This window comes from Stenotrophomonas sp. (genome assembly GCF_050737075.1).
In the GTDB taxonomy this organism is placed as follows: Bacteria; Pseudomonadota; Gammaproteobacteria; order Xanthomonadales; family Xanthomonadaceae; genus Stenotrophomonas.
On sequence record NZ_JBOHXV010000023.1, the window covers coordinates 1 to 55,677 of the forward strand.

Sequence of the window (55,677 nt, forward strand, 5' to 3'; positions counted from 1 at the left end):
GGCACGTCGTCATCAATATGCGTTCGGGTTGTCGGCCATGTCTTCGGCCGTGGTCTTGCCCTTCATCACGCGGTAGACCCAGCTGGTGTAGGCCAACACGATCGGCAGGAAGATCACCGTCGCCACCAGCATGATGAACAGCGTCAGATGGCTCGACGAGGCATCCCACACGGTCAGGCTGGAGCCCGGCTGGCTGGACGAGGGCAGCAGGAACGGGAAGATCGCAAAGCCCACGGTCAGGATGATGCCGGCAATCGACGCGCCCGAGGCCAGGAACGCGGCCATGCCACGGCGGGCCCGCAGCAGCGCCGCACTGGCCAGCGCACCCACCAGACCCAGCAGCGGGAACACCAGCGTCAGCGGCATGCTGCTGTAGTTGCGCATCCAGCCGCCCGCCGCCGTGCCCACCGCCGCCGTCTTCAACAGCGGGTTGGTCGGGCCGTCGGTCACCACCTGCGAGGTGATCTCGTAGCCCGGCAGGCCGAAGGCCACCCATGCACCGCCCGCAGCAAACAGCACGAAGCTGAGCAGTGCGGCGATGCTGCCGTAACGTGCCGAACGCTCGGCCACCGGGCCGTCGGTCTTCAGCACCAGCATGGCCGCGCCGTGCGACACCATCATCGTCACGCCCACCAGGCCGGCCAGCAGCGCGAACGGGGTGAGCAGGCCGAAGAACGAACCGGTGTAGAAGATGCGCATGCTGTCATCGAAGTGGTACGGCACGCCCAGCAGCACATTGCCCACGGCCACGCTGGCAATCAGCGCCGGCAGCAGCCCACCCACGAACAGCACCCAGTCCCACGTGGTGCGCCAGCGCTGGCTCGGCATCTTGCTGCGGTACTTGAAGCCCACCGGGCGCAGGATCAGGCCGAACAGCATGGCGAAGATCGCCAGATAAAAGCCCGAGAAGCTCACCGCATACAGCGGCGGCCACGCGGCGAAGATCGCACCGCCGCCCAGCACCAGCCATACCTGGTTGCCTTCCCACACCGGGCCCACCGTGTTGATCACCAACCGGCGCTCTTCATCGGTCTTGGCCACGAACGGGAGCAGGGTGCCCACGCCCAGGTCGAAGCCGTCCATCACCGCCCAGCCCACCAGCAGAATGCCCAGCAGCAGCCACCAGATCACGCGTAGGGTGGTGTAATCGAGTCCAAAGATTTCCATCGGGGTTCTCCTGCCTTATGCCTGACCGGGAGCCGGTGCGGCGGCAATGTGGGGGCGCGGCGTGTTCGTGAGCTGCAGCGAAGGAAGAATGTCTGCAGGGCCGGTACGGATCGCCTTGAGCATCAGCTTCACCTCGATCACCAGCAGGATCGTGTAGGTGGCCGTGAACACCGCCAGCGTGGTCAGGATTTCATGCAGGGCCAGGCCCGACGCCGCATAGAAGGTGGGCAGCACGCCATCCACCGCCCACGGCTGGCGACCATACTCGGCCACGAACCAGCCGCATTCGATCGCGATCCACGGGGCCGGTATCGACCACACCGCCAACCGCAGGAACCAGCGCTTGTCCTGGAAGTTGTTGCGGCAGGAGAAGTAGAAGGCCAGTGCGAAGAACGCGATCAGGTAGAAGCCCAGCGCGGCCATGATGCGGAAGGTCCAGAACAGCGGCGCAACGCGCGGCACCGTATCCATCGCCGCCTTGGAGATTTCCTCCGGCGTGGCATTGAGGATGTCGTCGCGGTAACGCTTCAGCAGCAGCCCATGGCCCAGATCCTGCCAATGGCGGTCGAACATCTCGCGCGCCTCGACATCGTTCTTGTCCTTGCGCACGCGTTCCAGCGCACCGTAGGCCAGCTGGCCGCCCTTGATGCGGTGCTCGGCGCGGTCCACCAGTTCCAGGATGCCGGGAATCGGCTGGTCCAGCGAACGCGTGGCGATCAGGCCCATCAGGTACGGAATCTTGATCGCGAAGTCGTTGGTCTGGGTCTGCTGGTTCGGAATGCCGAAGGCGGTGAAATCGGCCGGGGCACGCTCGGTTTCCCACATCGCCTCGATCGCGGCCAGCTTCATCTTCTGGTGTTCGCTGGCGGCATAACCGCTCTCATCGCCCAGTACCACCACCGACAGCGACGACAGCAGGCCGAACGCGGCGGCGACCGCGAACGAACGGCGCGCCATGTCCTGGTGCTTGTTGCGCAGCAGGTAGAACGCGCTGATGCCCATCACGAAGATCGCGCCGGTCACGTAGCCCGCGCTGACCGTATGCACGAACTTGGCCTGCGCCACCGGGTTGAACAGCACCGCGGCGAAATCCACCACTTCCATGCGCATCGTGTCCGGGTTGAACACCGCACCGGTCGGGTTCTGCATCCAGCCGTTGGCGATCAGGATCCACACCGCCGAAAGGTTGGTGCCCAGCGCCATGAACCAGGTCACCGCCAGGTGCTTGACCGGGCTCAGCCGCTTCCAGCCGAAGAAGAACAGGCCGATCAGCGTGGCTTCCAGGAAGAACGCCATCAGCCCTTCGATCGCCAGCGGGGCGCCGAAGATGTCACCCACGTAGTGGCTGTAATACGACCAGTTCATGCCGAACTGGAACTCCATCACCAGGCCGGTGGCCACGCCGATGGCGAAGTTGATGCCGAACAGCGTGCCCCAGAACAGGGTCATCTGACGCCAGACCGGCTTGCGGGTCATGACGTACACGCTTTCCATGATGGCCACCAGGAAGGACAGGCCAAGCGTGAGAGGGACGAAAAGGAAGTGGTACATCGCGGTCAAAGCGAATTGCAGCCGCGACAGTTCTACGACTGTCGAATCGATCATGGCCTGGCTACCTCGTTGGGGGTTTTGCCGTTTCAGGTGGCGGGAAGGGGGTCTACGGGGTGAATTCTGTGACCAGCAACTTCAAACAGCCTTGATTGAGATCAATGTCTTAACGGAGTCCCGGGGTGATCGTAGGCGTCCTGTCCTGCGACCGCGCGCCGCACCGGAAGGGTGGCCGGCGCCCATTACAATGGTCGGCACCTTCCTGTGGCCGCCAGTGAACTGCTTTGAGCATACCCCCCGACGCGCCCGCCATCGAGACTTCCGCCCTGCGCCGGCAGCGCCTGCAGTGGCTGAATGGCCTGGCGGCCAGCGCCCGCAGCCGCCAGCGGCTGGCCGCGTTGTGTATCTGCACGTCTGGAGCGCTGCTGATCGGCCAGGCCGCGGCCATTGCCTGGCTGATCCAGGCGGTGCTGGTGGAACGCCGCCCGCTGGCCGCCGCCACCCCGGCGCTGCTGGGTCTGCTGGCCATCCTGGCCCTGCGGGCCCTGCTGGGCAGCGCCACCCAGGCCGCCGCCGGTGATGTGGCCGATGCCGCGCGGCTGACCCTGCGTGAACGGGTCTACCGGCGCCTGCTGGGGCTGGGCCCGCTGTGGCTGCGCCAGCAGCGCAGCGGTGAGCTGGGCGAACTGATGCTGGCCCATGCCGACGCGGTGGAGAGTTACTACGCCGGCTACCAGCCGGTGCGGGTGGAAGTGGTGGTGGTACCGCTGCTGATCCTGCTGGCGGTGGCCTGGGTGGACTGGGTGGTGGCACTCATTCTGTTGTTCACCGCGCCGCTGGTGCCGTTCTTCATGATGCTGGTGGGCTGGGGCGCCGAAGCGGCCGGCCGCGCCCAACTCGGCGAACTGGCGCGCATGAGCGGGCATTTCGCCGACCGCATCAAGGGGCTTGGCCTGCTGCGCCTGTATGGCCGGGGCGAGGCCGAGCTGGAAGGCGTGGCCGCCGCCGCCGAAGGCGTGCGCGAGCGCACCATGAAGGTGCTGCGCATCGCGTTCCTGTCCTCCACCGTGCTGGAATTCTTCGCCTCGGTCAGCGTGGCCATGGTCGCCCTGTACCTGGGCCTGAGCTACCTGGGCCTGATGTCCCTGCATGCGGCCGTGCCCACGCTGGGCGCGGGCATGTTCTGCCTGCTGTTGGCGCCGGAGTTCTATGCGCCGCTGCGGCGGCTGGCCGCGCATTACCACGACCGCGCCAATGCACTGGGCGCGGCGGCCGAAGTGGAGCGGCTGCTGGGCGAACTGCCGGCGGCGCCGGTTGATGATGCGGCAGCGCCACCGCTGCGTGCGCCGGAACCGCTGGAGGCGCATGCGCCGCCGCTGGTGGTGCGCGAGCTGGTGTTGCGCCCGCTGGGTGCGGACCACGACGTGGTGCAGCAGCTGTCGTTTCAGATCGAGGCAGGCCAGCGGCTGGCGCTGGTCGGCCCCAGTGGCAGCGGCAAGAGCACCTTGCTGGAGGCGCTGGCGGGCTGGTTGCCGCCACGCTCGGGAAGCATCGTGCTGCGGCCCGGGTTGGAGGTCGGCTATGCGGGGCAACGCCCGTATCTGTTCCACGGCAGCATTGCCGACAACCTGCGCCTGGCCGATCCCGGCGCCAGCGATGCCCGCCTGCGTGCCGTGGCCGAGGCCGCGCAGGTGATGCGCTTCGCCGTGCACCTGCCGCAGGGACTGGATACCGTGATTGGTGAGCGTGGCTTCGGCCTGTCCGGGGGTGAGGCGCGCCGCATCGGGCTGGCGCGGTTGCTGCTGCGCGACCCGCAGGTGCTGCTGCTGGATGAGCCAACCGCCTTCCTGGACCCGGAAACCGAAGCGGCGTTGCTGCAGACGCTCGCGGCGTTCGCCCGCGACCGCGCCGTGGTCATCGCCACCCACAGCGAAACGGCGATGCGCTGGGCCGACACGCGGCTGGTGCTGACCGCACAGGGCCGCGCGCAGCTGACGGAGGAGCCGGCATGAGCGCAGATTCACTGCGGCAGGTCATCATCCGCCACCGCGGCCGCCTGCTGCTCACCGTGCTGCTGCTGTGGACCACCATGCTGGCCGGCACCGCATTGCTGGGGCTGTCCGGTGGCTTCCTCACCGCTGCCGCGCTGGCCGGTGCGGCGGGGCTGGGCAGCGGCTTCAACTTCTTCTCGCCCTCGGCGGGCATTCGTGGTCTCACCATGGCGCGCATCGTCTCGCGCTACTTCGAGAAGCTGGTGGGCCACGACGTCACCCTCCGCATCGCGCGCGACCTGCGCGTGTGGTTCTTCCGCCGCGCGCTGCCGCTGGCCCCGGCAAAGTTGGCCGGTATCCGCACCGGTGAACTGCTGGCGCGGCTGATGTCGGACATCGGCGAAGTGGACGGCCTGCTGGTGCGCGCCATCGGCCCGTTGCTGGCCTTGGCCGGCATTTCGCTGGTGGCGGTGGGTTCTGCGGTGGTGATCTATCCGCCGGCTGCGTTGCTGCTGGCCGTGCTGGCGCTGCTCATCGGCGTGGGCGTCCCGTGGCTTACCGTGCGCGGTGCCAGTGGGCAGGAGCAGGATCGCGCGCTGCACCGTTCGCAGCTGCGCACGCAGGCCTTTGAAGGGTTGGAAGGCGCGGCCGATCTCACCGCGTTGCAGGCCCGCGAGCATTGGAACCAGCGTGTGCTGGTGGCGGCCAAGCAGCTCCGCTCGCGTGACCGCCGCCGTCGCTGGCGCCTGGTGGCCGGCAACGCGCTGCATGGGATGTGTGCGGCGGTGGGGTTGGTAGGCATGCTGTGGGTGGCGCTGCACGGGTTCGAGCGCGGCGCGATCGACGCTGCGCTGGCGGCGGCGCTGGTGTTTCTCACCGTCGCATTGATCGAGTTGTGGGCCGGCATCGGGCTGGCGTGGCAGTCGTGGTTGTCCGGGCGGGTCGCGGCGGGGCGACTGGAAAGCATCGTGGACCAGCCGCCGGGCGTCGTTGATGCCGATGTGCCGGCGGCGTTGCCGGCGATGGCGGCCACGCTACAGCTGGAGCAGGTGGATTTCCGCTGGCCGGGGCAGGGCAGGGCGCTGCTGGATGGTGTGCAGCTCACGCTGGAGCCGGGGGAACGCATTGCCATTCGCGGTGACAGTGGTAGCGGCAAGACCACGCTGTCCTCGCTGTTGCTGCGGCTGTGGGATCCGGATGCCGGCCGCGTGCTGTATGGCGGGCAGGACATCCGCAACGTGGCCCAGGCCGACTGGCACCGCCAGATCGCGTGGTTGCCGCAGCATGCGCCGGTGTTTGCCGGCAGCATCGCCGACAACCTGCGGTTGGGCGATGCGCAGGCCGACGACGCGAAGTTGTGGCAGGTGCTGGCCGACGTGCGCCTGCGCGAGTGGGCAGAGCGCATCGGCGGGTTGCACGCATGGGTAGGCGAGAACGGCGCCACGATGTCGGCCGGGCAGGCGCGCCGCCTGGCGCTGGCGCGCGCGCTGTTGCGTGGTTCGTCGATCCTGTTGCTGGACGAACCGACAGAAGGGTTGGATGTGGATACCGCGCATGCGCTGTTGCACGACATGGTGCAGGCGCTGGGCGGGCGCAGCCTGGTGATGATCACGCATGACGCGCTACCGGATGGCATCGTGCATCGCAGCTACCGGTTACACGACGGAAGCCTGCGGCCGGCGTGACCGGCACGCCATGGCCGCGATGCAGGGTGCGCGATGTGCGATGTGCGAAACCGGTAGGGTCGCATCCCAATCGACTGCCGGGGTGGTGATCACTCCATTGGGGCACGGACCAATGTCGAAGGCGTAGTTCCGAAGCCGGTTCCGTTCGGGGGTCCATGCCTCAATGTGCCTGGAGACGGCTACGGCAGTCGATTGGAATGCGACCCTACCGAAACGGGCATGCGTCGCGCCTGGCGCGGCGCATGCGGCCTACGCCGCGATGCGGAATTGGGCACGCGCCGCATGGCGCATGCTGCCCGACGCCTCGACGCCTCGACGCCTCGATGCCGCGGTGCTGCGATGCCGCGATGCCGCGATGCCGCGATGCGGCGATTCCAGGTGCCGGTAGGGTCGCATCCCAATCGACTGCCCGGGTGGTGATCAATCCATTGGGGCATGGACCACAAACGAAGCCAGGTGACGTTTACGACATAAATATGGACGGCGTATGTTGTGGAGAGAACCACGAAACGGAAACGTCAAGAATGTTGCAGATCGCCCCTGCCAACACTGAGGAGATAAACGGCGTATGCCAAGCACTACAGGCCTTCAACCACCCCTACATCGGCAACGCCGAAGCTCTCCCCATTTACCTCATCGCACGCACCCCATACGGTGCCGTGGCAGGCGGCATCCTGGCGGACGTCGCCTTGGGTTGGCTTGAAATCCATGTCCTCTGGGTAGAGCCGTCCCTACGTAGCACGGGGCTTGGGAAATCGCTGCTGCAATCCTGCGAACGCCAGGCACTTGCGCTGAACGCGCACTCTTCGCGCCTGGACACGTTTGATTGGCAGGCTGAAGCCTTCTATCTCAGGAACGGCTATACCTGCTTTGGTCGCTTGGCGGACTACCCGGTGGGCCACGAACGTGTGTTCATGTGCAAGCGGTTGAGGGACCTTGGCTGACGCGCGGGGTAGGGCGAACGTACCGGTTACGACACCATCTTAGGCAGAGCCAACCAATCCGCCGCAATCAACTGAGACAAACGATTTCCATCGCTCGCTGGTATCTCGCAAGGTATCCATCGGAGCCTGAGAATTCCGACAGAGATACACTGCATTGCAAGTCCTGCGTCGGGAGGGTGGTGAAATACAACACCCTTGTGGAAATACGCCGCGCCCGGATCTCTGTTCGGTTCTCAGCCTCCCGACTCCCTCTCTATCCGGCGAGGGAGATTTCCATCGGAGGTCTACCATGCACAGCAATCAGCCTGAAGCGCCATCATCTGAACGCCGCAAACAAGCGCTGCATCGTTACCCGCCCAGCAGCTTGCGCGTCGATACCCTGTATTTCCCCGGCCACCCAGCCGAACCTGGCGACATCTCCGTTCCGTGCCTGAAGCTGCGCGGCATCTGGATGCAGGTCGCAGGGTTCGAGATCGGCGCGCGCATCAAGCTCGACGTCAAACCCGGCGCCATTCTGCTTACCGTAGATGCACCGCCCGCATCGGCGATGCCGAAGATCAGGAAGATGGGGCGTCTGCAGTTGGCGCGCCTACAACAGGCGCAGACCCCATAGCATCGGGCTTTTCTCGTAGCCGGCGTATCGTCATGATCACCTGCACGAACTGACTATGGCGCGACCATCGATGTCCGCTTCTGGCCGAAAGCGGACATTGGCCCAACGGGCAGGCCAGCGGCGCTTCCATCCAATTACCGGAACATTGAGCACTTCGCTCGAGCGGGCCCGACACCGTGCGTTTGCATTCCCATCTATGCACGCAAGTCGCTGACTACTATTCGAACCGCTGCTCCATCGCGTGATGCTCCGACTCCTCTCTCCTGCGCTCACGCTCGATTAGTAGGTCGAGGTCCGCGACCTTATTCGCTACCAACGCCCGGACCTCAGGCAATTCATGCGTAATCAGCTCGCGAAGCGCCTGCTGTCGGGCTTCGATGATCGGAACGCGTGAGTTCGTCCAACTGTTCGGCTCGGCTTGGTCAAAAGCGAACTCAATCAGGCTGGATTTGTCAGACACAACGTCCAGGAGCTTCTTGAAGTGTTTGCTTAGTCGAACCGAGGATGTCGAATCGTCGATCTCCTCCGACCCGTCCTTTGCCTCGTAGACGCGGATGTTGCGCGCAACGAACTCATGACGTCGAGCGTCCTCTCCGCACCACGTCAGGAGCTGATCGATGGATGCAAGATTCAGCGACGGCGATGACTCACCGGATCGCTGCCGGAACAACCAGTCCACGGCGTCGGACTCGGGCTCACTCCGTTCGATCTCGAGCAATGCATTCAGCAGCATCTCGGGACGTGCCTCGATGAATGAGGGCAGTACCTCGGAGTAATTCTCCCGGGAGAGCCGATATTCCTTGACACCGTCACAGAGCTCGCCGACGAGCCCGGCTACCTCGTCGTCGGGCGCGCCAAGACCGAGCGCTTCTACGATCAGCTTGCCTATGCCGTGATGTGCAGGCCGGTTCGCATCGGTGGCCTGATCACGCAACAGGTAACCCAATGCGAATCGAATGGCCGAGAAGATCTGCGGCCCCGGGATGTAGTTCCAGTCACCCCTCGCGTAAAGCCGCATGATTAGCATCTCGAAGGACGAGTGATATCCCTCTGGAAGTTGGCAGACCGCATTCGTAAGCGCTGAAAACTCGACGTCCGACATCAACTCGTGACGTCTGCCATGGCCGACCGCCTCAAAATGATTTGCGGGCACGCTGCCTTGTCGGGCGACGTCGAGCAACCGCGCACTCCCCCAAGGCGTGATCCGAGTGGCCAGAAGTAGCCAGACGCTGTACGGCTTGAGCTCAGCTTCCGCCAGCAACTTCTCCTGAACTCGGGGCAGCAGGGCCGAGTCGCGCTCCGCGATCGCAGACAAACATCCCTCGATGAACGCGACGCTGGCGTGGCCGGGGACACGTGCCTTGAACGACGGAATCAACATCTCGATCAGCTCTTCCAGATCTCCGAAGGCTTCGGCGTAGCCGCAACCCAGCCAAGCGACCGGTCTTACGCGAGACTCCCAGATCTGCGGCGCCAAACGCTCGAACAGGCCCGGGTTGGAGACGAGCGAACGTCCCAGCGCGAGGACGCGGTCCCGCAGTGTCTCCAGCTCTGCCCCGTGGTCGGCGCCCATACGGTGGGGATGCAACCATTCATGGACAAAAGCGTAGGCGACGATCTCAGACTCGAGGTCGGAGGGCGCCGCAATAGACTGCAACCCCTCCAGGCGCCGCAACACAGCCGTATCAAGACTCGAGCTGTCGTACTCGAGGGTCTGGCCGATAGCCAACCAAATTGCAGGCCAACACCCGCCTGTGGCATATGCTGATACTAGGACTTCCAGAGAATCGAAACAGCCAGCAGAGGTCCAGAGCTGTCGAAAGTTCGCTGCGATCAGTGACTTCGCCCACTCGCGCGGGTCATCGTCTGACTCGAGTATCGGATCGAGCAGCGAAAGGAATCCGTCATACCAGTCGCGTCGCTCCTGCGCGGATTTGGGCCTCCAACCCGGTCCGCGCTTGCGCGCGCCGAACTGAAATCCTCCGAAGGACGTCCACGACCGCGCCTCGAAGGCTGCGCGCAGCAGCTCGCCAGCGATCTCGCGGTCACGGGGCTCACCGGTGGCAAGCAGCCTCCCCACAAGCGCCTGACGTCGGGCTGGGCCAGCCATGGTTCCGGATAGATGCAGCTGATGAAGTTGGCACAACCGACCCACGACGCTGTTGTTGTTTTCTCCACGACGCTCAGTCCGAGCAATACTGAGCAAGATACTCGCCGAGCGGTCGAAGGCCTCGTCGTCATAAGCCAGATCGAAGAGGAGCCGGACAAAACGCTGAACGTTAGGATTGGCGCGGTCGGCGAACCCCGGAATGCGGGCCGATTGCTCGATCGCGCCAAGAAGGACGTCCGGGAAAATCGGAGCCACATAGTTGAGAACCACGAGGTAGTCGTCGCCGAGTGTCGCTAGGTTGGCCAATGGTGCACCCGACTCGACCCACGTGAGGGCCAACTCGCGGGCGCGTTCGTTGTCGTGGAAATATCCGAGGCGGTGGGCACAGGACTGGAGCAGTCGGATGTTCTCTGGCCTCAGGAGCTCGCGGTTGATGTCCTTAGGTTCGTAGTCGTCCAATGCACGGCGCGCGAGCCGGTTTGCGAGGGCATGCGGCAACACGGCGCGCCAGCTGCCTCGCTTCTGGGCGAGCTGCCTACGCACCAGCTCAGCTTGGGCATGCTGCAGGTCGGCGCGCGATACCTCGGATATCGACGACAGGACCCCGAGTTCATCCCCATACTCTTCGCGGGAGACATTGAACGAGTAAACGAGCGATAGAACCGTTGCTGCCCGGAGCAGGTCCGCTGACTCGCCCTTGCGCTGCTGGAACAGCCGCAGGAAGAGCTGCTCGTCATTAAAGCTTGTAAGCGATTCGTCTGCCTCCACCCGGTCAGCGAGCGCCAGCGCCAGTCGGGCGTTGCCGCCGGCGAACTCGGCAATACGCGCTGCATTGAACTGATTGAGCTTGGGGTATCGCCGAAGAAGAAGTTTGGTGACTGTCTCCTCGCTACTCGGCTCGATATGGATGACATCGGTCTCCTCCGGTCGGTCGTCAGAGATGTCGTACTCGATGGTAAGCAGACGCAATGGGGAGGAGCTGGCACTGAGCTGTCTCTGCAGAGATCGGTGCGTCTGTGGTGGGCAGTTGTCGAGGACGACGTAGCTCGCCAGCTGGTTAGCGATCAGGTAGGTGACCACGGCTGATGCCGAAGGTGTCAGGTCCTCGCCTAGATCGGCGTAAAGGACGTCGGTTGCAGGCAGTGTGTCATCCCCAACATTCTCCTCGAACAGGGCCTGTGCAAAGCGTGTCTTGCCAACGCCTGACAGTCCTGTAATGCGCACGGCGCGAGAGCCTGACCGCAGGCGCGCCCGCGCCAGTTCGATCCCCTCCATGACCGTCATCAAGTTCTTTTCGCTTGAGCTGCCATCGATCACGCAGGGGTGAGCGTCGGCCAAAAACTCGTCCTTATCGGCCTTCGGTGTCGAGGCCCAGCGACCATAGGGTCGCCACCCCGCCAGCGGCTTGCCAAGCTTTTCCCGCGCCCAGAGCGCAACACCGGGATGGCTCTTCAGCCACAACGCCAGCCGGTCGGAGCCATAGAAGTCCAAGTAAAGATCCGCGCCCGCACCATACGCTTTCAGCGCCTCCTCCATGCCGGCGAGGCGCCCCTTGTACATGGTCGCCGAGCAGCTGTCCTTGCCGCTGACGATGATGTAGGCCCCCTTCTCATCTGCGAGTGCCTTGATTGAGTCCTTAAGCCCACCCGCCTCGAGCATCTCCAGTTCGCAGCTCCTGCGGCTCATGCTGTGCTTCTTCACTTGGAACCCGGTGTTCGCACGTGGGACGAAGGCCGGCCGCACGAGAGGACGTGCGGTCGCCACGCTAACGTCCAGTCCGCCGTCAGCTGCTTCCTGCGCCCCGCCGGCTTGCACGCTCGACCGGGGAAGCCCCTGCTCGCGAAGCTCGGCTTCCGCTAGTCGAGCGACCAGCTCTCGCAGCTGGCCGTCGTCCAGGGCGGTGATATCGGCAGCAGCTAGTTCCAAGAAGTCCATCAATCTCTCGAATTTACGGTGCGGGCCCTCTCGCCCATATGCCGAGGGTGCGACCAGGGTTGTAGGGGCTCGACTGACGAAGCCTCTGGGCTTCGAGTAGATTGCCAGGTTGAACAACTCCATGTCCCGGACCTTCTGGCCAAGCCGGGGCCTAGTCCGGGTAGTGCAGCTGTCTTTCAGATAGCCTACCGTTTTTCTATCGCAACTATTGCGACCGTAAGAAGCTCGAACCGCAATCAGCAAGCGCCCCAACCCCAAAGCTTGTCGCGCATGCCGGCTCTTAAGGCGGGCAGGGTTTCGTTGGATAGAAGAGCCCGAGCCGTGCCCGATGTAGGCGGAGCTCTTCCTACGCAGCTTGGAAATAGGGGCGCGCTCTACGTCCGCTTTTGGCCGAAAGCGTACTCCCGAAGTAAGTTTTGCTGACCACCACTCCATTAGTCGTGTCTGCTAGGCCTCCGTCTGTTCTGCAATGAGGCCTCGACCAGCATCCTATCCGGGTAGTTGTCATCGTTCGTTGTTTTCTTCGCGCCACCTTAATGCTTGTGGGAGCAAAGTTTTTCTAAGTCTCGGGGGAGACATCCATCCACCACTTTTATTGTTGGGATGGACGCATGCAGTGCTTAGATAAAGAAGTTCTTCAGCGGTGGCAGCAAGATCCCGGATTTCGTAGGCAGGCCTTAAAAGATGCCATTCGATGGCAGACGAGGCTCGTGCCTGCATATCCGGGCATTGGAGACCAACCGGTGGCGATTTGCGCACTGGGGTATAGATGGTTCGATACCCCAGTCGAGGCAATGGCAGACGCCATTCATCGCGCTGGGCATGTTGAGCCGGATAGAGATTGCACGCTCGAAGGCCAAGAATGGGATATTCAGCAGGGTCTTGGTGGGCTGTGGTGCGTGTCGGGTCGACCTTGGGCGAAGGCGCTCGTAGTGATGGACTTCATTTCCAGGGTCCGACGAAAGCATCTGCGTAGCCGCGTCCCGGATCCGCGGTAATCGTGCGGGGAAACGAGCGGGAGCTTGCTAGATGGTTTCCTCGTTGCGGGACGTTGGAGCAGGTCCCGTATGACTGCTCTCATAGTTCTGCCCGATTCTCGCTGGAACTCTGTCGGAACCGCTCCCCCCCTGGCCAACTCTCCATGGCGAGAGAACATCATCAACTCCAGTCCCGAGAAGCGCGAGCGGATAGCTACAGCGCATCGAAGGCCCTCAGAGCCTGCGTCGTCAAGTTGGTGAGGTGGTCCGTCCTCATCGGGGCAAGGCATGGGACAGGCCCAGTATTGCATCAGCGGCAAGTCACTGAGCGGTCGCGTCGATCTCGACGAGAGGCTTATCGCCGACTTGGCGTCCATGGGGATCCACCAGCCATACGGACCACTTCATATAGCGGGCGCGCTGGCGATGGACGGTCGCTGCGTCGATCTCATGCCCATCCAATCCGATCAGTCTGCGTTCGGAGTCCACGGTGAAGATGGCCGGAGGTTCTGCGAGCAGGATCGCGCCCAGCAGAGGGCCATCTTCGCGTCGACGCAGGTCGAAGATGTCGTCTACGCGAATTGAGCAACTGTATGGCGCTGCAACGATGAAAACACGATCGTCTTCGCTCGGTGACACTAGGTCTCCAGGCGCATTGCCGTTAGGGCTGCGGCTCAATCGGACCGCTTGGTTATTGGCGGCACCGCTCGTTCGCGCTATCAAGAACCAGTTCCCTTTATCGTCCGCTGCAATTGTGCCGGGCTCGGCACGGGTGATACACACGTACTTGAAAGCCTCAAGCGGAAAGCTCATCACCATCTCCTGCGCTGCCCCGGCCTATCCGAGGCCGTCGGCATCCTATCACCGGTCGTGGGCACGCTAGGGGCTAGGCCTCCGCAGTCCTGGCGGTGGAACTGCCAGGAGTAGGCGCTCCCAAAGCCAAGAAGTCGGGGCGCCTACAGCTCGCACGGTAGCGGGAAAAGCAGACCTCGCGAGCGCAGCAAATTGGCAGGCGCAATGCCAATGTGCGTGTGCATCACGCTTCTGGCTTCCTCGGCGGCAGGCTGCCGTCACGCTCATGCCAGAGCGGCAGCTCCAGCGCGTGACGTTTGAGCATGGCCGTGATGTGCGCACGCGCGTGCTCCCGCTCCGTGTGCGCGCACTGGTCCACAATCTCGGCCGCCAGCTGTTCAAACTGCGGCCAGAACTGCGCCGGATGGCGCGTGTGCGCCAACCAGTGCGCCAGCATCTCGTCCAGCGCATCCAGCCGGGCCTGTATGTCGGGGCGCACGCTCATGACACGGGCGCCACCAGGTTGAGCGCAACACGGTAGTGGTGGCCGTCGTCGTGCAGCTGAACCGTCAGCCCCGGCTGCAGCACGTCATCCACATGCAGGGTAGGCTGCCCCTGCGCCGTGCGGGTGACTTCGAACTCATAGCGGCTGCGGCCGAAGCGGTAGCTCAGTTCGAATGACGGCCAGTCATCGGGCAGGCAGGGGGCCAGCGACAGACGATCGCCTTCGCGGCGTATGCCGAGCAGGGATTCGACCAGCAGGCGATACATCCAACCGGCCGAGCCGGTGTACCAGGTCCAGCCGCCACGCCCCACGTGCGGCGACACGGCGTAAACATCGGCCGCCAGCACATAGGGTTCAACGCGGTAGGTCTGCACCGCCTCCGCGTCCAGCGCGTGGTTGAGCGGGTTGATCATGCCGGCCAGCTCCCAGGCACGCGGCGCATCGCCCTGTTGCGCAAAGGCCATTGCCGCCCACACCGCCGCGTGGGTGTATTGGCCGCCGTTCTCGCGCACGCCCGGCACGTAGCCGCGAATGTAACCGGGGTCCTCCGTGGTCTTGTCGAAGGGCGGGTCGAGCAGCTGGATCAGTTTGGCGTCCTTGCGCACCAGATGCGTGTACAGCGAATCCAGTGCCTGCCCGGCACGCTCCGGCGTGGCAACGCCTGAGAGCACCGACCAACTCTGGGAAATCGAATCGATGCGGCATTCCTCACTTTGCGTCGAGCCCAACGGGGTGCCGTTGTCGAACCAGGCGCGGCGATACCACGCACCGTCCCACGCATGTTGCTCCAGGTTCTGGCGCAGGCTGTCGGCCTGCTCCTGGCACCAGTGCGCGCGGTGTTCATCGCCTCGGGCGTTGGCCACCGCGGTGAAGCGGCGCAGCGTGTCATGCAGGAAGAAGCCGAGCCACACGCTTTCGCCACGCTGCTGGTCGCCGACGCGGTTCATGCCGTCGTTCCAGTCGCCACTGCCCATCAACGGCAGGCCGCGCTCGCCGAGCAGCCGGCAACCGCGTTCCAGCGCGAGCACGCAGTGCGCATACAGCGTGCCGCGCAGTGCTGAAGGGGTGGGCATGTCGTAATACCCTTCCTCTTCGGGTGTCACCGCGCGCCCCTCGATGAAGCCCACCAGTTCGTCCAGCACGCTGGCGTCGCCGGTGACCTCCAGGTAGCGGCAGGCGCCCTGCGGCAACCAGAGGTAATCGTCCGAGCAGCGGGTGCGCACGCCGCGACCCTGCGGCGGGTGCCACCAGTGCATCACATCGCCTTCGGCGAACTGGTGAGCGGCACATAGCAGCAGGTGTTCGCGGGCCAGTTCCGGGCGCGCGTGTACGAGGGCAAGCACGTCCTGCAACTGGTCGCGGAAGCCGAACGCACCGCCGGACTGGTAGTAGCCACTGCGCGCCAGGTAGCGGCTGCCCAAGGTCTGGTAGACCAGCCAGCCATTGGCCAGCGCGTCCAGCGCCGGGTCCGGCGTGCGTACCTGCACGCTGGCCAGCACATGGCGCCAGTGGATGCGCACGGCGTCCAGCGCATCGTAGGACGCCTGCGCGCCTTGGCGTCCGCGTGCCAACGCGAGCGTTTCCTCGCGGTCGCGGCCCGCGCCCAGGCGGAACGTGGTTTCGCTGTGTTCGCCCGGCGCCAGCTCCAGCGGCACCTGGATCGCCGCGCAGGGATCCAGGCCCGCACCGGCGCGTGCATCCAGACGTTCGCGGCGCAACCCCGCCGGGGCGTGCAGGCCGCCGTTGCGGCCGATGAACTCCACGCGGTCGCAGGTCCAGCCGCAGCCTTCGGCATCGGTGTCGAAGAAGGCCATGCGGCCGCCGAACTCGGTGTTGTAGCTGTTGCGCGCCAGCAGCGCGCCGCTCTGTGGGTCGCGTTCGGTGACTACATGCATGCGCGACTTCGGGCGCAGGTCACCCATCACCCATTCCACGTAGCCGATGGCCGACAGCCGCCGTGGCCGGCCCGAGAGGTTGTGCAGGCGCAGGACCGAGAACTTCAACGGCGCGTCGACGTCGACGAACACCCACAGCTCGCTGACGATGCCATCTTCGATATGTTCGTAGACCGTGTAGCCGAAGCCATGGCGCGTGCGGTACGCGCCGGTGCCCCGGCGCGGCAGCGGCATCGGCGACCAGACGCGACCGGTCTCCTCATCGCGAATATAGAAGGCCTCGCCGCCGGTGTCGGACACCGGATCATTGAGCCACGGCGTCAGGCGGAATTCGTGCGCGTTCTCGAACCAGGTGTAGCCCGGCGCACTCTCGCTCACCACCGTGCCCATGCGGGCATTGGCGATCACATTGGCCCACGGCGCCGGCGTCGGGGCATCGTCGCGCAGCACCACCACGTATTCGCGGCCGTCCTCGCTGAAGCTGCCGGTGCCGTTGTCGAACTGGCCGGCGCCACGGTACGGAAGGAACGGCCACGGGTCGTCCAGCTCTTCGTCGTGCTCCGGGCCCGGGGGCAGGCCGGGTTCGGGTCCGAGCTCGGCGACAACGGGAAGCCCTGCGGTCTCCTCCATCGACAGCGCCAGTTCCTCCTGCACCTCCAGCGGTACCAGCGCGGGGATCCGTCGCGCGGGCGGGAGCTGGCGCCCCACCTGCGCGGCCAGCGTGCCGTCCTCGTCGCTGATCACCACCCGTGCCACCGCCTGCAACAGAATGCGGTCTTCGTGGGTCATGTTCTGCACCGGCCGCACGAAGATGCCGCCTGGGCGGTCGAGCAGGCCGGTTTCCGAACTGGCGGCCACCATGCCCAGGATCTGGTCCTGCAGTTCCTGCCGGTAGCCGGCCTTGCTGTCGTTCCATACGACGAGGTCCGTATTGAGCCCCTTCTGGCGCCAATAGGCATGCGCCTGCACCAGCTGCCGGACCAGCTCCACGTTCTCCGCGTCGGTGACCTTGAGCAGCACGATGGGCAGGTCGCCCGAAATGGCATGACCCCACAGCCCGGACTGTCCTCTCTGGTTCTGCTGCAGCACGGCGGTGCCGGCGCGCAGCAGCGGATTGGCATACAGCACGTGGCTGGCCAGGCGCTCATACAGCGACGCCTCGGCCTGGGTGGCGTTGATCTGCCGGCGCACCACCTGGCTGTGCGTCCACGCCAGGTCGAAGACGCGGTCGGCCAGGCGGCGGTCGCGGTACTTGTCCACCAGCGACTCGCACCCGGCACGGTCGGTGCCGATGCCAAACACCATGTCCAGCTGCACGGTCTGCTCGGGCTCCAGCACCACGCGTACGCGGATGGCCACGATGGGATCGAGCACCGAGCCGTCCGAGCCGGAAAGCTCCGCATCGGTGGTCAACGCACGCGGCGTGCGCGGCGTGTTGCCACGGCCCAGGAAGCGCGCCCGGTCGGTTTCGTAGGAGATGGCCGCCACCGGTGCGTCATGCACCGCCACCAGATGGAACATCCACGGTGGTACCTCGTCGTGCGAGCGCGGTCGGCGCGTGCACAGCACCGCCTGCTTGGCCGCCAGGATCTCGCTCTGCACGAACAGGTTGCTGAAGGCCGGGTGCGCATCGTCGGCTGCAGCAGGTGCCAGCACGACTTCGGCATAGGTGGTGATTTCCACCGTGCGCGCGCGACGGCTGCGGTTGGTCAGGCGCAGGCGCCGCAGCTCGATGTCGTCCTCGGCGGAGATGGCGACCTGCAGGTGGCTCTCGCAGCCACGGCGTGCGCCGCGGAATTCCGCCTTGGCGTCGGAGAAGATCGCCTCGTAGTTGTCTACCGGCACGCAGGTGGGCTGGTACGCGGCCGACCAGAACTCGCCGCTCTCCACATCGCGCAGGTAGCAGAACGAGCCCCAGGCATCGGTGGTGCCGTCCTCGCGCCAGCGGGTGAGCGACAGGTCGCCGTGGCGGCTGTAGCCACCGCCGGCATGGGTGAGCATGCCGTGGTAGCGGCCGTTGGAGAGCAGCTGCACTTCCGGGCGCGGGCCGGCCGGGTTGCGCAGCACGCGCAGCGCGGTCTCGTCATGGGCCATGGCCGAGTGCTCGCCCAGCGCCTCGACTTCATGCGGATGGAAGACGCCGATGCGTGGGATGCGCTCCTGCAGCAACAGCAGCGTGGCCTGGAACTCCACGTCGGCCACGAAGCGGCGCTGCATCGGCTGGTCGCGCAGCAGGTAATCCAGCGACAGCAGGCCCATGCCCTGGTGGTGGGCCATGAACGAACGCAGCAGCACGTGGTCCTGCCCCGGCGGTAGCCGGGCGGGGGTGAAGTCGATCGCCTCGTACATGCCGAAACGCCCGACGAACCCCAAGCCTTCGATCGCCTGCAGGTTCTGGCACGCCGCTTCCGGTGCCACCATCAGCGCCATCATGCTGGCATAGGGTGCGATGACCCGGTCCTGGCCCAGGCCGCGCTTCAGCCCCAAGCCCGGCACGCCGAACGCGCGGTACTGGTAGTTCAGGCGCGCATCGACCGCGTTGTAGCCGGACTCGGACACGCCCCACGGCAGGTTAAGGGTGCGGCCGTAAACGATCTGCGCCTCCACGGCGTGGCGCGCGGTCTGGTCCAGCAGCGTGTCCGGATAGCTGGGCATCACCAGCTGCGGCATGAGGTACTCGAACATCGAGCCACTCCAGGACAACAGCGTGGGCGTGCCGTTGACCTCGGTGAGTAGCCGGCCGAGAGCGAACCAACTCTCCTGCGTCAACTGCCCTTGAGCGATGGCCACGAACGAGCACAGTCGCGCTTCGGAGGCCAGCAGGTCGTAGAAGCTGTTGTCCAGGCGGTGGTCGTCGACGTTGTAGCCGATGGAGAGCAGCTTGCGGGCAGGGTAGAACAGGAACGCGTACTCCATCAGCGAGAACTGCCCGGCGCGGTGCGCCAGCGCCTGCAGTTCCTCGATGCGCTCGCGTGCGTCAGCACCGGCCGTCCCGGGCAGGGCGGCCAGCTGGCGCAGGCTGGGCACAGGGGCGTCGGCGTCCGCGCCGGCATTGGCAGGAAGCTCGGCGAGCACCGCGACGGCGGCATGGCATTCGGCCGCGAACAGGGCCGGCCAGTGCAGATCACCTTCCTCGGGTGTTTCCGGTGCGGGCCACTGCGCCAGCACGGCGTCGGCCAGGCCAGCCAGCTCCTGCAAGCAGGCGAGCGTCTGCGCCGTCCCAATGGGGCAGTCGGCGCGCGTTGACGAAAGATGCTGGCGAACCTGATTGAGCGACTCGCCCAGTGACGCGTCGCTATAGCGATGACGCTGCCGTTCCTCGTCCAGCACGCCGAACGTATCGGCCAGGCCATCGAACGTGTGCGGCGCCAGCACCGGCGCGTCCACCAGCGCGAGCAGGCCCTGGCGCAGCGTGAGCAGGTGGCCGGCAAGGTTGCCGCTGTCCACGGTGGAAACGTAGCGCGGCGGCAGCGGCGCCAGGGTTTCGGTGTCGTACCAGTTCAGGAAGTGGCCGCGATGGCGCGGCAGCTGGTCCAGCGTGTCGAACGTGAGGGCGGTGCGTTGCGCGACCGCGCGCTGCTGGAGATAGCCGAAATCCCACGCAGACAGATTGGCCAGCAGCGAGAGGCCGATGTTGGTGGGCGAGGTGCGCCGCGCGACCACCAGCGCCGGATGCTCCTGGATATTGTCCGGCGGCAGCCAATGATCCTGCTCGCGCACCCACGCCTGGAAGAACGACCAGGTGCGCCGCGCCAGCCGGCCAAGGAACGCCCTCTGGGTATCGGAGAGTTCGGCCACGATGGCGGCAGGTGGCCGGCCCAGCCACGCCATCAACGCCGGCGCGAAGGTCCACGCCAACAGCAGGGGCAGGGCAATCGGCAGCGCCTGCGGGCGCAGGCTGGCCACCACGGCTACCAGCGCAAGCGCCAGCAGCGAACCGGGGGCCATCACCCGCCATTCCGCGCCACGGTCGCCGCCGAGGCGGCGCTCCACTTCGCTGGAGGGGTTCCATTGCAGCAGGTGACGGCGAGTAATGGCCATGCGCCAGAGCGTGCGCAGCACCGCGCCGCCAGCCAGCAGCGCTTCATACGGCAGGCAGGCAATCTGGGTGGCCGCGCGCAGCAACGACTGCAGCGTGCCGCGCCCGACCTTGATGTAATGCGCTTCCAGCGGCGTGTCGTCCGGCACGCTCAGCGCATCGCGCAGCATGCCGATCAGCGGCGGCGCGAACCACAGCGCCAGCACCCATGCGGTCCATGCCACCGGGTTTTCGGCATACAACCAGCCCGCAACCACCAGGACCAGGGCTGCAATGGGCACCAGGCTGCGGCGCAGGTTGTCCAGCAACTTGCCGCGCGACAGCAGGCTGAGCCGGTTGCGTTCCCAGCCCGAGCCCGGGCGCGGTGTCCACGGCATCAGCCACGGCAGCAGCTGCCAGTCGCCCCGGATCCAGCGCGCACGGCGCTTGGCGTCGGCGGCGTAGCGCTCGGGGTAGTCCTCGTACAGGCGCACATCGCTGACCAGTCCTGCGCGGGCATAGCAGCCTTCCAGCAGGTCGTGGCTGAGGATGCGGTTCTCGGGCAGGCGGCCTTCGAGCGCGTGCTCGAAGGCTTCCACGTCATAGATGCCCTTGCCCACGAACGAGCCTTCGTCGAACAGGTCCTGGTACACGTCCGAGACCATGCGCGTATACGGATCGATACCGGGCTCGCTGCCGAACATGCGGGCAAAGCGCGACGTGCGCCGCCGGCCCAGGCTGGTGCCCACGCTGGGCTGCAGGATGCCGTAGCCCTCCACCACGCGTTGCAGCGTGGGATCGAAACGCGGGCGGTTGAGCGGGTGGGCGAGGGTGGCGACGAACGCACGTGCTGCATCGCGCGGCAGCTGCGTGTCCGAATCCAGCGTGATGACATAGCGGGCGCCGATCAGCGCCGCCGCATCGCCAACAACGCGCATGAACGCGGCCGCATCGCCGTGGCGGAGCAGGGCATTGAGTGCGGCCAGCTTGCCGCGCTTGCGCTCGTGGCCCATCCACACCCCTTCGCCCGGGTTCCATTTCCGGGGGCGGTGCAGCAGGTAGAAGCGGTCGCCGCGCTCGGGCGCGTAGCGGTGGTTCAGTTCCTCGATCTGCGCAACGGCGTGCGCGAGCAGCGTGGCGTCCGTCGGCAACGTGGCTTCTGCAGCATCGAGAAAATCCGTCAGCAGCACGAAGCGCAGTTGGGGATCGCGGTTGGCCAGGAAGCGCACTTCCAGCGCTTCCACCAGCACGTCGATGCCGTCGGTGCTGGAGAGCATCGAGGGCACCGCCACCACGGTGGCGCAGGCGGCCGGGATGCCTTCGCTGAAATCGAGCTTGGGAAGCGGCCGAGGGGCCACCAGTACCGTCGCGGTCCAGTTCACCAGCACGATGCCCAGCTCACTGAACACCAGCAGCCCGAGCAGCGCACCCAGCCAGAGCGGAACTTCGCCATGGCCGGTGGCCAGCAGGCCGAAGGTGGCCAGCGCGGCCAGCACGGTGATCGGCAGCAGGTACAGCGCCAGCGGCAGGCGATGCGCCAGCCCGCGAGCCTTGCGGTGGCGGGGTGCTGCCTCGGCCACCGCGTCAATGGTGGCGCTCATGCCTTCGCCAACCAGCCAGTAGCCCACGTGCGTGCGTGGCCCGTCCGGCGGCGTGGCCGCCCGTGCCAGGTCCAGCGCGATGTTCGCCACGCGCTCTTCTGCTACACGGCTTCCGCGCGCGATCTTCTCCACCACGTGGCGGTAGGCGTCGCGGGTGCCGAAATCCATCTGCGGGTAAACGGCCATCGGGTCTTCCCGCAGCCGCTGCTCCACCACACTCATGTCTTCAACAAACGTGCGCCAATCCATGGTGGAGAGGAAGCGCAGGCTGCCGATGCTGTTGCCGATAGAGACCTGGTCGGCTGCCTGCTGCTGCCCTTCGGCGGCCACCAGTTCGTCGATGCGCTGCCCAGCCGCGGCCGCCCACTGTTCCAGCCAGGCGACGGGCATGGCCCACGCGCCACCGCGCCCCTGCAGCGAGCGGGTGAGCTCGGCGATGAACGCGCCGGTCAACGGCGGCGCGGAGCGGGCCATGTCAGCCACCACCAGCACCACATCGGTGGGGGTTTCGGACGCGGCCTGGTTGAGGTTGTCGGCCCATTGCGACGCCAGGCGCCGGTCTTCGCCATCGCGCATCACCCGCGCCGCCATGCGCCGCAGGTTCTCCAGCAGGGCAAGGCGCAGCATGATGGGCACGGCCCACAGTTCGCCCAGGCTCAGCGGCGCCAGCGACTGGTACGAGGCGATGAAGCGGCCCAGCGTATCGCCGTCGATGCGGCCGTCGCCGTGTGCGATGGCCTGCATCGACAGTTCATACACGCGCGGCAACCCGGCCGACGGGCCAGCGGCAAGCGAAGGCAGCTGCCGGCTGTAGCCACGCGGCAGGTGGCGCCGCGCGGTCTGGATCTGTTCTTCAATCAGGTAATAGTTGTCGAGCAGCCATTCCCCGGCCGGGGTGACCGGGCGCTGTTCGCGCACCACGCTGCTGAGCAGGGTGTTTGCGTCTTCCAGCACACGCTGGTTGGCCTGCAGGCGTTCGAGCAGCCGCTCCGGGCTGGGCCGCATCCGCACACGGTGCTGGCGCGCCAGTGCGCGGCCGTACACCTCCATCTGTTCATCGCTATACAGCGCGGCCCGCAGCGGACCCTCGGTGGCCTCGATGGCGGGTGCAGAGGCCTGGCGCTCGCGCCAGCGCAAACGTACGAGCCGACGCAGGCGAAGCCAACGACCAAAAAGACGACGAAGGTGGGGCATAGGGTACCGAGGGGGGAGGCAGGTCGCGTCCTCATCCTTGCATTTGGGGTACCCGGCTAACTGTGAAGGCCGGTTCAGCCCCAAGCGATCCGCCTGATTCTGACGAATTCAGCGACGCCGACAGGGCAGCGTTGCGCACTCGCCTGCGCTATCGGCCGGATGAGTCGGCGGGCGACGACGGGGTACAACGCGGCACGACGGGGCACGACGGTGCACGACCGGGCGCGACGGGACACGACGGTGCGCGGCGGGACACGACGGTGCTCGACCGGGCGCGGCGGGACACGACGGTGCACGACCGGGCACGGCGGGACACGACCGGGCGCGCCGGGGACGACACGACGGGAAACGACGGGAACCGACGGGGTAGAGCGGACTGTTAGTCCGCTGCTCTGCTGGCGCCGAGGCGCATTGCGACACCACTGTAGGCCACATCAACCAATCCGCCACGACCAACAGAAACAAGCGATTTCCAATGTCTGCACGACTTCCGCATTGTTGCCCCCGGAGCGTGAGAGTTCCAAAGTGGAAAGTAGCAAGTAGCATGTCCTGCGTCGGGAGGGTGGCGAAATACAACACCCTTGTGGAAATACGTCGCGCCAAATCCACTGTAAGGCTCTCAACCTCCCGACTCCCTCTCCATCCGGCGAGGGAGACTTCCATCGGAGGTCAACCATGCACAGCAACCACCCTGAAGCGCCGGCATTAGAACGCCGCAAACAAACCCTGCATCGCTACCCGCCCAACAGCCTGCGCGTCGATACCCTGTACTACCCCGGCTGCCCAGCCGAACCCGACGACATCTGTCTTCCCTGCCTGAAGCTGCGCGGCCTCTGGATGCAGGCGGCGGGCTTCGAGATAGGCGCGCGCGTGAAGCTGGACATCAAACCCGGCTGCATCCTGCTTACTGTGCAGAAGCAACCCGCTGCAGATGCCCCCAAGGTCAGAAAGATGGGCCGCCTCCAGCTGGCGCGCCTGCAGCGGGAGCAGCAGACCCCCTAGCGCCGATGGATGTGCAGGCGTGACCCGTTGAGCACGTGCGAACAACAGCATTCGAGCGCGCTACATACTCATTGCGCGCGCCTGGCTTCCCTGCTGCTCGCGCGCCTGTGTCAGCTGCTGATCCTGCTGCTGCGCTTGATGGCGCTCTTGGCTCACCGCCTCGAACCGCTGCAGCGATTCTTCAACCGGGGTCCGCACAGCCTGCTCCGTAGGCATGACGCCACGCTGGTGCGCGGGGTTGCTCGGGTCGCCCTGTATAACGAAAACATGGTGCGCCGCGCCCTTCTCGGGAGTGGCATTGCTCAACATCACGTGGTCAACCCGGTCCAGCCCGCTGCCCTTTGCCAGCACCAGCAGGCTGGCTGTAATCCGCTCGCTGGTCGCATCGAAGCTGCGCCCATGCTTGGTATCCAGCGCGGTTACCTGCTCACGTATCTGCTGATAAAGCGCATGGTCTGGATGACCGGCTTGCATGGGTGTGATCGGCTCGGGTGCGCGGGGTGCGGCAGGCTGGACCGAAGCGTCGACAGTCGGTACTGGCTGCGTTGCGGAGGGTGCCAGAGTCTCGCCTTGTGACTGCACATCGATTGCTGCTGCCGGCACCCGAGGCGCTTCCGTTTGAGGAGCGTGCGCGCGCAGTGGCGACTGATCGAGAGCAGGGGCGTCCAGTCGTTGTGCTTGGACGTCCTTCATTGCCTGCTGCAGTTCTTCGCTGCTGGTCACTGCGACCTGGCGGACGATCCTGTCTGGCCCGGCCTGGTAGTGGGCAATGGGATTGTCGTATCCGCGAGTGTCCATGCCATCGGGCTTGAGCTGCTGCATCGTGTGGCCAGTAATGCCGTTGGCCTCCCGCGTGCGCTGCACTGCCAGCGCGATGGCCTGCTGGGTGTCCGGGTTCACGTTCAGGTCGATGCCTGCACTGCGGTAGCGGTGCAGCAGTTCGTTCTTCTCCGCTTGAGCGGTCGTCGGCGCCGGCAGAGCCTCAATGGCCGCCAGCTCCTGCTGCGAGCGCTCCAGCGAGGGTTGGCGCATCTGGCTGGTCAGTTCCAGCTCCATCGCCAGGTTCCCGCTGGCGAACCCATCTCGCCCGGACCACTGCCCGGCTTCATCGCGCCGGTAGAGCTGGTTGTCTGAGCCGAGCACGGCATCGGGCCTGCCCTGAGCGGACAACACGGCTGCCGGAACGCCTACGCCGTGCTGCTGCGCCCGCTGTGCGGCATGGTTCTCCAGGTACGCTGCCGCAATCGCCTCCCGCCCGGTGGCGATATTCGTCTCGATGCGGCCGAGCGCCTCCTGGTTGAGTTGATGGGCGCGCTCGGGCGTTGCAGTCTGGGTTTCGTAGGTGCCTCGATCGTTGGCACCGGACACGCCGGTTTTTACCTGGCGCTCCCACGCTGACGTATCGGCGTTGCGGTGCCAGTCCTGGTTGTCCAGCCCGCACTGGTCGCTGGCCTGGGCAGGAATCGTGAAAGGATCCTTTGGCGGCGGGACCTTGCCGAGTGCCAGACCCACCGCCACTGCGCTGGCCATGGCGCCCAGTTCCTGTGACTTCTCATAACTGGCCGTCACACGTTCACGGGTTGGGTTATTAAGCCCGTCCGCCGTGAGGTCAAAGGATGCCTGGCGTTCCCAGCGCTGGCCGCTGAATTCCCACTTCACGCCCGACGTGTCGGTCTGGTGATAGATGGCGCGATTGTCCATCAGGTCGGCACCCTTCTCGAATGCCTTGCTCAGCAACAGGGCATCGGCCGCTACTACGGCTGCAGGCACAAACCCACTACCGCCGAGCGCCAAGGACAGGGCGGCACCGCCACCCCATCCGCCAACATTTCGTGCGACAGCGTGGTTGAACTCCGATTGCGCGGCGGCGGTATTGCCTTGTTCGAGCAGTTCGGCGGTGCGCTGGGCGGTCAAGATGGCATCGGCACCGGTGGCCAGCAGGCCTCCCGAGCGGACAAGGGTTCGGGCCGACGCTTCGCCCATGAGCAGTTGCAGGGACACGGCGCCCTGCTGGCTGGGAGGAACGCGGATCCGATAGCCAGACTCCTCGCCCAGCACCAGCTCAACCCGGCGAATGCCTGGCTCGGAGATGACCACCCGGCCATCGTGATGCGCGTTGGCAATGGCCAAAGACAAGCCGTTGCGCTGCAGCTCGATGTCCCCGCCGCGCGTCAGTGGCCTGCCGTCAACGTGGATCTGGTCGAGCGTGGTGACGATACGGGATTCGGAGTGCGTGATCGCGCTCCAGCCATGGTCGACGTCGTTGAAGCTTTTCACGGCTGCAATTTGTTGCGCGTGAGCTTGTTGATAGGCTGGGGTATCGCGGAAGAACTCCTGAATTCTTTGGTTGGTCATTGCAGGCGACTGGCCGACGGGCGTATTGGTATTCAAGTCGCCGTTGATCAATCCCACTTTGACAGTGTCACGCAGGTGCTCGACACGCTGAACTACTCGCTCCAGCGCATCAGGATCGCCCCTCAGTGCTGCCCGGCCGTCGCGAGTATTCTGAAGGTCGTTCAAGCGCGCCAGCATGCCCTTTTGGTACTCGGCTAGCGGGCCACCACTGTGCGGCGTGACACCTACCTCTTGCGCGAATTGAGGGTTGGCCGGAAGGAAAAGCCTGTTCTCCGGAGAATGAATGTTGAACTTCCCAGCACGCTGCAACTCGTCAAGTAGCTCGCTGTTCTTCAGCGTCTGCTGCTCGATGTTGTGGTGATCTTGGAAATGCGTCCGATAGTTGGGCATGAATCAAGCTCCTTCCTTGTCGCTCATAGCTCTGGCGTTATCGATTTACAACGTCGTAGAACCACAGGCCGTTTGAACGCTTCTGGGTGACAATGCCTGCTGCAATCACGGCATCCTTGAAGATTCGGTCACAGAACACCCCGCCGTGAAACGCCAGTCTGAAGACGTGCGCTGAGCCCAACACATCACGCTTGAACGCTAAACGCAGCTCGCCTGTCAGGTCGTAGTATTTCCCTTCCTCGTAATCGTCACTTATTACGATGTTGAGCGTGGAAGCCTCTTCATCCAAGGCATCTAACGTTCGAACTACATCGCATAGGAAGTAGGTCGGCCCTTTTGAACCGTCAGCCAGCCGATAATCGGTATCGCAGAAAACGAAGGCGTCACGGTCAACTGCCTCCATCACTTGGCGGAGCCGTTCCGACACCAACCAGTAGCCACTCATCCCGCCTTCCAGATCTTCAGGCGGTACGCCTTCGCTGGGGTGATAGACCAATCGTGGAACTTCCCGCAGCACAGGAAATCCGCCTTCTTCTGGTTTCAAGATAAGGCGAGGCGGCGAGAGGAGGGCCTTTCGGTTCTCAAATACGACTCCGTGGCCCCTGCCGCCTCGGCGAACATCCGGCTCCAGGTGAAAGAACTCACCTGCCTTGGGTCGATTGTCCATTGCTCTTTCCATTGTGCTGAATCCTATCCATGCCTGCGGCGTCTAAACGCGCAGACTCGCGTTATCGGTTGACCACGTCGTAGAACCAAAGTCCGTTGGAGCGTTTCGCAGTCGTGATGCCAGCAGCTGCAACAGCGCCTTTTAACACGCGGTCACAGAACACGCCTCCGTGAAATGGCAGCCTGAAGACGTGTGCGGAGCCCAGTACATCGCGCCTGAAGGCCAAGCGAAGCTCGCCCGTCAGGTCGTAGTACTTCCCTTTCTCGAACTCGTCGCTGATCTCGATATGGAGGGTTGAGGCTTCTTCGTCCAATGCATCCAGCGTCCTAACTACATCGCAAAGGAAGTAAGTTGGGCCCTTGGAGCCGTCAGCCAGACGATAGTCGGTTTCGGTAAAAACGAAGGCGTCCGGGTCTACCGCCTCCATTACCTGCCGGAGCCGTTCGGAGATCAGCCAATAGCCACTCATCCCCCCTTCGAGATCCTCAGGCGGCACGCCTTCGCGAGGACGATAGACCAAGCGCGGTTGCTCGCGCAGAGTGGGAAACCCTCCTGACTTAGGTTTCAAGATCAGTCGAGGTGGAGTGAGAAGTGCTTGTCGATTCTCGAAGACGACTCCGTGCCCCTTGCCTCCCCGGCCAACATCCGGCCTGAGCTTAAAGAATTCTCCTGCCCTGGGGACATTGCCTCTTTCTGCTTCCATGGTGCCGCCACCCATCCATGTCCTCGCGGCCTCTCCGCTCGCGAATAGCTTAACCCGATGGGATGGGCCGTAGGTCAAGAGGCAGCCAGGAGGAGGCTATTGCTGGAGACTCACTTACGCGGTTGTGTAGCGCCCAAAGTGGCCGCGGAACCTGTTTTCCCTTGTGTCGTATCTAGCTCCCAGGTCGAACTCTCGCAAGTCAGCCCTGCTCGGAATCCTTGCCAGTCATCGCCTGTTGGGCTGTCAGATGTCAGAGGCATCGATGAACCACATGCCGTCGGCATCACTATCAGTAGCGATACCTGCTCCGGCGGCGGCATCCTTGAAGACACGGTCGCAAAAGATCCTGCCGGTGTAAGGCGTCTTGAACACGTGCGCTGAGCCCAGCAACTCTCGTTTGAAGGTAACGCTGGCACCACCTGTCATGTCGTAGAACTTACCGTTGATGAACGCTTCGGTTGTGTCGATGAAGAGCTTTGAGGCATCTTCATCCAATGCGTCGATCTCCTGCACCACCGTTCATAGGAAGTGGCGGGCGCCCGCGCTGCCGTCTGCCACGCGGTAATCAACCTCCACGAAGACGAACGCGGCAGGATCGACCGTGACCATGACGTGGTACAGCCGTTCGGATACCAGCCAGTAACCGCTGAACCCAGGCTCCAGATCCTTCGGGGCTGGGCCTTTGCTGGGGTCATAGACCAGGCGTGGAACTTCACGCAGCGGAGGAAGACCTCCGCCCTCCGGCCGTAGAATCAGGCGCGGGGCGACAGCAACTTGCCCAGGTTCTCAAAGACAACTCCACAGCTCGGGCCATTGATGGCTCCAGCCTCGAGGATGAAGAACTCTCCAAGCCTGGGTTCATTGGGAATGGGTGAGTCCATGCGCTGAGTCCTGTCCATTTGGGAGCGTGCTATTGGTGCCGGACAGGTTAACGGGGGCGCCCAACGGCAGGCCAGTTTTCGTTGCTTCCAGTCCATGCAGGCCAGGGGTCAAAGATGGGCCGCCTCCAGTTGGCGCGGTTGGGGGGCGCAGGAAGCCGCCCGAGCCCCGTAACCCCAGGGGCGCCGTGCCAATGGCGGCTTTGTGGCCCGAAGCGGGTGTGGTTAACAGATACGCTGCACCTGCGGTCAAACGTGGCTATATTATGTAGCGGGGCACCGGAACGAGCCTTGGGGTCGCCAGGCTCGAATGTGGGACATCACAACCTGGAGGTGAATAATGAAAGGCTTGGCTTCTTTCCTCTCACTTTGCTGCGTTTCTTTTGCTGCATCTGCGGCGACTCCCGAAACGGTTCAATTTACGGGACTACTGCAGCGGGACGCTTTGGCGCCTGTTGCAATTGATCTGCAGCTTCCGTCCAAAGATGCCGCAACACTTCAGTTGTCCAGTGGCTTCAATCTGGAGCTGACCACGCCCGGCAACCCAGCCAGCAAAGATGGCGCCCGCATAAGGCTCGTGTCGTCCAACGGTGAGGTTGTGCACACGGCGAACGTCTCTGATCCTGGACTGGCCTCGGTTTCATTTGCCTACCAGATATGCGCTGGTAGCGTCACTTTCATGAGTCCGGCGCCATCACCTTTGCCTGGATGCAGAGTGACGGCCCACTAGGAACGTTGGCGTAGAGGGTGATTCTGGACTGGGCCAGCCGTTGCCAGTAAACCAGAACAGCCGGCGCATCGTCCGGCCGCCACAGCTGAGTCTGGTTCAGGAGTGGGAGACGCTGATCAAGCGAATTGCTACATCACGGCAGGCACCGAACCGGAGCAAGCTGCCTCCTTCTGATGCATCACTGACAACGGCGCCACTGATGCGGGCGTACCGGCCGTCTAGCGCCTTCAGATCCTTGTCGAAACTGTCGTAGTTTGAGAGTGACAGGCATCGAACAGTGTTCCATTCCTCATGGTCTCTCGCAGTCGCCCAAGCGTTGAGATCTTCATGGCGATAGGTGATCCATGCAGTAATGCTCACATCTCTCCCATCAAAAGCGTATGGGTCGCTTGCCACGTCGAGCAGCGATTGATCGCCGGAACGGGTTGGCTTGGTTGTTCCCGTCGGTGCGCACGCGCAGACAAGCAGCGCTGTCAGAAATGAGACGGTGGCTCTCGATCTTTTGATCACGGTGATCTCTCCGGTTTCATGAAATCAGGTTGGCGGTATCAAAATTCGAGCCATGGTTGAGCCTCACTCCCCTGCGCGAGCTGAAAGGGTTTTCCATATCCGGCCCTCACGCTGCTCTGTTGTAGTGACATTGATCACCGCCTGCTCGCCGAGGCGATCACGCAACTGCTGCAGGTAGAGACTGCGCGGCGCCACTACCTGGCCAACCGACTGCATGATTCCCGCTGGCTCTTCAGGCGGGAACTTTCCCGGCGCGACAGTGCCAACCTGTCCCACGCTCCAGTTCATCGCGAAGGGCGGCGCCTGGACAACGTAGATATCGTGCTCGGTGTTCCAGAACATCTGCTGCGCGCCTGCCCAGCCGTGGCCCGTCCCGCTGTAGCGGCGGTTCTGTGCCCGCAGCATGTAGCCCTTGGTGTTGTCATACAGAGTGCCGGTGGACCAGCGGTGATGTGGGCCACTGTCATTGCTGTCGCCTGTGGCCAGGCAGTCAAGAAATACGTTGGGGCCGGGTACCCGTGCGCCGATGACGAAGGTATGCCTGCCGCCTTGGTTGTAGCAGCGCTGGATCAGGTTGAAGGCGGAGTTGCCCTCGTACAGGAATACATAGCGGCGGGCGCCCTGGGTTTCGCCATACCTTGGGTCGAGATAGGCGATGTCCTGCAGGGTGTTGAAGTGCGCGCCGTTACGGGTCACGAATCCATGCGATACATACCGCACGGTGACATCGCGGACCCATGAATTGCGTACGCCACCCAGGCGGAGCCCGGCAAAGGGACCGATATCAGCGGTGCCATTGGCCGTGCCGGTCTCGGGGTTGCCTTCGAGGCGAAGGTCTTCGATGCCGACCTGAGAGATGCGGATGGGATCGGCGCGGTAGATGCTGCCGCCACCGAAACGCGCATCAATGGCGTCCATGATCGGGGCATCAAGGGTGATAGTGTCGTGGTCTACGGCGGTAACCACCCGTTCGCTGTACATGGCGTAGTCACTTGGCTTCCATCGGTATCGGGCGGTATCGATGCCTTCGGTGCCGAGCCAACGGGCATTGGGTTCCCTGGCGATCGCCAGGGCGTCGCCCACGCGGTAGCCGGTTGCGGACTTCACCCTGATCCGCGTTGCTCCCACAGGCACGTAGTCCATATTGATCGCGGTCTGGTGTGGCTGCCGGGCCGGGTGGGGGATTGCGGATTCGCTGTTCCCCACGTCGATGATCTTGCTCTGCTGCCCATCGGCTTCGGAGCGGATCACGGTGCCGTCGGCACCTCGGCCTTCACCGCGCAACACCACGCCGCTGGATTGGATGGTCAGCGTCCTGCTCAGCCGGTACTGACCACGCCGCAGCAGGACGGCGCCGCGTAGACCCCGGCTGTCCTTGGGAAGCATGGCTACGGCCTCGATGGCTGCCTGTATGCGCGGATAGTCATCACCCTCGGCGTTTGGCTCAAGAGTCTTACGCACCGGAATGCTGGCGCGGGCGGGCAGGCCAACGCCGCCTCCCTGGTAGCCGGCGCGGGAGAAGTCCGGGACGATGTTGCGTGCCTGGTCGCTACCGCGTTCGGCATACAGGGCATAGCGCAGGAAACCGTCGCTGCCCAGGCTGACTAAAGGGGCGTCGTCGGCACTATTGATGGGGTAGGTGAGTGCGCTTGTCGGGGACGCGGGCTCAGCCGCTGACAGCGTCGACAATGGGCAGGCTGGCAGCGCTACAAGCGCCAGCGCCAGGACGCGGCGAAACGCCAGGAGCGGAGGCATGCGTGGGACTTCCTTCCAGGGAGGACTAGCTGGCAATGCTAACAAAGTGTTTCTGCCGGTCGCCTCGGGTGATTGCATGTAAGTTGTGTCCGCTTCTGGCCGAAAGCGGTAACTTGGGCAGTGAGGCCAGTGCAGAGCGGTGCTAATGTCTGCGTTCGATTCGAACCGACGCTGTAGCGGGGAAGCAAAGTGAACGAGATGATTGAACACATCTACTCTGGAGACAGGACTCGTCGTATTGCCATCTTCCGTCGGCCTTCCGGATCCTTCGGTTACCAGCAGGAGTACTTCTTCAGAAATGACTATTTTTCCGATGAGGTCGTTGAGGGCTGGGCCTCGTTGGGCGAATGCGCTTCCTACTACGATCAGGTCGAAACCGCCAAAGCCGACGTAATGGCGAGCGTGCGCTGGTTGGCCACACGGTAAGTCTCGCCAGAGAGTGACCGCTATTGGACGCGAGCGGACCTTGGGAGAGGCGAGGCATCAGCGATGTTCCCAGGGTGAAGGGTAGATGACCGTTGGACGGCCTCATAGGGCAAGGCCATCCGCCACGCAACCGGCTTTCCGTCCCCAGCGGCGCTGGCCATACTGAGGCCATGACCTGTATACGCCGAATCCAGACCCACTTGGCCGGCCAGTTGCGGAGCGAAGCATGGCGGCGCCGTGCCGCCCTGTGGACGGGCGCGGTGGTGGTGGCACTCATCGCTATCCTCTTTGCCAAGGCCAGCGATGCGGCATTTGCCCTGTTTCGACGCGCCATCGAGCACTCGCCCTGGTGGGCGCTGCTGCTCACGCCGGGAATTTTCGCCCTGCTGGCGTGGCTGACCAGCGGGGTGCTTCGTCCCACGCGGGGCAGTGGCATTCCGCAGGTGATCGCGGCGCTGGACAAGCCCGATGAGGCATTCCGCACAACCAACCTTTCACCGGCGGTGTCGGCAGGCAAGCTGGTCCTGACCACGTTGTCGCTGCTGGGGGGTGCATCGGTGGGTCGGGAGGGGCCAACGGTGCACGTGGGCGCCAGCTTGATGTACCTGTTTGGCCGCTGGTTCGGTTTCAAAGATCCACGCGAGCTGTCGCACTTTCTGTTGGCAGGCGGCGCGGCCGGTATTGCGGCGGCCTTCAACACGCCGCTGGCCGGGATCGTGTTCGCCATTGAAGAGCTCAGCGGGCGCTTCGAGCATCACTTCTCGGGCACGCTGTTGACGGCGGTTATCGTCGGCGGCGTGGTGTCGCTGGGCCTTCTGGGAAACTACACCTACTTCGGCCATGTGACAGCAGGCCTGCCGCTGGGGCAGGGGTGGCTGGCCATCCTGCTATGCGGGGTGGTGGCTGGTCTGCTGGGTGGGGTATTCGCCCGCATGGTGCTGGCCAGCGCTGCAGGGCGCCCGCGCTGGCTGGGCAACCTTCGGCAGCGGCATCCGGTGCTGCTGGCCGCCGGCTGCGGCCTGGTGGTGGTTGGGCTGGCGGCGTTGTGCGGCGATGGTGCCTTTGGCACCGGCTATGAACAAGCGCGCAGTCTGGTGCAGGGTCAACCGACGGTTGGGCATGAGTTTGGGCTGATGAAGCTGCTTGCGAACCTGGCCTCTTATGTGCCGGCATTCCCGGCGGGCTGTTCTCGCCAGCGCTGGCCGTCGGCGCCGGCCTGGGCCACAACCTGGCCGTGGTGATGCCCGGCGTGGACCCGCGTGCGTTCGTGCTGCTGGGCATGTGCGCATACCTCACCGGTGTCACCCAAGCGCCATTGACCTCGGCGGTCATTTCGCTGGAACTTACCGACAGCGGCGATCTTCTGCTGCCTATCTTGGCAACGGTACTGATCGCCCGTGGGATGTCCGGGCTGGTATGTCGGACACCGATCTACAAGGGGCTGGCGGAACAGTTGCTGTTGCCGCGGCCGCAACAGTCGAGCAACGAATCGTAACCATCTGTCGCTGCCTCGACTTCCCCCAGCCCAAGAACCACCGGCGTCGATACCGAGCTGCCATCATTTGCCTACATGACCGGGCGCCGACGGTCATTTCTGGACGTGACGTCCGTTCGCTCGCGCATAGTCAACGGCTTGTCGGAGCGAGTCGAAGTCCAGGCCATCAAAGGTGAAGTACTCACCATTTGTAGATATGTCGAGTTCGCGCATGAGTTTGCGATCAGCGACCGAGAGCCGCAGCGGCCAATTGGGGTTGATAAGCGTCAGCGAACCAAATCGATGGAGGATCGCCTTGCCGAGCAGAAATCCGGGGAGGAACTGCGGAGCGAAGATGGCGAAATTGGTAAGGCTCCCTCTGTCGATATGGCCAGGCGAAGAGAAAACGGCAAGCGGTACCCAGAATGGACGTAAGAGACGGAACAGAAAAATGGTGACGAGAGCAGTAGTTGCGTAAGCCGCAATTCGAAGCGGCCAGCAGAACCTGAGCGGCGCGCGGCAGTGGGCGCAATTGAACTGCTGCTCCCATATCCATTGATCGGGGAAGAGCTTCTTGCAATGAGGGCATTCCAATCGTGGTTTCATTTCAAAGCTGCGCTTCACTTCCATGCCCACTGCCCCTGGTACTCGCCCCCCGGCGGAAGTGTCTAGCGTGGGGCCTGCCCCTGCCGCTGGTCAATATGGCGCCCGAGACGTTCGTCATGGGCCGGGAGGGCGCATTCGCCGTACCCGTAACCCTGACGTGCGCCACCGGGTGTCGCCCGTCGACCGAAAGCAGCTAAGATTCCAGGATGCTCAATAAGCTTGCCAGAGCCAAACGTGCCAGGTGAGGCGCGACCCGCTTTCTCGCACGTCACAGTTCTTCAGTTTCGGCGTCGCTACACTGGTCTTGCGTTCTACCAATTGGCTGATTCCGCGCGAAAGTAGTGTCCAATATATGAACCATCCTCCTTCAACGGACTGATGCATATGAATCGACTGGTCCCTGCCGCTATCGTGCTTGGCCTTGCGCTTGTCAGCGGACCGGCGCCATGCCGTGACGTTCCTGCACCTGGGCCATCCGAGCAACTACCCACGGCCCCTCTACCCCCGGAGCTTGAGCGCGTTTTACAAGACTACGAACACGCCTGGCGCGCGGGTGATGCATCGTCGTTGTCCAAGCTTTTCGCGGAAGATGGCTTCGTGTTGCAAAGCAATCATCCGCCGATTCGCGGCCGCCAAGCCATCGAGTCCGCCTATGCTGCTACCTTCGATGGGCGGGGCGGCGGCAATCTCCAGCTCCGCGCCTTGGCCTTCAATGCTGAAGGCAGCTACGGGTACATCATTGGCGCTTACAGGTACGGCCGAGCAAAGGATATCGGTAAATTCACGCTGACCCTGTATCGATTGCCAGGACAGCCTTGGCAGATTTTTTCTGATATGGATAACCAAAGTGCGGATAGCAGGCGAGCAGACTTGCCATGATGGCGTTGCGAGCCGTTTCTCAGTACGGTCATCTGGTCAGAAATCCGGCTGTAAGCCAAGATGCGCTTGCGGCTTCCGTTCAACGGCAGTAAGACCCTTGGGAGTTGTATGCGCAGCCTGTTACTTCTGATGGCAACATCCGCGGCGCCGGCCTTTGCGGCCGAGAGCGCGCTTCCGGACGACTTCAACGCGTTGTTCGCCAGTACCTGTATGCAGTACTACTACTCGCAGGACACGCTGCGTGACCAGTTGGAACGCCAGGGGTTGGAAATTCTGCCGCCAGACCAGGCCGAGTTCTTCCTGAGCGGTAATGAAGGAACCGCCTGGCTCTTTGTTGCTCCAAGCACGCGCTATGTCGTTTCACTCAGCAACGATTCCACTTGCTCGGTGTTCGCCCAACGCGGAGACCCGGAGCAGATCCAGGCGGGATTCCTGGGCCTGGTGGGAACGGCGCCACCGCCGTTGGTCGCCCAGGTGCCCGACACGGCCAGGTTGGGGCCAAACAACGATCGCACCAAGACCGTGGCGCGGTCGTGGGCACGCCCCACGGACAAGGAAGCGCTTCTGTTCGTGCTGACCACATCATCGAATAAAGAGGTGACGGCACAGGCCATGGCCTCCATGGCGCGCGTCGCCAAGCCCCGGTAGTCATCTGTCGGACAGTGCGCCGATAGCGTTCAGCCATGTAAGCGCCAGCGACGGCCAGTTCGCCAGCGGTGTGTTCGACACACGCAGGCCGAAGGCGTGGCCGCCATGCGGGTAGAGGTGCAGTTCAGCGGGAATCCGGGCCTGCTGTAAAGCCAGGTAGTACGTCATGGAGTGGCGAACGTCGTCGGTGGGGTCATCGCCTGCCTGGAGGATGAAGGTCGGCGGACAGTCCGCCGCGATTCGCACTCCCGCATCCAGCGCCAAGCCCGGCTTGCCCTTGTCCCACAGATGGCCCGGATACAGCGCCAAGGCGAAGTCCGGCCGCGTGGGCTGCTGGTCGGCCGCATCAATGGCGTCGTAACTCCGTGCCGGGGCGTTGCTGACGTCCGCCACCATACGGCCACCGGCGGAAAAGCCTATTACGCCCACCCGATGTGGATCTATCCCCAGCTCGTGGGCCTGTGCCCGTAACAAGGCGATGGCCCGCTGCGCATCCTGCAATGCCATCGGCACGTCGGGGATGCGTCGGCAATTGCATTCTTCAGCCCAGTACGGCCCGGAGCCGGGCACGCGATATTTCAGCAGCACGCAGGTGATGCCCTGGCCGACGAGCCAGTCGCAGATCTCCGTACCCTCCAGGTCGATGGCCAGCACGCGGTAGCCACCTCCAGGGAAGACCACGACCGCCGCGCCCGTATTGGCCCCGGATGGCCTGTAGATCGACATGCTGGGCCGGGAGACGAGCTGGACCATCGTGACCGACTGGCCAGCGATCTTCCCCCGGCTGACGCCGAAGCGTTCGGCGCCCGTGCTGGAGGGCGGCGCGATAGCCAGTGTTTCCGGCCACAGGGGTTGCTCGATGGCGGGTGCGGCGGGATGCCAGGGGCGGTCCTGCTGGTCGATCAACGGCGCCACGCCGGTGCGTGCTGCATGGCAAGGGGCACAGGCGAGCAGAGCGAAGAGCAAGCCCAGGGCAGAGGTCCATTTCATCGAGCATGTTCCGTGAGTGCGGGAGCTGATCTTACTGCTCCGGTAGGAAAATCACTTCCGGCACAAGCAGGGCGGGGCAACGCCTTCGCTTCATCCGCAACACTCCTGCTGCTTGGGCAGCTGTCTGTGTTTCATCGAACATATGAAACCGCACCCAAAGCGGACGCCACGGGCGACGACTCAGCGCCATTTCGTCGGCGATCCGGGTGATTCATCGGCGGCTTCTGTGGCTTGGTCGCAAACGGGTTGCCACGCCCCCGCGCGGATGGCAACTTGCAGCGGCGATCACGTCGACCTGGACCCCCGCATGACCCCCGTTGCCCTGTATTCGCCCGATCCGGCCCGCGGCTGGCTGCCCTGGGCCTGGCTGACGCCGATCCTGATGATCCTGTTCAACGCGGTACCGGTGATCGCGCTGGACGGGTGGATGCAGTCGCAGCATTGGTCGACGCCGCGTGGCGATCCGATCGGCCTCGCTGGCTTGTATGCGCTGCTGTGGATCGGCTTCGCGCCGACGCTGGCGGCCGTGCTCGCCTGGGTACGCTTCGTCGAAGGGCGCTCGCTGGCGAGTATCGGGCTGACCGGTCCGGCGCCGCTGAAAACCTTCCTGCGCGGACTGGCCGTTGGACTCGGCACGATCGCGCTGGTCGTAGTCGCGATCTGGATGTCTGGCGGCATGCAGGCGGCGGGCTTGGGGCAGGCCTGGCGGTCGCCCGTCAGTTTGCTGCACATCGGCCTGCTGCTATTGAGTTTCATGTTCCAGGCGAGCGTGGAGGAAGTCATCTTCCGCGGCTGGATGCTGTCGGTGGTGGCGCGCAAGACCAATGTCGCGGTGGCAGTGCTGCTGGTGTCGCTCGCTTTCTGCTTCCTGCATTTCAGCCCGCACCAGCCGCCCCGGGTCATGCTCGGCACGTTCCTGTTCTCGCTGTTCGCCTGTGCCTGGGCGCTGCGGACCGGCAACATCTGGGGCGTGATGGGCTGGCACGCGGGGTGGAACTGGTTGCTCGCGACCGGCTTCGAACTGCCGGTCACCGGCATCGATGCGCACTTGCCGGCGCTGCTGGTGGCGCTGCGCCCGCAAGGCCTCGACGCCCTGACCGGTGGCGCGGAAGGGCCGGAAGGCAGTTACCTGTGCAGCGTCTTCTTCGTCGCCGCGATCGCGTGGATCCAGTGGCGAAAGACGCGCGGAGCTCAGATTACTGCGCGTAAGAGAAGATCGCTTGCGGGCCGATGACAGAACGGCTGCGGGTGGGACTTCTGACAGAAGGATTTGTCCGGTTACGCGGCTGCTTGTTGGCAGGTCTCAGCTGCCCTAACATCGAGCGGTCGGTGTTCCATACGATCCGACCTGATACTCCGTGCGGCAGGTCTGAAGAGATCCGGTGAGAACGAGGTTGGAGCAGGAGTTCATACACCACCTATCTGAGCGGGATAAAACGAGAATGCGTACGGATGCCTACACCGCAGAAGCAATCTGTTCCAGCCTGGGCCTTCCATCGTTTGCGAATGATCCCGTCTGCACCCAGGCGAAACGCGCGGTCCGGATACTGTTGACGCCATCATTCCACCCTGAGATATGCCTGACATTCGCGGACGGCAAGCTCGACGTTGTCTCTGCTCGTGAAATGATCTGGCATCAGGTCGAACCCGCGCCGATGCTTGCAGATCGCGCCAAGCAGACCATCCCGCCGGAACTCCTCACTGACCTGTTTGAGCATCTGGAGGCGGAGGAAACATCGAGCAAAAACGGTTGGGGGATGATTGATGGCATGTCGGCCGAGCTGCTGGCTTTCCGGGATGGTGTCCTTGTGCTCAGCACCGGTCGCCGCGACTGTCTCAGAGGAGATAGTTCTGCATGGGTCAAGCTGGCGATCTCCTTGGCGTGGCAATCCCTCTCGGATCCGTACTGTCGCAATGCGCTGGCAGCGGCAGCCAGGTACATCGATGAACACCTGCCGCTGGATATCGAGCCAGCCCGGAAGCCTGCTGTCACAACCTTGGTCCTGGGGCCCGCGGAAGATCGTGCCGAGCTTCTTGCAGCCATCGCCACAGTCGGGCAAGCGTTGACGCTTCCAGCTTCCGCAGTTCCGTCCGAGGTGCCCGGAACGGGGGCTGATTCATCGGGAGGTCTCGTGCAATTCAGAGTGGAGTACATTTCCCGACCGGAACCGTCGCCGTACGTAATGGTTCGGCAAATCGGGGGCGGTAGCTTCGAGTTGGGTCTGAAGCCAGCGCTCGACGGGATTCCGATTGCCAGGAACGTCGGCCAGCCCAGGTCCTTGGGCCCTGACGGCGCTCCTGATCTTTCAGTGTTTGCATTCTACCTAGTCTTCCGCGCGGATCTGGCCGCGCTAACGCTAGGGCAAGTGGTGACGCTGACAGGCTAAGGTGGAATTCGGCGGACATGCTGACAGAAGCCTGCGATGTTGGCCAAGCCAATGATGTTCTGCAGAAATTACTCTTGTGAGGTGGCTAATGGGCAGCGTTGTTGTATCCGAGTCTCGCTCTGCCGGAATGAGTACCCACCAGTTTCTCAGGGTCGCCGAAGCCATTCGCATGGAGTTCTCTCCACAAGAGGGCGAGGTCATGCGGGAAGTGTTTAGTCCAATGGATGACGGTGAGATGACATTTATCTCCGCTATGGAGCTTCCGCAGGAGGCTTTCGCTGTGTTTGTCCGGGCCGTTCAGAATGCGCATATAGCCTGTCGCCAGCGCGGGGATATCATTGTCAATGAGGGTGTTTGGCAGAAGCTGTTCGATGCTATTTCGAGTGACCCTCGTTACCTCCGATGAAGCTGGCTGGGGCCATATGTCCGCTGAGCCTTCTGCGGATCCCTGCATCCATGATGGAAGCCCATGAACGACCAGACTGCCATTCCCGTGTCGGTTGATACGGATTCCCACCAGGGCGAGTTGTACTTTGTGGAACCCAGCCGCTGGAATGACGGCATCGGGCACGGCCTGCAGTTTGCCAACGAAGCGGCGCTCTGCCGGCCGGGTATGCGTACGGTCGATCCGCCCAACGGCGACCCTGCCCAGTACCCTGAACGTCCCCATCTGGTACACGTGCCGGCGGAAGGCGGACTGCCGCGTGATTTCGAGGTGTACGCCAGCATCTGGATTGTTTCGCAGGCGCTGAAAGACGTGTTCGAGGCGGTGGACGCGCAGGGCTTCGCGTTCGCCGCGTGTGACTTCACCTTGGCCGACGGCACCGCCGGACCGCAGTACTACCTGTGCAACGTGGTTCGTGAGCTGGATGCGCTTGACGCGCCGGCTTCGCGGGTGAAGGTGAAGGTGGAGCACGACTTCATCACCGAACACGACGTGCAGTTCTTCAGCATCGCCGGTGGTGCTTCGCTGGTATTCAAGAAAGCGTTGGTGGGCGGCGCGCACATTTTCCGCCAGCCCAACAGCGGGTTCGACCCCATCTGTGACCGGGTGATGTTCGATGCCCTCAGCCACGCCACGTTGGACGGTGTGCGACTGCGGGATGCTTCAGCGCTGTAAGCCCCCCGGGCTGGCCTGGCTCAGCCTGGCCGAACGTAGCGTGCCCGGAGCCTGAAAGAGACTGGCTGCACTCGAGCCTTAAGGTTCTGCTTGAATTCGGAGTTGGGTAGGGGATGGAAATGTTTCGCCGACAATTGATCTACGTTCAAGTGCACCAAGACCACTTCATTGCTCGTACTGTCGGTGGAGATAGAACAATTCGTCGCCAGTGCCACGCCCTGGCCAATCGCGCGGGTGCGATCAGGGACTTCTCCGCCATCCGGCGTCAGCTCAAAGCGATGTTCTCGGAACTCAAGCCCGGGTTCTCACTTTTCAAGCCGTGGGCGCTTCTGCACTTTGATCCTGTGGAGTACCCGATCACGAAGGAAGAACTCGCGGAGTTTCAGCTGGTTGCCCTTCGCAGTGGAGTGAGCTTCTGCTTGCTGTCTACATGGGAACACCATCATGAAGACAAGGAACTTTTGAGTATTCTCGACTAGGATCCGGGACAGCAATTCATTCATTCGCGGCAATCAGGAAGAGAGTGCTAATCGGCATTGGGCTATTCCTGAGATCCCTGGCGCGGCCATCATTGGCCACCGAAAACGCTAGCACAGGTTCGCGCTCAAGGTTCCTCCAGTAGCGGACTTTGCACTTGACGGCCGACTGAGCAGCGCCACCAGCGGCAGGGTGCTTTCTGGCGGGCGCTGCTGTTCACGTTGCGCATGCTGCGGCGCGGTTTTCCAATCCAGCTGCCAGGAGAGCCCACTTCACGCCCTGATTCCGTGCTTTCGTCGCTCGTCATCTCCGTCTGTCAGATTGGCGTTCCTGCTTGGAGCCTGTACGGCTATGTTGCGTTCTGCCTGTGCTGGTGGATTGCGGGCAGAACTCAACTCCATGGTGGAACGGAATCTGGAACATGAAGCAGCTTCTCCTTCTTGCGTGCCTCATCCTGCCTTTTGCGGCGAGTGCCGTTGTCATTCGCGATGACGTTGACGATGCGAAGTATCGAATCGATGCGTCAGAATTTCCGGCATTGGCCGATATGCCGGGTGAAGGACATGGCGTGCTCGTTGCGTCCAAGTGGGTGGTTACAGCTGCGCACGCCGCCCCGATGGACGGCATGGGGGCAAAGGTGACCATTGGTGGACATGCCTACAAAGCCGCGCGGGTGTTCGTCCATCCGGGGTACAAGCGAATGCCTGACGCGCTGGGTCAGGAGGCGTTGAAGTCAGGCGATCCTTCGGGGATTCATGCCTTCCTGGCGGGTTCGGACGATATCGCCTTGATTGAGTTGGAGGCGCCGGTGGAAAACGTTGCCCCGGTGGCGCTGTATCGAGGCATGGATGAAGTCACGGCCGTCGCGATGTTGGTAGGCAAGGGGGCGTCCGGTAATGGGGCCCTTGGTCAAAACCCCAAGGATCCGCATCGAGGCGTGCTGAGGCGCGCCTACAATGCGATCACTGGCGCGAACGGCCGATATCTTTGGTATCGCTTCGATTCCCCGGCTAAGGGCTTGCCCCTTGAAGGCGTGCTGGGTAGCGGCGACAGCGGTGGTCCGCTCGTTGTGCAGGGTAAGCAAGGCTTGCAGCTTGTCGGACTGGGATCCTGGATCACCGCGGTTCCAGAGCATGCCCTGGAGGCCGGCTTCTATGGCCAGATGGTCTACAACGTTCGCATTTCGCGATACGTCCCGTGGATCGATGGCGTGATGTGCGCTGCGGATCGCGCTTACTGCCCCTAGGGCAGGTTCGGGGGCAGGTCTAGACGGCGGCAAGCCCACCGCTGGCCAGCCAACCAAGCGCCAGCAGGTTGATGGCCACCACCACCCAGAACCCAACCTGGAACGAGGTCTTGCGGTTCTTGTGCCGCAGCACCGCCTGGGCCAGCAATGCACCCGGCCAGCCGCCGAACAGCGCCAGCAACTGCAGCGTGTTTTCCGGCGTGCGTCGCTGCTCGTGCTGTGCGGCGGTCTTGTCGCGCCAGTACACGGCGAACGTCACCGCGCTGAGCACGGGATACACGGCGGCCAACCACAGCGGCCAGTGCCACAGCACCGATACCGTCATTACTCCAGCCAGGAACACCAACGCGATGGCGCGCCGTGGCAGTCGGTCGGGTCCTTGGCCGCGCGCAGTGTTGGGCGCCGCGCGTGGAGCGCGGCGCTTGCGGGGCGCGCTTGCCGGTGCCGAGCGCTTGCCCTGCGCTGCCATCGACTACAGCGCGTCCAGGAAGCCGCGCACCGCCGGGCCGAAGCGGTCGAAGTCGACCAGGAATGCATCGTGCCCCTGCGGTGAATCCAGGCCGATGAACTGTGCGTCGGCACCGCCGGCACGCAGGCCGTCGGCGATCTGCTGCTGTTGCTGCACCGGGAACAGGATGTCGGTGTTGGCGCCGATGGCCAGTGCCTTGGCGACCTTGATCTTCGCCAGGCCCGCGAGCACGTCGCCGTCGGCGTATTCGGCCAGGTCGAACCAGTCCATGGAGCGGCTGAGGTACAGGTAGCAGTTCGGATCGAAGAAGCGCACGAAGCGGCGTGCGTGGCCTTCCAGGTAGCTTTCCACCTGGAACTCCAGGCCAAACGGGTCGTCGTCGGCCTGGTCTGAATCCAGCCGCACGCGGCCGAAGCGGCCGTCCCACTCCAGCGCGGAGCGGTAGGTGATGACGCCCAGCTTGCGCGCCATGCGCATGCCGGATTCGGGGTACTGGTCGTCTACGTAGTTGCCGGCGTTCCACTGCGGATCGAGCCGGATCGCCTCGCGCTGCAGCGAGCGGATGGCGATGGAGAACGGCAGCGCCTGCGCGCTGCCGGAGATGTTGATGTGGCTGCGTGCGATGCCCGGGTGGAGCAGCAGCACGGCCAGTGCGGTCATGCCGCCCATGGAGTTGCCGATGACGCAGGCCAGCTGCTGGATGCCGAGCGCGTGCACGACGTCCACGGCGGCGCGGGCGCCGTCTTCGATGGAAAGTTCGGGGAAGCGCAGGCGGTACAGCTCGCCGGTGGCTGGGTCGATGGTGGCCGGGCCGGTGGAGCCTTTGCAGCTGCCCAGTGAGTTCACGCAGACCACGAACCAGCGGGTGGTGTCGATCGGTTTGCCCGGGCCGAGCATGGCTTCCCACCAGCCGGCGGCGGGGTTGTCGGTGTTGGCGGCGGCGTGGGCGTCGGGGGAGAGGCCGGTAACGATGAGGACGGCATTGCTGGCGTCGGCGTTGAGGGTGCCCCAGGTTTCGTAGGCCACGTGCGCGCCGTGCAGTTGGCCGCCGCGCTTGAACGCGAAGGGCGAGGGCAGGGCGTGGTAGCGGGTGCCGGGGGGGATGAATTCGGTCATGGGGGCATTCTAAACGGGCGCGGTGGCGGTGCTGTGGTGATGGGCGGCATGGTGTGTCGCGGTGGGGTGTTTGGTTACCGGCGTAGAGCCACGCCATGCGTGGCTTCGCGGTGGCGAGCGAAGGCCATCCACGCAGGGCGTGGAGATACCAGGCACCGCGCGCAGCCACCCATGGGGTGGCTCTACGGGTGTTCCGGCACCCCGAAGGCACGCATGGCGTGGCGTTACAGGGTTAGCTCGACCTTGCCTTTGTGGGGCAGCTTCACTGTAACCACCGGCGAATCGATGTCGCCTTGCTGGCGGTTTGCCTGGCCGCTGGCCGAGAGCCTGGCGAAGACTTCTACCGCTTCCAGGGACGACAGCTTCGCCGTCGGCATCGGGCTGTCGGCGTCGGTCAGGCGGAGCTTCAAGGGCAGGTCCGTCGCCGGGTGCTTCTGCACCGCTACCGGCATCGGCGGGCCGTCAGGCATCTTTGCAATCACGAAGACCTGGGTGCCCGGCGGCAGCTGCTTGCCGGCGGTGAGCGTCACTTCGATATCCAGGCCCATCGGCGGAGCGGTAGCTTCACCCGTGGCGGCGGGCATCCCCGCCTTCTCCCGTGCAATCGCAATCTGCTCGCGCAACGCATTGGCGGCCGCCGGTTCCAAGCGTGGCAGCAGTGCCTCCCAGGTGGCTGCGGCTTCGGCATCCTGCCCGCGCTGGCGCTGTGCGATGCCGATCAACCAGCCCGCGCGTTCGCTGTTCGGCTCCAACTGCTGCGCGTGCTTCAGCCATTGCAATGCGGTGTCGTCGAACTGTTTCGAGGCATCGCCCTGTGCACGTGCCTGTGCGGCTTCCACCAGCAGCGGCACTTCATCGGGGGCCAACGCCACGGCGCGGGCGAAGGCCTGGTTGGCCTTGTCGATGTTGCCCAGTGCGAGCTCGGAGCGGCCGAGCAGCGCCCAGCCGTCGGCGCGCTGCGGTTCGCGGGCCAGCGCTTCTTCCAGCGCCTGCACGCCCTGTTGCAGGGTTTCCGGGCCGTCTTCGGCAACGGCGTCCACGGCCTTCGGCGTGCCGACGATCATGTAGAGCGCCACGCCGGCCACGCCGATGGCGATCACCGCCGCCAGGAACGGCCCGCGCCTGCCGCTGCGGCGCAACGGCCACAGCACTGCCATGGCCACGACGGCGGCGGACAGGCCGGCAATCATCTGCATCCATTCGCTCACCAGCGCTCCTCGCTCTCGTCCATCGGCTGCACCTGGCGGCTGCGCCGGCGCACCACCCACACCAGCACACCGGCACCGCCGAGCACCAGCGCCAGCGGCCCGAACCAGAGCAGGCTGTTGCGCGTGTCCATCAGCGGGCGGTACAGCACGAATTCGCCGTAGCGGTCTACGAGGAACTGCTTGATCTGCGCATCGCTCTGCCCCTGCTGCATCAAGGCGAGCACTTCACGGCGCAGGTCGTGTGCGATCTGCGCGTTGGAATCGGCCAGCGACTGGTTCTGGCACTGCACGCAGCGCAGCTCGGCGGCCAGCGCGTGGAAGCGGGCTTCCTCGGCGGCGTCGCGGTAGTGCAGTGGAGTGGGGTCGGAGATGGCCTGGCCCTGCGCGAGTGCCGGCATCAAAAACAGCGCAATTGCCAGTAGCGCGATGCATAGGCCAGATCGTGCCCGCATGGCGCGCCCGGGCTCAGTTCGCCGGAGGCGGCGTAGTACGCGGTTGTGCATTGGCACGCTCCAGCTTCTCCAGTTCCGGCAGCAGTTTCGTATCGATCACACGCTGGCTGAGCGCGCCGCTGTATTTCCAGCGCACGACGCCGCTGGCGTCGACCAGGAAGGTTTCCGGCGCGGCGGTCACGCCCCAGTCGATGGCGGTGCGGCCTTCGATGTCGCTCAGCACCAGTACGAACGGATTGCCCAGCTGTTCCAACCAGCGCAGCGCATCGGCCGGTTCGTCCTTCCAGTTGTAGCCGATCACGCGCACGCGCTTGGTTTCGGCAAAGCGGGTCAGGATCGGGTGTTCTTCGCGGCAGGCCGCGCACCAGCTGCCCCACACGTTGAGTACGTAGGGCGCGCCGCGCAGCTGGTTGCTGCTTACCTTGATGCTGGGGTCGTGCAGCACCGGCAGTTCAAAGGCCGGGGCCGGCTTGCCGATCAACGCCGAAGGCAGGATGTCGCGGTCCGGCGCGCCGGACTTCATCACCCCGTACACCATCAGCCCGAGCAGCCCGAAGAAGAACAGCACGCCAATGACGATGGCGACAGGCGGCAGCGGACGGGAGGCGGGGCGGGGGTCAGACATGGAACTACTCCTGGAGACGACGGAAGCGGCGGTCGGCAGCGGTAACGAAGCCGCCCAGCGCCATCAGGAGTGCGCCGAACCACACCCAGCGAACGAAGGGTTTGACGTGTACGCGCACCGCCCAGGCATTGTTGCCCAGTGGCTCGCCCAGCGCCACGTATACGTCGCCGCGCACGCGGGCGAGGATGCCGGCTTCGGTCATGGTCTGGCCGCCGCTGGCATACGCGCGCTTTTCCGGGTGCAGCAGGGCCAGCTCGCGGCCGCCGTGCAGTACCCGCACATGGCCACGGTCGGACACGTAGTTGGGGCCCTGCTGGTGGTCCACGCCTTCGAAACGCAGGGTGTAGCCGCTCACTTCGAGCGTCTGGCCCGGGGTGAGCGCGACTTCGCGCTGCACGTTCAAGGCTTCCACCAGCAAGGCGCCGACCAGGAACACGGCCACGCCGGTATGGGCCAGCAGCATGCCGACCATTTCCGCATTGAAGCGGCCGTTGCCGCGCAGGCGCGTCCACACAAAGCGCGCGGTGCCGAGCGCGACCCACGCGGCCGCGGCCACGCCCGCGGCGGCCTTGAGCTTGCCCTGCGGCGCCATGAACCACGCCAGCACGCCCAGCAACAACGCCAGTACGGCCCACGGTGCCAGCAGCGCCAGCCGCTTGGAGGCCTGGTCGCGCTGCCAGTTCACCAGCGGCCCGAACGGCAGCAGCGCCACCAGCGGCGCCATCAATACGATGAACAAGGTGCCGAAATACGGCGGCCCCACAGACACCTTGCCCAGCCCCAGCGCGTCGGCCAGCAGCGGGTACAGCGTGCCCAGCAGCACCATGGCGCAGGCACCGGCCAGCAGCAGGTTGTTGGCAAGCAGCAGGGTTTCGCGCGAGGTGGCCATGAAGCCGCGGCGCGGATCATCGTTGCCCAGCGCGCCCGCACGCAGCACGTAGAGCAGCAGCGCGGCACCCACCACCAGCGCAAGGAAGGCCAGGATGAAGGCGCCGCGCGAGGGATCGGCGGCGAACGAATGCACGCTGGTGAGCACGCCCGAGCGGACCAGGAACGCGCCCAGCAGGGAGAGTGCGAAGGCGGCAATCGCCAGCAGCAGCGTCCAGCTGGCGAAGCTGCCGCGCTTTTCGGTCACGGCCTGCGAGTGGATCAGCGCCGCACCGGCGAGCCACGGCATGAAACTGGCGTTCTCCACCGGGTCCCAGAACCACCAGCCGCCCCAGCCCAGTTCGTAGTACGCCCACCAGCTGCCCAGCGCGATGCCCAGGGTGAGAAAGCCCCAGGCGACATTCGTCCACGGCCGGGTCCAGCGCAGCCAGCGCGCGTCGACGCGGCCGTCGAGCAGTGCGGCGATGGCGAACGCGAACGGCACCGCGAAACCGACGTAGCCGATGTAAAGCATCGGCGGGTGGATGATCAGCCCCGGGTCCTGCAGCAGCGGATTGAGGTCGCGGCCCTCCAGCGGCGCCGGCAGCAGCCGCGCGAAGGGGTTGGAGGTGAACAGCAGGAAGGCGATGAAGCCCAGGCTGATGATGCCCATGACGCCCAGCACGCGTGCGCGCACGGTGTCGGGCAGGCGCTGCGACCACAGCGCCACGGCGCCGCCCCACAGTGCCAGCACCAGCACCCACATCAGCAGCGAGCCCTCGTGCGCGCCCCACACGGCCGAATAGCGGTAGGCCAGCGGCAGCAGGGTGTTGGAGTTTTCGGCCACGTAACGCACCGAGAAGTCCTGCTGCACGAAGGCAACGGTGAGCACGGCGAAGGCGCCGGCCAGCAGCGCCAGCTGCGCGAAGGCGGCCGGGCGGGCCACGGCCATCCACGCGGCGCGATCGCGTTGCGCGCCCCACAGCGGCAGCACCGCCTGCAGCAGGGCGGCCAGCAATGCGCAGATCAGCAGGACCTGCCCGAGCTCAGGCAGCACTCAGCGTGCCTCCACGGCGGGCACCGGCACGTCGTGCTTGGTGTGGGCCTTGCCCATTTTGTCGGCCACTTCCTTGGGCACGTAGTTCTCGTCGTGCTTGGCCAGCACTTCATCGGCGATGAAGCGGCCGTCCTGCAGCCGCCCGCTGGCGACCACGGCGGTGCCTTCGGCGAACATGTCCGGCAGGATCCGCGAGGTGGTGACCGGCAGGGTGGCGTCGCCGTCGGTGACCACGAAGTGGGCGTCGAGCGAGCCTTCGGCGCGCTGGAACGAGCCCTTCACCACCATGCCGCCGAGGCGGAAGTTCGATTGGGTACCTTGCTCACCGCGCAGCACCTCCGAAGGCGTGTACAGGTAGGCGATATTGCGCTGCAGGGCGAACGCCACCAGCGTGGTGGCCAGCCCGGAAGCCAGCAGAATCAGAAGCACCCACACCATGCGGCGCCGCTGTACCGGCGTCATCGGCTCAGCTCCGTGGCCAGCGGGGTGGCCGGTACCTGGCTGTCGCGCGCGCGCTGCCGGTGCTGGCGCTGCAGTGCCTGGCGGCGGGCGGCGCGCAGCCGCAGCCGGGTGCCGAGCGCATCGGCGGCCAGCACCAGCACGAATACCGAAAACGCGGCGATGATGAAGGGCAGGTGGGTCATCGCGGCAGCTCCTCCAGCGGTGCGGCGGCGGGGCTGCCGAAGCGTTCGGCGACCCAGGCCTTGCCGGCGTCGCGGGAAATGTTGTCGGCGCGGGCCTTGCCCAGCAGCGAGCCGGCGAACCACAGCTTGGTGCCGATCACCATCCACCACAACGGTGCGATGAGTTCCGGGCGCACGGCGCTGTCGCCGAACACGTTGATGGACTGGCGCTGGTGCAGGCCGCCCCACCAGTCCACCGAGTAACGGATGATCGGCAGCAGGCCGACGCCGACGATGGCCAGCAGCCCGGCCGCGCGCGCGGCGCTGCGGCGGTCTTCGATGGCGTGGTACAGGCCGATGACGCCCAGGTACAGGAACAGCAGGATCAGTTCGCTGGTCATGCGCGGGTCCCAATCCCACCAGGTACCCCAGGTGCCCTTGCCCCAGATGCTGCCGGTGAGCAGGGTGATGAGGGTGAAGCCGGCGCCCATCGGCGCGCAGGCCATGGCCAGGATCTCGCAGATCTTGATCCGCCAGACCAGCGCGATGACCGCGTAGAAGGCCATGAGCGCGAACACGAACAGACTCATCCACGCGCTGGGCACGTGGATGTAGATGATGCGGAAGGCGTCGTGCTGGTTCTGTTCCGGCGGCACCACGAACAGGCCCTGCCAGAGGCCGATCAGCAGGACCGGCAGCGCGGCCACGTAGAACACGCGCGACCAGCGCGCAGCGAAGCGGTCGAAGGTGGGCGGCGAACCGAGTTGGTGGAACCAGCGGACAAGGCTATTCATGCAGCGATGGCTATCCAGCTAGGGAAAAACAAACCAGCAGAAACAAACCTGACATCAATTCAACGAAATCCGAATCGCTGCCGCGGTCGCCAACGGCGCCAACACCAGCGCAACCACCAGCCCCGCACCCAGCAGCAGCAACGCACCCACCGGGTCCTGCCCGCGCGCCGCCGCCGCCACACTGCCTGCACCGAACACCAGCACCGGCACATACAGCGGCAACGCCAGCAACGCCACGAGAATACCAGAGCGCCGGATGCTCACCGTCAGGCCTGCCACCACCCCGCCGATCAGGCTGAGCAGGGGCGTGCCCAGCAGCAACGATGCCAGCAACATCGGCAGTTGGTCATGTGGCAGATGCAGCATTTCGGCCAGCAGCGGGGTGACCAGGATCATCGGCAGGGCGGTGGTGGCCCAGTGCACCAGCACCCGCACCAGCACCAGCCAGGCCAGCGGCACGGGGGCGAGCAGCCATTGCTCCAGCGAACCGTCCTCGGCATCGCTGCGGAACAGCGAATCCAGCGCGAGCTGCCCGGCCAGCAGCACGGCCAGCCACAGCACGGCGGTGGCCACCTTGGCCATCAACGGCGGGTCGCGGCCCAGCGCCAGCGCGAACAGCACCACCACCAGCAGCGCGAACAGCAGCGGCTGCAGCGCATCGCCACGGCGCCGCCACAGCAGGCGCAGGTCGCGGCCGGCGAGGGCACGCGCGGTCTGCCACAACCCCGGTTGGGTACCCGGCGCGATCATGCGAAATCCCCCGGTTGTGCCGGCCGTTGGTCGGCTATCGAATCCTGTAGCGCCGGACTCTGCCCGGCCGCGCCCAACGTCACCAATCGCGTCCTTACGGGCGGCGCCGCATACGCCCCATGCGTAGTCACCAACGCCGCCCCCCCACTGCGCAGGTGCGCGGAAATCATCCGGTTGACCAGGTTGATGCCCTCCAGGTCCAGATTCGCGTAAGGCTCATCCAGCAACCACAGCGGGGCAGGCGAGAGCCAGATGCGGGCCAGCGCCAAGCGTCGCTTCTGGCCGGCCGAGAGCTGCCGCACCAAGGTGTTCTCGTAGCCCGCCAACCCGACGATGGCCAGCGCATTGCCCGGCATCTGCCGCGCCCGCCGGCCATGCAGGCCGCACAGGAAATTCAGGTTCTCCAGCGTGTCCAGATCCGGCTTGAGGCCGGGCAGGTGGCTCAGGTAGGCCACGAACTGCGCCCGCTCGCGGTGCCCGGCCGGGCGCCCGTCGATCTGGATGGTGCCGCTGCCCGGGCGCAGCAGCCCGGCCAGCACCCGCAGCAGGGTGGTCTTGCCGGCGCCGTTGTCGCCCTGGACCAGCAGCGCCTCACCGGCATCGACCTGCAGGTCCAGCGGCCCGAACACCGGTTCATCGTTGCGACTGAAGGCCAGACCGTGGGCGGCCAGCAACGGAGGGGTATTCGAAGAATTCAGCATCGGCGCAGTGTACCGGTGCGGCGCGGCCGACCGGAAGGTTGGCCGGATCCGCCCGTCACGCCCGTGGCGGATTTCGTACACTTCAGGGTCTCCGCCTTTGATTTCCGGTTGCCGATGAACCCCCAGACCAAGCTGCCCAAGGTGGGCACCACCATTTTCACCGTGATGTCCCAGCTGGCCGCCGAGCACGGCGCCGTGAACCTGGGCCAGGGCTTTCCGGATTTCTCGGCGCCGCAGCGCCTGGTCGATGAAACCATCAAGGCCATGCACGCCGGCCTGAACCAGTACCCGCCGATGACCGGCGTGGCCCCGCTGCGCCAGGCCATCGCGCAGAAGTCGCTGGACCTGTACGGCGCGCAGATCGACCCGGATGCCGAAATCACCGTCACCAGCGGCGCCACCGAGGCCATCTTCAATGCCATCCACGCCGTGGTCCGCCCCGGTGAGGAAGTCATCGTGCTCGACCCTGCGTACGACTGCTACGAACCGGCCATCGACCTGGCCGGCGCCCGCGCCGTGCACGTGCCGCTGGACCCGCAGACCTTCGCGGTCGACTGGGACCGCGTGCGCGCCGCCATCACCCCGCGCACCCGCCTGCTGATGGTCAACACCCCGCACAACCCGTCGGGCGCGATGCTGACCGCCGACGACATGCAGGCGCTGGCCGACGTGCTGCGTGGCACCGGCATCTACCTGATTTCCGACGAAGTCTACGAACACATCATCTACGACGGCCGCCGCCACGAATCGGCGCTGCGTTACCCCGAGCTGCGCGAGCGCGCGTTCGTCATCTCCAGCTTCGGCAAGACCTACCACTGCACCGGCTGGAAGATCGGCTACGCGGTGGCGCCGCCGGCGATGACCGCCGAGTTCCGCAAGGTGCACCAGTACAACACCTTCACCAGCTTCGGCCCCGCCCAGTACGGCTTCGCCGCGATGATCCGCGATGAGCCCGAGCATCACCTTGAACTGGGCGCGTTCTACCAGGCCAAGCGCGATGCGTTCCGCGCGCAGCTGCTCACCACGCGGCTGAAGCCGTTGCCGGTACCGGGCGGCTATTTCCAGTTGGTGGACTATTCGGCGATCAGCGACCTGCCCGACCATGAGTTCGTGAAGTGGCTGACCATCGAGAAGGGCGTGGCGGCCATTCCGCTCTCGCCGTTCTACGAAACCGCGCCGGCAGGCCAGCGCCTGGTGCGGCTGTGCTTCGCCAAGAACGACGCGACGCTGAGCGCGGCGATCGAACGCCTGCAGGTGCTGTGATGACCGCCGCCCCCACACGTCCCGATCTGCGCATCTCGCTCATCCAGGGCAATACCCGCTGGCACGACCCTGAGGGCAACCGCGAGTACTACGGCGCGCTGCTGGCCCCGCTGGCCGGGCAGAGCGACCTGGTGATCCTGCCGGAAACCTTCACCAGCGGTTTTTCCAACGACGCGATCTTCCGTGCCGAAGGCATGGACGGGCCGACCGTGGCCTGGATCCGCGAGCAGGCGGCCACGCTGGGCGCGGCCGTGACCGGCAGCGTGCAGCTGCGCGTGGGCGAGGCGGTGTACAACCGCCTGCTGTGGGCCACGCCCGACGGTGAGCTGCAGTACTACGACAAGCGCCACCTGTTCCGCTACGGCGACGAGCACCTGCGCTATGCCGCCGGCAGCGAGCGGCTGAGCGTGGAGTGGAAGGGCTGGCGCATCAATCCGCAGGTCTGCTACGACCTGCGTTTCCCGGTGTTCTGCCGCAACCGCTACAACGTGGAGCGCGCGGACGACATGGATTTCGACCTGCAGATCTTCGTTGCCAACTGGCCCTCGGCCCGCGCCTACCCGTGGCGGACCCTGCTGCGCGCCCGTGCGATCGAGAACCTGTGCTATGTGGCGGCGGTGAACCGTATCGGCGTGGATGGCAACGACCTGCACTATGCCGGCGACAGCGCGGTGATCGATTTCCTGGGGCAGCCGCAGGTGGAGATCCGTGAGCGCGAGCAGGTGGTGACCACGACGATTTCGGCTGCCGCGTTGGCGGCGCACCGGGCGCGGTTCCCGGCGATGTTGGATGCGGATGGTTTTGATATTCGGTAGATGGATCCGGCCGTTGGGCGGGGGGCGCATGATTCTGGGGTTACGTGGTTGACAGCCATGGGCTGTCACTACGCTTGGGTTCTGGCACCGCTTGGTTGACAGCCATGGGCTGTCACTACTGAACGGTGGTTGCATGCGTGTGGGGGGGGCTCATGCCGACCACACACGCGCGCTGCTAGATTCGGGGCCGTTCTCCCTTCGTATGAGCGCACCGCAATGAACAAGCTTTCCCTGGCACTGATCGCGCTGGCCGGTTTGGCCATCGTTCCGGCCGCGCAGGCGGCCGGCAACATCGATTGCGAGCTGAAGTACAACCTGTCCGGCTGGTCGGTGTTCTACAAGACGGCCAACGGCACCGGCACGATCACCTGCGACAACGGCGCGCGTATTCCGGTCAAGATCAGCGTCAAGGGCGGCGGCCTCACCGTAGGCAAGTCGACCATCACCGACGGCAAGGGCAGGTTCTCCGGCGCGTATTCGCTCGATGATCTGATCGGCTCCTACGCCTCGGTGGAAGCGCACGCCGGCGCCGACAAATCCAGCAGCGCGCAGGTGGTGACCAAGGGTGATGTCTCGCTGGCCCTGGCCGGTACCGGCAAAGGCTGGGACCTGGGCGTAGCCGGAAGCCGATTCACCATCGAGCGCCGCTGACCCCGGCCTGTCACACCGAAAAAACACACCTGCTGCTTAAAATCCCCTGCCTGCGGGGGACACGTGAGGCGTGGCCGTATCACTGCGGGGTGATGTCATGTCGGTACAGAACGGCAGGCGGGAAGGTCTGTGGACCTTGGTTGGCTTCAACGGCGAGCTGCACGAGCCCGGTTCGCACTGGCAGATACTGGGCAACGGCCGGCGCGTCTACAACCCGGTGCTGTGCCGCTTCCACAGCCCGGACCCGCTCAGTCCATTCGGCAGGGGCGGGGTCAACGCCTATGCGTACTGCGGCTGCGACCCGGTCAACTACACCGATCCCGACGGCACCTTTGCGCTGCCCTTGATGATGCTCGGGCTTGCCGCTGGTGCGGGCGGAGCGGCCGCCGCTGCGCTGGCCAGTCCGTCCAACAACGAAGGTGGCGGCAGTGCGACCCCCTGGATCGTCGGCGGCGTGATTGCGGCGGTGGCGTTGCTGGCGGGGGCAGGTATAGCCGGTCGGGGTCCAGCGATGAAACTGCTGGATTCCAGTCGGTCCCCCCGGGGGGCGACATGGGCGAACCGTGCCGGTGGTACTTCGTCAGGGGTCCCGAGAGCACCTTCCCCGGCGCCACCGCCGCGTCCTGCCAGCCCGCCAGCGAGCACGGCGCGCAGCAGCTCTCCTGGTCCGGAGCGTGGCCCGAACTCCGTTCGGCGTGACAAGGACGGGATATTGGTCAAGCGCATGGACGAGCTTCCCTCACCAGTCAGTAAAAGGATCGAGGCGATCCGAGATTTCGGGCCGCGCGGACGGACGCCGGATCCTGCCCAGGTGCGAATGGCCAAACCTTACGACAATGCGAACGGTCGGCTTCCGCCTGACCGCACCGGGCACTACTACCACCGACACCTGGTGAATTTGGGGACAGGGCATGGTTACGAGGGCTGGCGCATCGTCACCGGGAGCAGCAGGCAGGGGCTGCATGTGGTGTACGTGACCCCGAACCATGACGCCAGTTTCTTCAAGGTCAACGATTGGAGCGGTTACCGGTAGCCCGAGGACCAACAGCACGAGAGCCCCCTTCGTGTTGAAGGGGGCGCGCCGAGGGCGCGGGGATCAGGTGGTATGCGCGGGCAGCAATAGAAAAAAACCGGCCATTGGCCGCTTTTATTCTTATTGCTGCGTGCTGGCCCAAGCGAAGTGTCCGCGTTCTGGCTCGGGCAGCTTGGGCAGGGTGGTGTACATGGTGCGTACCGCCCAGCATGCATCCGCAGGAGTAGCGCCGGGCAGGTTGCTCATCACGGTGCCGATACGCTCGCGCTCGGCTTCGGTGGGGATCAACTGCACGAGGCTGACGGCGGCGGCATTGACCTGCGCTTCGGTCACCTGCTTCTTCGGCAACTGCTGTAGTTCGGCCACGGTGGCGGCGTAGGCGATATCAAACCATTCGTCGATGGCGCCCTGCGGCATGGTGGCCAGGGTTTCCAGCATGCGTTCGGTGGTGCGGGAGACTTCGGCGGGCGTGGTCGCCTTGGCGATTTCCCCGCACTGCGCTTCCGGCAGCTTCTGAAGCAACTGACCCACCAGTTGCGCGCGGCGCTCCAGCATCGGCAGCTCGAGGCGGCCCAGGCCGTTCATGGCCAGCATGGCGCCCATTTCCTGCGCCTGGCCCGGCTTGAGGCCCTTCATGCGTTCCATGTACGCCGGTTCGTGGATCAGCTTGCGCGTGACCCGGTCGACCGGCGCATGCAGCGGGGAGGTTTTGGGGAACGGGTTCTGTGATGCAGCCAGTTCTTCCTGGATTTTTCCGCAGCCGGCCAGGCCGAGGGCCAGTACGCACAGCATCAATACACGCAACATCCTTGTCATGTAGCACCCATTTTAGATTTTTAGTGATTTGGGGGAAGCGGACTAACAGTCCGCTCTACCAGTCCGCTCTACCGCTCGTGTCGCCGGTAGCAGCGGACCGTTGGTCCGCTGAGCTTGTTCAACCGCCGCGCGGGCCGCCACCACGGTGACCGCCGCCGCCGGGGCCGCGGTTGCCGCCGGGACGCGCGCCGCTCGGGCGACCGCCCGGGCCACCCGGAC

44 protein-coding genes and 2 pseudogenes are annotated in these 55,677 nt (G+C 64.7%); 20 read left to right on the plus strand and 26 right to left on the minus strand.

Translation table 11 applies throughout. The features are described from left to right. Window positions 1-12: 12 nt before the first annotated feature. Window positions 13-1,167: a cytochrome d ubiquinol oxidase subunit II gene (gene cydB / locus ACREPD_RS07935; protein WP_431598803.1), complete on the minus strand. Its 1,155-nt coding sequence runs from the start codon at window positions 1,165-1,167 to the stop codon at window positions 13-15. Between the two features lie 15 nt (window positions 1,168-1,182). Continuing rightward, complete coding sequence (locus ACREPD_RS07940) at window positions 1,183-2,772, minus strand: cytochrome ubiquinol oxidase subunit I (RefSeq protein WP_431598804.1); 1,590 nt, start codon at window positions 2,770-2,772, stop codon at window positions 1,183-1,185. Window positions 2,773-2,999: 227 nt separating this feature from the next. Between ACREPD_RS07940 and cydD the strand changes: the two genes are divergently transcribed. From cydD to ACREPD_RS07960, 4 genes are all read left to right on the plus strand, one after another. After that, on the plus strand, window positions 3,000-4,727 hold the full coding sequence (cydD, locus tag ACREPD_RS07945; protein ID WP_431598805.1) for a thiol reductant ABC exporter subunit CydD: 1,728 nt from the start codon (window positions 3,000-3,002) through the stop codon (window positions 4,725-4,727). Then, entirely contained in the window at window positions 4,724-6,391 is a 1,668-nt protein-coding gene (cydC, locus tag ACREPD_RS07950; protein WP_431598806.1) for a thiol reductant ABC exporter subunit CydC, read from the plus strand. The genes cydD and cydC overlap by 4 nt, the downstream gene beginning before the upstream one ends. A gap of 524 nt (window positions 6,392-6,915) precedes the next feature. Continuing rightward, window positions 6,916-7,335 (plus strand): GNAT family N-acetyltransferase, encoded by a 420-nt coding sequence (locus tag ACREPD_RS07955; RefSeq protein ID WP_431598807.1) that lies wholly within the window; start codon window positions 6,916-6,918, stop codon window positions 7,333-7,335. Between the two features lie 289 nt (window positions 7,336-7,624). After that, entirely contained in the window at window positions 7,625-7,948 is a 324-nt protein-coding gene (locus tag ACREPD_RS07960) for a hypothetical protein (RefSeq protein ID WP_431598808.1), read from the plus strand. 217 nt (window positions 7,949-8,165) lie between these two features. Here the strand turns inward: ACREPD_RS07960 and ACREPD_RS07965 are convergent, their stop codons facing one another. The 4 genes from ACREPD_RS07965 to ACREPD_RS07980 form a co-directional block, all read right to left on the minus strand. After that, window positions 8,166-11,993 (minus strand): hypothetical protein, encoded by a 3,828-nt coding sequence (locus tag ACREPD_RS07965; RefSeq protein WP_431598809.1) that lies wholly within the window; start codon window positions 11,991-11,993, stop codon window positions 8,166-8,168. A gap of 1,298 nt (window positions 11,994-13,291) precedes the next feature. Beyond that, window positions 13,292-13,783 carry a hypothetical protein gene (locus ACREPD_RS07970; RefSeq protein WP_421570224.1) on the minus strand — a complete coding sequence of 164 codons (492 nt, stop codon included), beginning with the start codon at window positions 13,781-13,783 and terminating at the stop codon, window positions 13,292-13,294. 223 nt (window positions 13,784-14,006) lie between these two features. Beyond that, window positions 14,007-14,267 (minus strand): hypothetical protein, encoded by a 261-nt coding sequence (locus tag ACREPD_RS07975; protein WP_431598810.1) that lies wholly within the window; start codon window positions 14,265-14,267, stop codon window positions 14,007-14,009. Continuing rightward, the gene (locus ACREPD_RS07980; RefSeq protein WP_431598811.1) at window positions 14,264-22,975 is read right to left on the minus strand and encodes a GH36-type glycosyl hydrolase domain-containing protein; all 8,712 of its coding nucleotides are present in this window, start codon (window positions 22,973-22,975) and stop codon (window positions 14,264-14,266) included. Before ACREPD_RS07980 ends, ACREPD_RS07975 begins: the two co-directional genes overlap by 4 nt. A 675-nt stretch (window positions 22,976-23,650) precedes the next feature. On the opposite strand from ACREPD_RS07980, the gene ACREPD_RS07985 reads away from it, so the two are divergent. Further along, window positions 23,651-23,977: a SymE family type I addiction module toxin gene (locus ACREPD_RS07985; protein WP_431598812.1), complete on the plus strand. Its 327-nt coding sequence runs from the start codon at window positions 23,651-23,653 to the stop codon at window positions 23,975-23,977. A 60-nt stretch (window positions 23,978-24,037) separates the two neighbouring features. On the opposite strand, the gene ACREPD_RS07990 is transcribed toward ACREPD_RS07985, so the two are convergent. From ACREPD_RS07990 to ACREPD_RS08005, 4 genes and pseudogenes are all read right to left on the minus strand, one after another. After that, a complete protein-coding gene (locus tag ACREPD_RS07990) occupies window positions 24,038-26,722 on the minus strand; it encodes an XVIPCD domain-containing protein (protein WP_431598813.1) in 2,685 nt (894 codons plus the stop codon). A gap of 37 nt (window positions 26,723-26,759) precedes the next feature. Further along, window positions 26,760-27,401 carry a DUF1629 domain-containing protein gene (locus tag ACREPD_RS07995; protein ID WP_431598814.1) on the minus strand — a complete coding sequence of 214 codons (642 nt, stop codon included), beginning with the start codon at window positions 27,399-27,401 and terminating at the stop codon, window positions 26,760-26,762. 49 nt (window positions 27,402-27,450) lie between these two features. Then, on the minus strand, window positions 27,451-28,107 hold the full coding sequence (locus ACREPD_RS08000) for a DUF1629 domain-containing protein (protein ID WP_431598815.1): 657 nt from the start codon (window positions 28,105-28,107) through the stop codon (window positions 27,451-27,453). Between the two features lie 228 nt (window positions 28,108-28,335). Further along, window positions 28,336-28,991: pseudogene (locus ACREPD_RS08005) on the minus strand (DUF1629 domain-containing protein). Between the two features lie 319 nt (window positions 28,992-29,310). Here ACREPD_RS08005 and ACREPD_RS08010 point away from each other — a divergent pair. After that, window positions 29,311-29,700, plus strand: a complete 390-nt coding sequence (locus tag ACREPD_RS08010; RefSeq protein WP_431598816.1) for a hypothetical protein — start codon at window positions 29,311-29,313, stop codon at window positions 29,698-29,700. Between the two features lie 96 nt (window positions 29,701-29,796). Here ACREPD_RS08010 and ACREPD_RS08015 read toward each other — a convergent pair whose 3' ends face one another. Both ACREPD_RS08015 and ACREPD_RS08020 read right to left on the minus strand, forming a co-directional pair. Further along, window positions 29,797-30,210: a hypothetical protein gene (locus tag ACREPD_RS08015; protein WP_431598817.1), complete on the minus strand. Its 414-nt coding sequence runs from the start codon at window positions 30,208-30,210 to the stop codon at window positions 29,797-29,799. A 63-nt stretch (window positions 30,211-30,273) separates the two neighbouring features. Continuing rightward, window positions 30,274-31,965 carry a hypothetical protein gene (locus tag ACREPD_RS08020; protein ID WP_431598818.1) on the minus strand — a complete coding sequence of 564 codons (1,692 nt, stop codon included), beginning with the start codon at window positions 31,963-31,965 and terminating at the stop codon, window positions 30,274-30,276. Between the two features lie 189 nt (window positions 31,966-32,154). Between ACREPD_RS08020 and ACREPD_RS08025 the strand changes: the two genes are divergently transcribed. Together ACREPD_RS08025 and ACREPD_RS08030 are read left to right on the plus strand one after the other, a co-directional pair. Next, the gene (locus ACREPD_RS08025; RefSeq protein ID WP_431598819.1) at window positions 32,155-32,391 is read left to right on the plus strand and encodes a hypothetical protein; all 237 of its coding nucleotides are present in this window, start codon (window positions 32,155-32,157) and stop codon (window positions 32,389-32,391) included. Window positions 32,392-32,561: 170 nt separating this feature from the next. Next, window positions 32,562-33,886 (plus strand): annotated as a pseudogene (locus tag ACREPD_RS08030) (chloride channel protein). A gap of 93 nt (window positions 33,887-33,979) precedes the next feature. Here the strand turns inward: ACREPD_RS08030 and ACREPD_RS08035 are convergent. After that, the gene (locus ACREPD_RS08035; protein ID WP_431598820.1) at window positions 33,980-34,495 is read right to left on the minus strand and encodes a hypothetical protein; all 516 of its coding nucleotides are present in this window, start codon (window positions 34,493-34,495) and stop codon (window positions 33,980-33,982) included. A gap of 360 nt (window positions 34,496-34,855) precedes the next feature. Here ACREPD_RS08035 and ACREPD_RS08040 point away from each other — a divergent pair, with 360 nt between their 5' ends. Both ACREPD_RS08040 and ACREPD_RS08045 read left to right on the plus strand, forming a co-directional pair. Continuing rightward, window positions 34,856-35,350 (plus strand): YybH family protein, encoded by a 495-nt coding sequence (locus ACREPD_RS08040; RefSeq protein ID WP_431598821.1) that lies wholly within the window; start codon window positions 34,856-34,858, stop codon window positions 35,348-35,350. Window positions 35,351-35,458: 108 nt separating this feature from the next. Next, window positions 35,459-35,998, plus strand: coding sequence for an NMCC_0638 family (lipo)protein (locus ACREPD_RS08045; RefSeq protein ID WP_431598822.1), 540 nt, complete (start codon window positions 35,459-35,461; stop codon window positions 35,996-35,998). On the opposite strand, the gene ACREPD_RS08050 is transcribed toward ACREPD_RS08045, so the two are convergent. Further along, window positions 35,999-36,988: an alpha/beta hydrolase gene (locus ACREPD_RS08050; RefSeq protein WP_431598823.1), complete on the minus strand. Its 990-nt coding sequence runs from the start codon at window positions 36,986-36,988 to the stop codon at window positions 35,999-36,001. A gap of 307 nt (window positions 36,989-37,295) precedes the next feature. Here ACREPD_RS08050 and ACREPD_RS08055 point away from each other — a divergent pair, with 307 nt between their 5' ends. From ACREPD_RS08055 to ACREPD_RS08080, 6 genes are all read left to right on the plus strand, one after another. Then, window positions 37,296-38,222, plus strand: a complete 927-nt coding sequence (locus ACREPD_RS08055; protein WP_431598824.1) for a CPBP family intramembrane glutamic endopeptidase — start codon at window positions 37,296-37,298, stop codon at window positions 38,220-38,222. Between the two features lie 208 nt (window positions 38,223-38,430). Further along, a complete protein-coding gene (locus ACREPD_RS08060) occupies window positions 38,431-39,375 on the plus strand; it encodes a hypothetical protein (RefSeq protein ID WP_431598825.1) in 945 nt (314 codons plus the stop codon). A 127-nt stretch (window positions 39,376-39,502) separates the two neighbouring features. After that, a complete protein-coding gene (locus ACREPD_RS08065; RefSeq protein ID WP_431598826.1) occupies window positions 39,503-39,781 on the plus strand; it encodes a hypothetical protein in 279 nt (92 codons plus the stop codon). A gap of 63 nt (window positions 39,782-39,844) precedes the next feature. After that, window positions 39,845-40,495, plus strand: coding sequence for an imm11 family protein (locus ACREPD_RS08070; protein WP_431598827.1), 651 nt, complete (start codon window positions 39,845-39,847; stop codon window positions 40,493-40,495). A 113-nt stretch (window positions 40,496-40,608) separates the two neighbouring features. Then, window positions 40,609-40,974, plus strand: a complete 366-nt coding sequence (locus ACREPD_RS08075) for a hypothetical protein (protein ID WP_431598828.1) — start codon at window positions 40,609-40,611, stop codon at window positions 40,972-40,974. 419 nt (window positions 40,975-41,393) lie between these two features. Continuing rightward, window positions 41,394-42,218, plus strand: a complete 825-nt coding sequence (locus tag ACREPD_RS08080; protein WP_431598829.1) for a trypsin-like serine protease — start codon at window positions 41,394-41,396, stop codon at window positions 42,216-42,218. A 19-nt stretch (window positions 42,219-42,237) separates the two neighbouring features. On the opposite strand, the gene ACREPD_RS08085 is transcribed toward ACREPD_RS08080, so the two are convergent. From ACREPD_RS08085 to ccmA, 11 genes are all read right to left on the minus strand, one after another. Continuing rightward, entirely contained in the window at window positions 42,238-42,543 is a 306-nt protein-coding gene (locus tag ACREPD_RS08085) for a DUF1294 domain-containing protein (protein ID WP_431598830.1), read from the minus strand. Between the two features lie 147 nt (window positions 42,544-42,690). Then, window positions 42,691-43,803, minus strand: a complete 1,113-nt coding sequence (metX, locus tag ACREPD_RS08090) for a homoserine O-acetyltransferase MetX (protein WP_431598831.1) — start codon at window positions 43,801-43,803, stop codon at window positions 42,691-42,693. 224 nt (window positions 43,804-44,027) lie between these two features. Beyond that, the gene (locus ACREPD_RS08095; protein ID WP_431598832.1) at window positions 44,028-45,011 is read right to left on the minus strand and encodes a tetratricopeptide repeat protein; all 984 of its coding nucleotides are present in this window, start codon (window positions 45,009-45,011) and stop codon (window positions 44,028-44,030) included. Beyond that, on the minus strand, window positions 45,008-45,463 hold the full coding sequence (locus ACREPD_RS08100; protein ID WP_431598833.1) for a cytochrome c-type biogenesis protein: 456 nt from the start codon (window positions 45,461-45,463) through the stop codon (window positions 45,008-45,010). Before ACREPD_RS08100 ends, ACREPD_RS08095 begins: the two co-directional genes overlap by 4 nt. Window positions 45,464-45,476: 13 nt before the next feature. Then, window positions 45,477-46,088: a DsbE family thiol:disulfide interchange protein gene (locus ACREPD_RS08105; RefSeq protein ID WP_431598834.1), complete on the minus strand. Its 612-nt coding sequence runs from the start codon at window positions 46,086-46,088 to the stop codon at window positions 45,477-45,479. Window positions 46,089-46,092: 4 nt separating this feature from the next. Then, a complete protein-coding gene (locus tag ACREPD_RS08110; RefSeq protein WP_431598835.1) occupies window positions 46,093-48,012 on the minus strand; it encodes a heme lyase CcmF/NrfE family subunit in 1,920 nt (639 codons plus the stop codon). Beyond that, the gene (ccmE, locus tag ACREPD_RS08115; RefSeq protein ID WP_431598836.1) at window positions 48,013-48,474 is read right to left on the minus strand and encodes a cytochrome c maturation protein CcmE; all 462 of its coding nucleotides are present in this window, start codon (window positions 48,472-48,474) and stop codon (window positions 48,013-48,015) included. Further along, window positions 48,471-48,656: a heme exporter protein CcmD gene (gene ccmD / locus ACREPD_RS08120; protein ID WP_431598837.1), complete on the minus strand. Its 186-nt coding sequence runs from the start codon at window positions 48,654-48,656 to the stop codon at window positions 48,471-48,473. Before ccmD ends, ccmE begins: the two co-directional genes overlap by 4 nt. Beyond that, on the minus strand, window positions 48,653-49,429 hold the full coding sequence (gene ccmC, locus ACREPD_RS08125) for a heme ABC transporter permease CcmC (protein WP_431598838.1): 777 nt from the start codon (window positions 49,427-49,429) through the stop codon (window positions 48,653-48,655). Before ccmC ends, ccmD begins: the two co-directional genes overlap by 4 nt. A gap of 54 nt (window positions 49,430-49,483) precedes the next feature. After that, complete coding sequence (gene ccmB, locus ACREPD_RS08130; RefSeq protein WP_431598839.1) at window positions 49,484-50,179, minus strand: heme exporter protein CcmB; 696 nt, start codon at window positions 50,177-50,179, stop codon at window positions 49,484-49,486. After that, window positions 50,176-50,880 (minus strand): heme ABC exporter ATP-binding protein CcmA, encoded by a 705-nt coding sequence (gene ccmA, locus ACREPD_RS08135; protein ID WP_431598840.1) that lies wholly within the window; start codon window positions 50,878-50,880, stop codon window positions 50,176-50,178. Before ccmA ends, ccmB begins: the two co-directional genes overlap by 4 nt. Window positions 50,881-50,994: 114 nt before the next feature. Between ccmA and ACREPD_RS08140 the strand changes: the two genes are divergently transcribed. From ACREPD_RS08140 to ACREPD_RS08155, 4 genes are all read left to right on the plus strand, one after another. Then, window positions 50,995-52,143 carry a pyridoxal phosphate-dependent aminotransferase gene (locus ACREPD_RS08140; protein WP_431598841.1) on the plus strand — a complete coding sequence of 383 codons (1,149 nt, stop codon included), beginning with the start codon at window positions 50,995-50,997 and terminating at the stop codon, window positions 52,141-52,143. Then, window positions 52,143-52,958 (plus strand): amidohydrolase, encoded by an 816-nt coding sequence (locus ACREPD_RS08145; protein ID WP_431598842.1) that lies wholly within the window; start codon window positions 52,143-52,145, stop codon window positions 52,956-52,958. The genes ACREPD_RS08140 and ACREPD_RS08145 overlap by 1 nt, the downstream gene beginning before the upstream one ends. A 216-nt stretch (window positions 52,959-53,174) precedes the next feature. Next, window positions 53,175-53,609: a hypothetical protein gene (locus ACREPD_RS08150; RefSeq protein WP_431598843.1), complete on the plus strand. Its 435-nt coding sequence runs from the start codon at window positions 53,175-53,177 to the stop codon at window positions 53,607-53,609. A 97-nt stretch (window positions 53,610-53,706) separates the two neighbouring features. After that, window positions 53,707-54,642, plus strand: coding sequence for an RHS repeat-associated core domain-containing protein (locus tag ACREPD_RS08155; RefSeq protein ID WP_431598844.1), 936 nt, complete (start codon window positions 53,707-53,709; stop codon window positions 54,640-54,642). Between the two features lie 120 nt (window positions 54,643-54,762). Here ACREPD_RS08155 and ACREPD_RS08160 read toward each other — a convergent pair whose 3' ends face one another. Further along, window positions 54,763-55,458, minus strand: a complete 696-nt coding sequence (locus ACREPD_RS08160) for a hypothetical protein (protein WP_431598845.1) — start codon at window positions 55,456-55,458, stop codon at window positions 54,763-54,765. Window positions 55,459-55,677: the final 219 nt, after the last annotated feature.

Excerpts from the sequence above, each read along its gene's own strand:
- cydB (WP_431598803.1), bottom strand. The coding sequence starts at position 1,167 with ATGGAAATCTTTGGACTCGATTACACCACCCTACGCGTGATCTGGTGG.
- ACREPD_RS07940 (WP_431598804.1), bottom strand. The coding sequence starts at position 2,772 with ATGATCGATTCGACAGTCGTAGAACTGTCGCGGCTGCAATTCGCTTTG.
- cydC (WP_431598806.1), top strand. The coding sequence starts at position 4,724 with ATGAGCGCAGATTCACTGCGGCAGGTCATCATCCGCCACCGCGGCCGC.
- ACREPD_RS07955 (WP_431598807.1), top strand. The coding sequence starts at position 6,916 with ATGTTGCAGATCGCCCCTGCCAACACTGAGGAGATAAACGGCGTATGC.
- ACREPD_RS07960 (WP_431598808.1), top strand. The coding sequence starts at position 7,625 with ATGCACAGCAATCAGCCTGAAGCGCCATCATCTGAACGCCGCAAACAA.
- ACREPD_RS07965 (WP_431598809.1), bottom strand. The coding sequence starts at position 11,993 with ATGGACTTCTTGGAACTAGCTGCTGCCGATATCACCGCCCTGGACGAC.
- ACREPD_RS07970 (WP_421570224.1), bottom strand. The coding sequence starts at position 13,783 with ATGAGCTTTCCGCTTGAGGCTTTCAAGTACGTGTGTATCACCCGTGCC.
- ACREPD_RS07975 (WP_431598810.1), bottom strand. The coding sequence starts at position 14,267 with ATGAGCGTGCGCCCCGACATACAGGCCCGGCTGGATGCGCTGGACGAG.
- ACREPD_RS07980 (WP_431598811.1), bottom strand. The coding sequence starts at position 22,975 with ATGCCCCACCTTCGTCGTCTTTTTGGTCGTTGGCTTCGCCTGCGTCGG.
- ACREPD_RS07985 (WP_431598812.1), top strand. The coding sequence starts at position 23,651 with ATGCACAGCAACCACCCTGAAGCGCCGGCATTAGAACGCCGCAAACAA.
- ACREPD_RS07990 (WP_431598813.1), bottom strand. The coding sequence starts at position 26,722 with ATGCCCAACTATCGGACGCATTTCCAAGATCACCACAACATCGAGCAG.
- ACREPD_RS07995 (WP_431598814.1), bottom strand. The coding sequence starts at position 27,401 with ATGGAAAGAGCAATGGACAATCGACCCAAGGCAGGTGAGTTCTTTCAC.
- ACREPD_RS08000 (WP_431598815.1), bottom strand. The coding sequence starts at position 28,107 with ATGGGTGGCGGCACCATGGAAGCAGAAAGAGGCAATGTCCCCAGGGCA.
- ACREPD_RS08010 (WP_431598816.1), top strand. The coding sequence starts at position 29,311 with ATGAAAGGCTTGGCTTCTTTCCTCTCACTTTGCTGCGTTTCTTTTGCT.
- ACREPD_RS08020 (WP_431598818.1), bottom strand. The coding sequence starts at position 31,965 with ATGCCTCCGCTCCTGGCGTTTCGCCGCGTCCTGGCGCTGGCGCTTGTA.
- ACREPD_RS08035 (WP_431598820.1), bottom strand. The coding sequence starts at position 34,495 with ATGGAAGTGAAGCGCAGCTTTGAAATGAAACCACGATTGGAATGCCCT.
- ACREPD_RS08040 (WP_431598821.1), top strand. The coding sequence starts at position 34,856 with ATGAATCGACTGGTCCCTGCCGCTATCGTGCTTGGCCTTGCGCTTGTC.
- ACREPD_RS08045 (WP_431598822.1), top strand. The coding sequence starts at position 35,459 with ATGCGCAGCCTGTTACTTCTGATGGCAACATCCGCGGCGCCGGCCTTT.
- ACREPD_RS08050 (WP_431598823.1), bottom strand. The coding sequence starts at position 36,988 with ATGAAATGGACCTCTGCCCTGGGCTTGCTCTTCGCTCTGCTCGCCTGT.
- ACREPD_RS08055 (WP_431598824.1), top strand. The coding sequence starts at position 37,296 with ATGACCCCCGTTGCCCTGTATTCGCCCGATCCGGCCCGCGGCTGGCTG.
- ACREPD_RS08060 (WP_431598825.1), top strand. The coding sequence starts at position 38,431 with ATGCGTACGGATGCCTACACCGCAGAAGCAATCTGTTCCAGCCTGGGC.
- ACREPD_RS08065 (WP_431598826.1), top strand. The coding sequence starts at position 39,503 with ATGAGTACCCACCAGTTTCTCAGGGTCGCCGAAGCCATTCGCATGGAG.
- ACREPD_RS08070 (WP_431598827.1), top strand. The coding sequence starts at position 39,845 with ATGAACGACCAGACTGCCATTCCCGTGTCGGTTGATACGGATTCCCAC.
- ACREPD_RS08075 (WP_431598828.1), top strand. The coding sequence starts at position 40,609 with ATGGAAATGTTTCGCCGACAATTGATCTACGTTCAAGTGCACCAAGAC.
- ACREPD_RS08080 (WP_431598829.1), top strand. The coding sequence starts at position 41,394 with ATGAAGCAGCTTCTCCTTCTTGCGTGCCTCATCCTGCCTTTTGCGGCG.
- ACREPD_RS08085 (WP_431598830.1), bottom strand. The coding sequence starts at position 42,543 with ATGACGGTATCGGTGCTGTGGCACTGGCCGCTGTGGTTGGCCGCCGTG.
- metX (WP_431598831.1), bottom strand. The coding sequence starts at position 43,803 with ATGACCGAATTCATCCCCCCCGGCACCCGCTACCACGCCCTGCCCTCG.
- ACREPD_RS08100 (WP_431598833.1), bottom strand. The coding sequence starts at position 45,463 with ATGCGGGCACGATCTGGCCTATGCATCGCGCTACTGGCAATTGCGCTG.
- ACREPD_RS08105 (WP_431598834.1), bottom strand. The coding sequence starts at position 46,088 with ATGTCTGACCCCCGCCCCGCCTCCCGTCCGCTGCCGCCTGTCGCCATC.
- ccmE (WP_431598836.1), bottom strand. The coding sequence starts at position 48,474 with ATGACGCCGGTACAGCGGCGCCGCATGGTGTGGGTGCTTCTGATTCTG.
- ccmD (WP_431598837.1), bottom strand. The coding sequence starts at position 48,656 with ATGACCCACCTGCCCTTCATCATCGCCGCGTTTTCGGTATTCGTGCTG.
- ccmC (WP_431598838.1), bottom strand. The coding sequence starts at position 49,429 with ATGAATAGCCTTGTCCGCTGGTTCCACCAACTCGGTTCGCCGCCCACC.
- ccmB (WP_431598839.1), bottom strand. The coding sequence starts at position 50,179 with ATGATCGCGCCGGGTACCCAACCGGGGTTGTGGCAGACCGCGCGTGCC.
- ccmA (WP_431598840.1), bottom strand. The coding sequence starts at position 50,880 with ATGCTGAATTCTTCGAATACCCCTCCGTTGCTGGCCGCCCACGGTCTG.
- ACREPD_RS08140 (WP_431598841.1), top strand. The coding sequence starts at position 50,995 with ATGAACCCCCAGACCAAGCTGCCCAAGGTGGGCACCACCATTTTCACC.
- ACREPD_RS08145 (WP_431598842.1), top strand. The coding sequence starts at position 52,143 with ATGACCGCCGCCCCCACACGTCCCGATCTGCGCATCTCGCTCATCCAG.
- ACREPD_RS08150 (WP_431598843.1), top strand. The coding sequence starts at position 53,175 with ATGAACAAGCTTTCCCTGGCACTGATCGCGCTGGCCGGTTTGGCCATC.
- ACREPD_RS08155 (WP_431598844.1), top strand. The coding sequence starts at position 53,707 with ATGTCGGTACAGAACGGCAGGCGGGAAGGTCTGTGGACCTTGGTTGGC.
- ACREPD_RS08160 (WP_431598845.1), bottom strand. The coding sequence starts at position 55,458 with ATGACAAGGATGTTGCGTGTATTGATGCTGTGCGTACTGGCCCTCGGC.